Genomic DNA, 56122 nt, shown 5'->3' with positions numbered 1-56122 from the left:
TGCGGGGGCGTCCTACTGGTTGGCCAGGACCTGGTTGACCTGCTGCTCGGCGCTGGAAAGGAGCTTGTCGACATCGGCGTTCTTGTTGGTCAGGACGCCCGACATGACGTTGTCGAGGACCTTGTAGACCTCCTGCGCCTTCGGCGGCTCCGCCTTGCCGCGCACCGGGTTCGCCATGAACGGCTCGAAGTTGCGTACGGGCATGGTGGCGTTGGCCGTCCGCGACCGGAGGTCGTCCGCCTTCACGGAGCCGGTGAAGAAGTTGGGCTGCGGCAGGCCGACCGGGAGCTTGTCGGCCTTGGTCCTGGCCCAGTCGAACTGGCCCTTGCCGGGGGCGAGCGTCTTGAGGTTCAGCCAGGCGATCGCGGCCTTGATCTTGTCAGGCGAGGAGCCCTTCTTGATCATGTAGTCGTTCCCGCCGAAGAGGGTGGCCTTGCCGCCGGGGATCGGGCCCATCCCGAAGTTGTCGTAGTCGGCTCCGAGTTGCTGCACCATGTACGTCACGTCGTCGGGCGCGGCGAGGAACATGCCGAGCTTGTCCGACGCGATCTGCTTCTGCAGGTCGCCCCACTTCAACAGCTGCGTCTTGCCCATGCTGTTGTCCTTCCAGCGCATGTCGTGCAGCTGCTTGGCGATCTGCTTTCCGGTGGCGTCGTTGAAGGCGGCCTTCGTGCCGTCGGGGGAGACGACGTCGCCGCCGAGTCCGTACATCGCCGCCGTGAAGTGCCAGCCGCCGGTGTTCTCCGCGCTGTACTCGCCGTATCCGGAGATGCCGTTGCCGAGACCGGCGATCTTCTTCGCGGCCGTGCGCACCTCGGCCCACGTCGTCGGCGGCTTGTCCGGGTCGAGGCCCGCCCGCTTGAACAGCTTGCGGTTGATGAGCAGGCCCATCGTGTAGTTGCTGGTGGGTAGGGCGTAGAGCTTGTCGTCCTTCTTCAGTGCGCCGAGCACATTCGGGTCGATCGAGTTGAGCGCCGGGACGGTCTTCTTCGTGACGTACGGGGTGATGTCCTCGGCGCCGTTGTTGTCGAGCACCTGCTGGAGATCGGTGAAGTACGTGTAGAAGACGTCCGGTTGGGACTTCGCCTTGAGTGCGGCGGTGAACCGGGCGGGCTCCTCGCACTGGCCCGCGGTCGACTTCCCGTTGATCGTCACGTTCGGATACTTCTCGTTGAACGTCTTGACGTCCTCGATCCACTGCCGCCGCTCGGCCGCCTTCGCCTTCGGTGGCATGCAGTCGATGGTCAGCGAGACCTTGGTCTTCGGGTCGAGCGGGGCGCTGACACCGGCCTTCGAGCCGGCGTCAGCCCCGCCGCCGTCGTCGTCGGAGCTGCTGGTGCCGCAGGCCGCGAGCGAGCCCAGGGCCAGGGCCGTGGAGATCGCCACGGCGGACGTACGGAGGGCAGGGCGCGACCAGGTGCTACTCATCGGTGGGTCCCCTTCGGGCCTGAGCCTGTGCAGGCAGGAACGTGGAGGCCCGCGGTACCGCGATCGGCGAGACCGGGGTGCCGGGGCGAGCCACACTCAAGCACCGCCACCAGTTCCGCGCAAGATGTCGCGTGTATTCCGCAAAATATGAACAGGTTGGTGGCGTAGGGGAGTTGAGTTGTTTCTACGTGGCCGGGGATGCCGGCGCCGTCGACCCCCGCACCACCAACTCGGGCTCGAACAGGAGCTCACCGGGCGGCACCGAACCGCCCTGGATCTGCGCGACGAGCATCTCCACGGCGGCCCGCCCCATCGCCTCGATCGGCTGCCGCACCGTGGTCAGCGGCGGCTCGGTGCAGTTCATGAACGCCGAATCGTCGTAGCCGACCACCGAGACGTCACCCGGAACGGAGAGCCCCGCGCGGCGGGCGGCCCGCACCGCGCCGAGCGCCAAGGGGTCGCTGGCGCAGATGATGCCGGTGATGCCGCGGGAGATGAGCCGGGCCGCCGCCGCGTGCCCGCCCTCGAGGGAGAACATGGCCCGCTCGACCGCCGTGCCCGGGAGTCGGCCCTCCATGGCGCGGGCCGCGGCGAGTTTGCGCTGCGAAGGCATGTGGTCGTCCGGGCCGAGCACCAGGCCGATCCGCTCGTGGCCGAGCGAGGACAGGTGCCGCCACGCCTGCTCCACGGCCACCGCGTCGTCGCAGGCCACGCACGGGAAACCGAGCCGCTCGATGGCGGCGTTGACGAGCACCACCGGCACCTGACGCTCGGCGAGCCGCCGGTAGTGGCCGTGCTCGGCGTCCCCTTGTGCGAACAGGCCGCCCGCGAACACCACGCCGGACACCTGCTGTTGGAGCAGCAGTTCCACGTAGTCCGCCTCCGAGACGCCCCCCTTGGTCTGTGTGCACAGCACCGGGGTGAGACCCTGCTGGGCGAGCGCGCCACCGATCACTTCCGCGAACGCGGGGAAGATCGGGTTCTGCAGCTCGGGCAGGACCAGGCCGACCAGCCGGGCCCGTTCACCGCGCAGTTGGGTCGGCCGCTCGTAGCCGAGGACGTCGAGCGCGGTGAGCACCGACTGTCGCGTCGCCTCCGACACCCCGGGCTTGTTGTTGAGCACCCGGCTGACCGTGGCCTCGCTGACCCCGACCTTTTTCGCCACCTGAGCAAGTCTGCGCGTCATGGAGCGCAAGATTAGCGCAAGAACTTGCGTCCCGTTTGCGTGATGGGGACATGGGTCGGGGCCACGGTCGCCGAACGGGCCTCAGCCGAGCACCTTCTCCTTCACCAGCTCGAGAATCCGCCGGTCCTCGTCCGGACCGAGCCAGGCCTCGGGCGAACCCGGGTAGGTGTCGAACAGGATGTGCGTCGCCCCGAACTCCTCGAGCGTCGCCACGTCCCGCTTGATTTGCTCGATGCTGCCGTGGCCGAGCGGACGGTCCTCGGTGTCCGGCACGTCCTCGATCATCAGCTGGATGCGCGGCGCGAACTCCGGTACGGACCGACCCGCCTTCTCCGCTTCCTCGGCGAGGCGCGGCAGTTGGGCGCGCAGCTTCGAAACGGTCGGCATGAACGGGTGCCAGGCCTCGCCGAGCCGGCCCGCCCTGCGCAGCGCGGCGGGGGAGTCGCCGCCGACCCACACCGGAAGGCCCGGCGTGGACGCGGGCGCGGGCCCCGTCCGTACGCCCTCGAACTCCACGTACTTGCCCTTGAACGTGAACGGGTCCTGCGTCCACGCGCCGCGGATCGCCGCGAGGTACTCGTCGGTGATGGCACCGCGCTCCTCGAACGGGACACCGAGCACGCCGTACTCCGCCGCGGACCAGCCGACGCCTGCGCCGAGTATGAACCCGCCGTCGTTCAACTGGTCGACGTTGGCCGCGAGTCGGGCCGTGTGCAGGGGGTGCCGGTAGGGGATGACGGTGATCGTCGTGCCGAGCGTGAGACCGGGCACGCGGCCCGCCAGGTACGCGGCCAGGGTGAACTGGTCGTAGAACGGGGCCGGATACGCCGAGTGCACATCCGGGGTGACCACGATGTGGTCGGAGATCATCGCGAAGGTGAAGCCAAGATCCCGGGCGTCCGTTGCCTGGCGCACCAGGTGCTGTGGGGTCATGCCGTCGCCGAAGTTGAGAAGATTTACGCCGTATCGCATACGGCGAGTCTCGACGATCTTGAGGCCCCGCGTCGAATCGCAAGGGTCAGCTGTGCGGAACGACCGCGACCGGGCTGGTCACATGGTGCACCACCGAGTGCGCGGTGCAGCCCAGACGGGAGGCGTCGGTCCGCCGCCCGACCACCGTGAGGCTCGCCCCCGTGGCCGCCTTGAGGAGATGGTGGCCCGGCTGCCCGTACACGAGCAGCTTCTCCACCCGCACCTCCGGATACTTCGTGCGCCACGCCCGCACCGCCTCCGTGAGGGCCCCGCGCAGCCGCTCCTCCTGGTGCGCGGCGCCGCCGGGCCGCGCACCGTCCGGCAACAGGCCGCCGCCCAGCGGAGGCAGCGTCCACGCGTGCAGGGCGTGCAGCGGGGCACCGCGCAGGGCCGCGGCCTCGAAGGCGTACGAGAGGAGTTCGTCGGCGGGCGCCGTCGCGTCGAGGCCCACGAGCACGGGCCGGAAGTCGGGGCCCTCCCACTCGTCCTCCGGCAGCCCGCCGGCCCGCACCAGGACCACCGGACTCCTCGCGCGCGCCGCGACCGCAAGCGCGACCGAGCCGACGAGGAACCCCGAGTAGCCGGTGAAGCCACGCGAACCGAGCACCAGCGTCTCCGACTCCGCGGCCGCCTCCAGCAGGGCGGCCACCGGCTGCTCGGCGCGGCGCCGGGCGATGATCTCGAGCGCGGGATGGGCGTACGACAGCCGGAGCGCGACCACGTCGAGGACGCCGCGGTCGGGCAGATCGACGTCCGGCAGCCGGGGAGCGGCCCGCTCCGTGCCCGCCGCCTGTACGAGCCGCAGTGGCAGACGGCGGCGCAGTGCCTCGCGCGCCGCCCAGTCCGCGGCGTGCACGCTCTCGCGTGACGCGTCCGTCCCGACGCTCAGTACGCGCCTACTGGTCATGACGGGACCTCTCCGTGGCGGTGACGCGGACGATCTGCTTCCGGTGCGGGTTCCACGCCTCGCGGTGGTCACTCGTGTGGAGCACGGACGGATCGGGTGCTCGAGGACTCCGGTGCCCGCGACCCTCTCACCGGCCCGACCTGCACAGGGAGAGGCGAACCGGCCCTCGGCGAGGGGACGTTCGGCCCCTTTGCCGGGAAGCCCGGGAGCGTCAACGTGGCTTTACTCTGGCAGGGAGGTGACGATGACGACCTGCAAGAAGTTCAGGCAAGCCAAGGGCAACCCCCTGCGGCGCAGGTCGGACGCGGTCGAGGGGTGGGCGGCCCTGCTGCTCGGACTGCTCGCCCTCCTGGTGGCGCCCGCCGCGGGCGCCACGGCGGGCTGGGCGGCCCATGCCGACGCCGCAGGGCATGCCCGCGTACAGGTGGCGCAGCGCCAGGAGGTGCGGGCCAAGCTGGTCGAGGACGCCCCGGACTACGTGCCGTCCCAGAGCGGCGTGCAGAACACGGTCACCTACCCGGTCAAGGTCCGCTGGACCGACCACGGACGAGGCACCGTCGTGGCGACGGCGCCCGTCCCCGCCGGGCTCGAGCGGGGCGACCGCACCACCGTCTGGCTCGACCGCGGCGGCCGGGTCACCACCGCACCCTGGGATTCCCAGGCCATCTGGGCCCGCGCGCTCACCGCGGCCTTCCTGGTCACCATCACCACCGCGACCCTCGCCCTCCTCGCCCGCTTCCTCCTGCGCCGCGTCCTCGACCACCACAGGCTCGCGGCATGGGAGTACGACTGGCGCCGGGTGGGCCCCGAGTGGAGCCGGCGGCACGCGTAGGCCCAGCCCCCTTCCGCGACGGACGGGAGTTCGAAGTCGACGCGAGCGCCTGCTCAGGGGCCCGACAGGGCCCACCGGCAGAGCCGACAGGGCCCCGCGTCGGAGCCGTTCGGCCCCTGCCCCCGTACGCGCGGACCCGGCATCGTCGAGATATCGCAAGGGCGCCGTCCGGAAGACGCGATGACGCCGCCGCAGCCCGGCCCCGCCGACAGCCGGGCCCGGTGGCGCCCGAAGGGAAGCGCTCCCGGCCGTCGCCCGAGCCACCGAAGGAGGCCGCCCATGACCACCACGGCACCACGGATGAGTCAGACCCTGCCCGAGGAGTACCGCGGCCGGCTGATGCGCTTCGCCCGCGACGTGAGCTTCCCGGAAGGCGCCCGGCTCTTCGACGAGGGCTCGCGCGCCGACCGCTTCTGGCTCCTGCGCAGCGGCACCGTCGCCCTCGACATGCGGGTGCCGGGCCGGCACGCCCCCGTCGTCGAATACCTCGGCCACGGCGAACTCATCGGCTGGTCATGGCTGTTCCCGCCGTACGTGTGGCAGCTCGGCGCACGCGCCGAAAACCGGGTCAGGGCCCACGAGTTCGACGCCTTCACGGTCCGCCTCCTGTGCGCCTCCGACCCCGGCCTCGGCTCGCTCGTGGCCCAGTGGGTGGGCGGCGTGCTCGCCCACCGGCTCAGCGTCACCCGCACCCGGCTGCTCGACCTCTACGCCCCGTACGGATCGGGGGCCGCGTAGCCGGGACCACGGCCCGTCAGGGCCATGCGGACGGTACCGTTCGGCCCTGGCGGATCAGTCCGCCCGGCCCCAGGATCTAGGGCGTGTATCGAAAGTCCCGCCTGCCACGCGGCGTCTGGCACGCACGCTCGCGGCGTTGCCGAAACGCCCGAATAGCTCCGCTATTAGGGCGCTCCGGCGCCTTGCGATCGCACGCACCAGACGCCGCGTGGCCCGCCCTTCGGGCGGACGACGGGACTTTCGATACACGCCCTAGACGGGTTCGCACCCACGCGTCTGGGAACACCACATCCGAGGGGGCCGTATGCCACAGCCACGTACTTTCTCAGCGGACCGGCCCATTCGCATCCTGCTGCTCGACGACCACGAAGTGGTGCGGCGCGGTCTGCGCGACCTCCTCGGAGCGGAACCCGACATGAGCGTCGTCGGGGAGGCCGCCACCGCCGCGCAGGCGATCGCCCGGGGACCGGCCCTCCGCCCCGACGTGGCCGTGCTCGACGTGCGGCTCCCGGACGGCGACGGCATCACGATCTGCCGCGAACTGCGCGTGCTCATCCCGGACGTGAGCTGCCTGATGCTGACCTCGTTCGATGACGACGACGCACTGCTCGACGCCATCATGGCCGGCGCGGGCGGCTACGTACTGAAGCAGATCAAGGGCTCCGACCTGGTGTCCGCGGTGCGCACCGTCGCCGCGGGCGAGTCCATGCTCGACCCGGCGACGACGGCCCGTCTGATGCGCAGCCTGCGCGGCCCGGAACAGAGCAAGCCGGCCGCGCAGGGTTCCGCTGGAGCACCGGCGGCCGAGGGCGCCGACCTGACCGAGCGCGAGCGGGACATCCTCGCGCTCGTGGGGGAGGGGCTCACGAACCGGCAGATCGGGCGGCGGCTGTTCCTGTCGGAGAAGACGGTGAAGAACAACATCTCCCGGCTGCTCGCCAAGCTGGGCGTGGAGCGCAGGATCCAGGCCGCCGTGATCGCGACGAGACTGCCGCAGGACAGGCACCGGCCGTGACGAGCGCCGGCTCACGTGTCCCGCTGCGGTGGTGAGTCGAGCGGCACCGTCCACTCCAGGAGTGTCCCGCCGCTGTCCCGAGCCGTGGCCCGCAGCGCTCCGCCGCGCCGTCCCGCGCGGGCCGCCAGGTTGGCGAGCCCGCTGCGATGGCCGTCGGACCCCGTGGCGATCCCCACGCCGTTGTCCGCCACGGTCACCGTCAACGCGCCGCCGCGCACCACGAGGGCGACATCGACGGACGACGCGTGCGCGTGCCGGGCCACATTCGTGAGCGCCTCGCCGAGCACCGCGAGCGCGTCGTCCGCGCAGGGGCCCGGCACATCCGCGTCGATCAGGCCCTCCATGCGCAACGACGGGGTGAAGCCCAGGACCTGCGCCGCGTCCTCCACCGCCCGTACGACCCGCACCCGCAGCCCGGAACCGGTCGGCGGGGCGCCGCGCTCGCGCAGACCGAAGATCGTCGAGCGGATGATCTTGATGGTGGTGTCCAGGTCGTCCACCGCCCGCAACAGGCGCTCCGAGGCCTCCGGGTGCTGCACGAACCGCTGCGCGCTCTGCAACGTCATGCCGGTCGCGAACAGCCGCTGGATCGCCAGGTCGTGGAGGTCGCGGGCGATCCGGTCGCGGTCCTCGAGCAGGCTCATCTGCTCCGCGTCCCGCCGCCGGTCCGCGAGCTCCAGGGCGAGGGCCGCCTGTCCCGCGAAGCCGCTCAGCGGTATCAACTCCGCGGCGGAGAACGGCGGATGCTCCGCCCTGCGGGCCAGCATCAGCACCCCGCGCACGCGCTCCGAGGTTCCGATCGGCACGGCCACGGCGGGCCCGAGGCCGTCCCAGCGGTCCGGCTGGTAGGTGATCCGCGGATCCTTGCGGATGTCGTCCGACGTGACCAACCCGTCCGCGGCGAGCGCCGCGCCGGCGAAGGTGCCCTCGCGCGGCAGCGTCACATCGCTGTGCGCCCCCGCGTGATCGCCGAGCGCCAGCGTCTCGTGCAGCAGATGGTCGCCGGGGACGAGAAGCGCCACCACCCCGAGATCCGCGGCGGTGATCTCCCGCGCGCGGTCCACCATCAGGCGCAGCACCTCCTCCTCGTCGGCACCCGACAGCAGACTCCCGGTGAAGTCGGCGCTCAACTGCAGCCAGCGCTCACGGAGTCGGACCTCCTCGTACAGACGCGCGTTCTCGATCGCCACGCCCGCCGCGGCACCCAGCGTCTGCAGCACCGCCACGTCCTCGTCGTCGAAGTCGCCGCCGCGCTTCTGCGTCAGATACAGATTCCCGAACACGTCGTCACGGACCCGGATCGGCACACCGACGAACGTGTGCATCGGCGGATGGTGCGGCGGGAAGCCCGCGGAGGCGGGGTGCTCGGCGAGCTCCGACAGGCGCAGCGGCTCCGGATTCCGGATCAGCTCGCCCAGCAGGCCGTGCCCCGACGGCAGGTCGCCGATCTCCGCGCGCAGCTCCTCGCTGAACCCGACCGGCAGGAACTGCGACAGCTTGCGCCGGTCCTCGCCGATCACTCCGAGCGCCCCGTACTCGGCGTCCACCAGGACCACGGCCGCCTCCACGATCCGCCGCAGCACCTGGGAGAGATCCAGCTCCTGCCCCACGGACAGGACCGCCTCCAGCAGCCCCTGCAGACGATCGCGGGTACGCCGCACCGCGCCGATGCGCGTCTGGAGTTCTTCGAGCAGTTCGTCGAGCCGCAACCTCGGCAGTGGGCCCGGCCCCCGTGCACCGTCCTCGGCCATCAGGCCTCCGTGGGCCTCGGTGAGGTGTCTTTTCGTACTCACGGTAGCGGCTGTTCACGCCCTTACGGCCTGCTTCGTCACACCTCGGACGGTGGAACGACGGAGTCCGCCGAGGACGTGGCGTGCAGGGCGGCGATCTGCGAACGGGAGGTGAAGCCGAGCTTGGTGAGGATGTGCTCCACATGGGAGTCGATCGTCCGCTTCGACACTACGAGCTTCGCCGCGATCTCCCGGTTGGTGCGGCCCTCGCCGACCAGCGCGGCCACCTGCCGCTCGCGCGGCGTCAGCCCGTCCGTGGGGCCCGAGCGCTGCGGCGGCACGTCCGGCGAGAGCGCCGACTCGTCGTCGAGCGCCAGATCCACCACGGCGTCGAGCGGCAGCGCCGCGCCCTCCTCGAACGAGTGGTGGTAGCCATCGGCACCGAGCACCTCACGGGCCAGGTCCGCGGCCCGCGTGTGCAGTTCGTGCAGCACGGGGATGCCGAACCTGGCCTCCTTCGCGGCCCGGCGCCACAGCGCGTCGGCCGCGCCCTGCAACGTCGCGACCCGCTCGAAGCGCCGCAACTGCGCCGCGTGCCAGCCAAGGCCCTCCATGAAGTGGGCGAGCCCCATCAGGTCGTGCAGCGCCGCCTTGCCGCGGATGCCCTCACGGGCGCACTCCACGGACGACTCGTGATCGCCCTTCAGCCACAGGCCCACACTCTTGACCCACAGGGCCCAACTGCGGGTCCACTGCTCGCCCGGATGCGCGGCGCCCCGCGCGAGCGAGTCGTCGCACCAGGCGATGCCCTTCTCGTGCTCACCGGCGAGGACCAGCATGAACCCGGCGTAGAAGCCCAGCATGAGCAGGCCGGTGTCGTCGCCGAGTGCCGTCATCCTGGCCCGGACCTCGTCGAAGTCGTCGGCGCAGCCCTCCAACTGGCCGAGGAAGTACCGGCGATGCGCCTGGAAGGAGAACGTCCACGTGGCGCCCTTCCGGTCGCCGATCCTCGCGGCGACCTGCTCGGCCTCCTTCAACAGCGCCTCGTTCTTGCCCCGGTCCCCCTGGAGGTCCATGTACCAGCTGATCAGCCACAGTGCCTTGACACGATGCGGCGTCTCGTCGCGGCAGCCGTCCAGCGTGCGGCGCAGCCAGTAGCGGCCCTCGGTGAGCAGCCCGGTCGCGTGCCAGTAACCCCATAGCGCCGTCGCCATCTCCAGGCCGTCGCAGTGCAGCCGGGGCGTGGCCACACAGTGCTCCAGGGCGATCCGGACGTTCGCCTGGTCCCGCACGAGCGCCCGCAGTAGGGGGATCTGCGCGTCCCCCGTCCACTCCTTGTCGAAGGCGCGGGCCGCGTCGAGGAAGTACTCCAGGTGGCGCCGCCGCGCACGCTCCTCGCCGCCGAGCCCGGCGAGCTGCTCCATACCGTACTCGCGGATGGTGTCGAGCATGCGGTACCGCGTGCCCTCGGGGGTCTCGACCCGCACCACGACGGACTTCTCGACGAGGCCGATCAGCGAGGTCAGTACGTCCTCGACCGGCAGGATCTCCTCGTCGGCGCACACCACTTCGGCCGCCTGGAGGCTCAACTCGCCCGCGAACACGGACAGCCTGGCCCACAGCAGCCGCTCCGCAGCGGTCGACAGATCGTGGCTCCAGCCGATGGCCGTACGCAGCGTCTGATGGCGCGGCACCGAGGTGCGGCGCCCTCCCGTGAGCAGCCGGAACCGGTCGTCGAGGCGGGCCAGCATCTCGTCGAGCGACAGCACGCGCAGCCGGGAGACCGCGAGTTCGATGGCGAGCGGGATCCCGTCGAGCCGGCGGCACAGCGCCAGCACGTCCGCCCGGTTGTCCCCGGTCACCGTGAACCCCGGTACCGCGGCGGACGCCCGGTCCGCGAACAGTGCCAGCGCGTCGCACTCCCGCTCGGCGCCGTCCGTGGACTCCGGCATGCTCAGCGGGCCGATCGCCAGGACGTGCTCGCCCGGCACGTCGAGCGGCTGCCTGCTCGTCGCGACGATCCTCAACCGGGGCGCGGAGCGCAGCAGTTCGTCGCAGAGCACCGCGCACGCGTCGACCAGATGCTCGCAGGTGTCGAGCAGCAACAGCAGCTCGCGGTCCTCCAGATGGTCGGCGATCACCTCGATGGCCGGCCGCGCCGCCTGCTCCGGCAGGTCGAGCGCCGCCGCGACCGCGTTCGCCAGCAGCGCCGGGTCGTGCAGTGCGGACAGCTCCACGAGCCGCACCCCGTCGGGATACGTCCCCCGCAACTCGCGCGCCGCGCGCACCGCGGTCCGGGTCTTGCCGACGCCGCCGGGCCCCGTCAGCGTGACGAGCCTGGCCCGCGTCAGCACGTCCGCCACCTGGCCCAGCTCCCGGCGCCGCCCGACGAAACTCGTGGTCTCGGCGGGCAGATCTCCCGGCGTGCGCCGGGTGGGGCTCGGGTTCATTCGGGGCTCACCTCGTGGGGCGCGGATGCCGGCGACTGCGGTCGTCAGGCTAGGTGCAGTCGGGTGCGAACGGACCGCTTTCACCGTACGACCACCCGAACGGGAAAGGGCGCACGGGTAGTTGGCCAGCGGTCCGCGATTTCCGCACGCACTTCGGAGAAACCGTCACACGGCGCGCCCGGCTGACTACACTTCCGGGAGCACTACGGCTGTCGCGCCGATCGAGCCGCGCCCCACCGACACCACCGGAACCGAGACGTCCGGCCCCCTTTCGAAAGGCCTTCATGACCACCCGTCCGTCGTCGACCACCTCCCTGCCCGAGACGTTCGGCACGCTCGGCGTCAGCGCCCGGCGGCTGGCGCCGGGCGCGGGGCCGGCCACCGACGCGGGCGGCGATCTGTACGGCGTCGTGGACACCCCGTTCGGGACCCGGCTGCTCGTGGGGGACGTGATGGGCAAGGGGCCCGAGCTGTCCGGCACCGCCGACGTGGTCCTGCGCACGTGGCGCCGACTCGCGTGTGTGCAGCGGACGTTGGAGGTGCTCGCGGTGCGGCTGCACTCACTGGTCGCGCACTCCGAGGAGCCCGACCGGTTCGTCACCGCCACGCTGGTGACGGTCGCCCCCGACGGGTCGGCGGAGGTGGTCTGCTGCGGACACCCGCCGCCCCTCCTGCTCCGTGGCGGGGCCGCGGTCCCGGCCGCCGTCCCCGCCCCCGCGCCGCCGCTCGGGCTGCTCGACCTCGCGCACGGCTGGTGCGGCGCCGAGCAGATATCCGCGGCCGCCTGGGACCGCATGCTGCTGCACACCGACGGCGCCACCGAGGCCCGCGACGCGGACGGCGAGTTCTACCCCCTCGCCGAGCGCGCCACGGAGCTGAGTACGCTGCCGCTCGCCCCGTTCACCGCCGCCCTCTCGGCCGACCTCCTGCACCACACGGGCGGCCGCCTCCAGGACGACGCCACGTTGCTGGCACTGGAACCGTCCGCCTCCTGAAGTCCCTTCCCCGGTGCGTGTTTTCGTCTCCTGTTGCAGGGGAGTCAGAGGGTGGACACCGTGACAGCAGACGACGACGGAAGGGAGTGGCGGAACATGCTTCTCGCCCATCCCGCCCTGTTGACCGACCGCATTCGCGAGTACGAGATGCTCAGCGCGCTCGACGCCGACGACGGAGGGCCCGCAGCGCAGCGCCGCCTCAACGACATCGCATACAGCATCTGTGTGGCCACCGGCACGGCCGACGTGGACGCGGCGCTCGTCGCGGCCCGGCACCGGCTGCCCGGTGCGCGCGTGCAGGACGACTCGGTGCTCACCGCCCGCCGGCACAGGACGCCACGGGTGCGGCGCCACCGGTGAGAGAGGGGCGTCAGATCGCCAGTGTGCCGCGGCCCGTGGTCTGTTCCTCCAGCACCTGCTGGGCCCGCGAGGCCGACGGCTGCCACAGCGTCGTCACCGGCTCCCACACCCGCACTCCGGTCGGCGAACCGAGGGTCAGCGCCTGGAAACTGCGGCCCTGCTGATCCGGCACCGCCGCGACCGTCACGTACATGACGGCCGGTGCCTCGTCCTTGGCGTCGTCCGCGTCGGAGACCGACAAGACCGCCGCATACGCCGTGTCGTGCGCGGCCAGCGTGCGCCCGGCGTGCGGCACCGTCGGCAGCGGCAGCGCCGCCCCGTCCAGCTCCCCGTACGTGACCGTCGGGACGCGGTCGACGAGGCAGGCCTTCGAGGAGTCGTTGCGCACGCTCAGCTTCAGGATGTCGGCGTTGTCGTCCGAAGGGCCGGCCCGCACGGTCATATCGTTCTCGCCGCAGCGTGCGAGTGCGGTCGGCGCGGCGGAGGCTGCCGCACCCGCGGTGGGCACGGTGAGTGCCGTCAGAGTGAGGGCGGCCGCGACGGCCGCCGTGGCATGACGTGTGACGTGACGAGCGCGCATCGGAATTCCCCAGTCCGTGGTGGGTCCGTCGTGGTCGTTTTCCTCCGCCAAACGAATGAAATGCGGTGAATGCAGGCATACGACCCTAACGCGAATGTGTGACCCGAAGCACGTCGTCCGACGGTCGATGCAGTGCGCGCAAGGTTTGCACAGTGTGCAAGAATCACGTCCGTGACCGTCTCAGAGCCGCAGCCGACCGCCCCCGCCGAGGGGCTGCGCGCACGCAGGCGCCGCCAGACGCGCACCGAACTGCACACGGCCACCGTCCAGCTGGCCCGAGAGCACGGCTTCGCGCAGGTCACGGTCGAGATGATCAGCAAGGAGGTCGGCGTCTCGCCGCGGACCTTCTTCAACTACTTCCCCAGCAAGGAAGCCGCCCTCTTCGCCCTGCCCGGCACCGTGCCGCCCACTCTCGCGGACCGGTTCGCCGACGGGGAGGGAAGCGGGACCGACGTCGTGCTGCGCGACCTCGGCGACATTCTCGCCGACCACCTCCAGGAAGCGGCCCCCGAGCCGCAGGAACTGGAGGATTCACTGCGTATCGCGGAGGGCGTGCCCTCGGTCCTGGCCACGTTCCTCGCCCAGTGCGAGGCGGTCGAACGGGACCTCGCCGGGCTCATCGCCCGGCGCACCGGCACCCCGCCCGACGGCGCGCAGGCCGAACTGCTCGCGGGCGTCGCCATGGCGACCGTACGCAGCGGCATCAAGCGGTGGCAGCAGTCCAGCGACCATCACGACGGACCAGCCGAGCACGTACGCGAGGCCTTCGACTCGCTGCGCACGCTGCTGGGACCGGCCGCCGTGAAGTAGGCGCGCCACCCGTGTGACCACCTCCCCCTCGCGGTCACCCACAGATCTCCCCTCTCCCCGCTCCTCCCCGGATCGGCGCCACCCAAGTACCGCCTGCGCGGCAGCCGCTCTCCCGCCGCAGGGTCAGCCATGCACCACTCCACCCGCACACCACATCGGAGAACACCGTAATGACGCACGCCCCCGCTTCCGAGGGCATCGACTCCGGTCCCGACCCGGCCAAGGGGATCGAAGGGAACGTCGAGATCGAAGAGAGCACCGTCAAGCCGCACAACTTCGGCCTGATCTTCGCCGCGCTGATGCTGACCATGCTGCTCGGCGCGCTCGACCAGACCATCGTCTCGACCGCCCTGCCGACCATCGTCGGCGAGCTCAACGGCATCGAGCACATGGCCTGGATCACCACCGCGTACATCCTCGCCGCCACCATCGGCATGCCGGTCTACGGCAAGCTCGGCGACCTCATGGGCCGCAAGAACATCTTTCTCGCGGGCATAGCCCTGTTCCTGGTGGGCTCGGTGGTCTGCGGACTCGCCCAGAACATGGGCACGTTGATCGGGGGCCGCGCCCTCCAGGGCCTCGGCGGCGGTGGCCTCATGATCACCTCGCAGGCGATCATCGCCGACCTGGTGCCGCCGCGTGAGCGCGCCAAGTACATGGCTCCGATGGGTGCCGTGTTCGGTCTCTCCTCCGTCGTCGGGCCGCTGCTCGGTGGCTGGTTCACCGACGAGCACTCCTGGCGCTGGGCGTTCTGGATCAACCTGCCGCTCGGTGTCCTCGCGTTCTTCGTCGCCGTCGTCGCGATCAAGCTGCCGCGCAAGGCCGTCAGGGTCACGCTCGACTATCTCGGCACCGCGCTGATGGCCGCGGCCGTCACCTGCACGGTGCTCTTCGCGAGCTGGGGCGGCACGCAGTACGAGTGGTCCGACCCGCTGGTCATCGGCCTGGGCATCGGAGCGGTCGTCGCCTGGGTGCTGTTCTTCGTCGCCGAGAAGCGCGCCGATGAGCCGGTGATCCCGCTGCATCTGTTCCGCAGCCCGATCTTCAACGTCGCCACTCTGCTCGGCATGATCGTCATCGGGCTCGGCATGTTCGCGATCGTCGGCTACATGCCCACCTACCTGCAGATGGTCTACGGCAAGTCGGCCACGGAGTCGGGACTGCTGCTCATCCCGATGGTCGTCGGCATCATGGGCACCGCCCTGCCGTCCGGCGCGATCATGTCCAAGACCGGCAAGTACAAGGTCTATCCGATCGCCGGTACCGCGATCATCATGCTCACCACGTACCTGATGTCGACGCTCGACGTCTCCGACCCGGTCTGGCTGGTGTGCGTGTATGTCGGTCTCGCGGGCGCGGGCGTCGGCCTGATGATGCAGACCCTCGTGCTGGCCGTGCAGAACGACTTCCCGGGCTCGGAGGTCGGCACGGCCACCTCCGCGAACAACTTCTTCCGGGAGATCGGCGCGACGCTCGGCACCGCCGTCGTCGGCGCCGTGTTCGCCAGCCGCCTCACCGACCAGCTCGCCTCGCGCATCCCCGCAGAGGCCGCCGCCAAGGTCGGTGACAGTGACTCGCTGACCCCGGCGCTGGTCCGTGCCCTGCCGGCCGATCTGCGGGACACGGTCGTCAACTCCTACCAGGAAGCGCTCGTTCCGATCTTCCTGTACCTGCTGCCCGTCTTCGCGGTCGGCCTGGTCCTCGCCTTCGTCCTGAAGGAGAAGCCGCTCGCCGACAGCGCCGACTGGCACGCGGAGAACACGGGTCCCGCGGCGGACAAGGAGCCGGAGCCGGTCGGCTGACCTCCGCCCCCTGTCCCGTACGACACGTGCCCCCGCCGCGCTTGAAGAGAGCGCGGCGGGGGCACGGTCACGTCAGCCGGCGTCCAGCCACAGCCCGTCCCGCATCAGGTCACGGCCCGCCAGCTCGTTCGCCTCCCGCCAGGCCTGGATGCGTACGGGATGGATACGGAAGTACACGTACGGTCCGTCGGCAGCACGCGGATCGAACCCGGAACCCGCCGCGAACGCGTCCGCGAACTCGTCGGACACCTCGTCGGCGGACAGCGGCTCGCAGCGCCCGGCGATGTGCACCACGTCCCGCGTCGGCCCGATGCCGAGGTGCACCTCGCCGCTCGCCACGAGGTTGCGCGCCACCGGATTGGTGGCCCGTGTCGACACGTACACACATTCATCCCGCCACAGGAACGACAGCGGCATCATGTACGGCGCCCCACCCTGGGGCCCGGCCGTCGCGACCCAGACGTCGACCTCCCGCTCCAGGCGGTCGAGGGTGTCCTGCTTACGCTGCTTCGCCGAACGGGCGGGCGGGGCCTGCGACATGCGAATCTCCTTCACGGCCAACGTGGGGTGACACTCTGACACGCCATGACACGCAGCGCGATCAGTCCTCGGGTGGCGCCGAGTAGCACCTTACGGTCACCAACTCGTCAGGCCCCCAGACCTGTTGGCCGTCCCCGAGGAACGTCCATCCGAGCCGTTCGTACAGCGCGATCGCGGCGGAGTCGGTGGTGACGACGTCGAGCACGGCCAGGGCGCCGTGCCGACGGGCCTCACGCGCGGCCAGGCCCAGGAGCGCCGCCCCGAGCCGGTGGCCGCGCGCGGACGGCGCCACGAACAGCCGCCCCGCGACGGCGACGGGCGTGCCCGCGGGGACGAGGGTGGGTGCCACGTCGCCCGGGGCGGGCCGGGCCAGCAGGACGTGCCCGACGACCCGCCCGTCGTGGCAGCCCACCCATGCGCCCACGGTGTCATCACCGCTCACCCAACCCGCGGGGTCCTGCGGCCAGTTGGTCGGATAGCCGTCCGCGTGATGCACCGCCCGCAGGGCTTCGACGCAGGCGGCCAGATCGTTGCTCCGCCGCGCCCTGACACCGATCACACCGCACACCCGCCTCGCCACTGGTCCCGTCGAGGGCATCGAACCACACACGCCGAATGCGCTTGTCCGCCGTCCCTGCCCCGATTAGCGTGCCGCCGTGAATCACTTCTCGCGCTCTTGGAGCGCTCTGCGCGCGGCGGTCGCCGGCCTTCCCGAGGAGGCGTTCGAGCAGCCCTCCGGCTGCACCGGCTGGCTGGTGCGCGACCTCGTGTGCCATCTCGTCATCGACGCGCAGGACGTCCTGATCACCCTGGTCACCCCCGCGTCGACCGAACCGACCGTCGACGCGGTCACGTACTGGCAGGTGGACGACGAGCCGCCGACCGGCGACGACCCCCTCGACGCGCTGACCGTCCGGCTCGCCGCCGCCTACCAGGACCCGGCGCTGCTGACGTTCCACCTCGACGACGTCGGGTCCGCGGCGGGGCGCGCGGCCGGGCTCGCCGATCCGGACGCCGTCGTGAGCACCCAGGGACAGGTCCTCACGGTGGCCGACTATCTCACGGCGTACGTCCTGGAGTGGACCCTGCACCACCTCGATCTGGTTGCCCACCTTCCGGGCGTGCAGGGGCCGCCGGCGGAAGGGCTGGCCGGTTCGCGGGTGCTCATGGAGCGGATCGCGGGAGCCGCGTTTCCCGCGTCGTGGGCAGACGCCGATGTGCTGCTCGTCGCAACCGGACGGCGACCGGCGACAGCGGGGGAGCGGGCCGAACTCGGCTTGCTGGCAGGGAAGTTGCCTTTCGTTATCGGCTGATCCCTAGGGCCCGGTTCACCCGGCGAGGGAGACGCGGAGGAAGTCGAGGATCTCCGTGCGCGCCGCCGCGGCCTGCTCGACCATGCCGGGCAGGGTGAGGAACGCGTGCGGCGCGTCCGGGTACGCGGTGAGCCGCACGGGCGTCCCGGCGGCCCGCAGCCCCTCGGCGTAGCGACGGCCGTGATCGGCGAGCGGATCCGCGGTCGGCACCACGACGAGCGCCGGCGCAAGACCGCCCAGATCCTCGGCGTGCAGCGGCGAGAGCGCGCGCGGATCGGTGCCCGGCGGCACGGCGAGGCGTTGGAACAGCCGCAGTTGGGGCAGGGCGAGCGTCGGTGTGTGGGTGTGTCGCGCGACCGAGGCGTGGTCGAGCATGGATCCGGTGAGGTCGACGGCGGGGTTCACCAGCACCTGGGCCCGCAGGCGCAGCCCGGTGTCCCTGGCGCGCAGGGCGGTCAGTGCGCTGATCAGCGCCCCGCAGCTCTCGCCGAACACGACCGTGCGCTCCAGATCGGCGCCCCAACGCTCGGCCTGCGCACGTATGTGCCGGAGGGCGTCCCAGGCATCGTCGGCGGCGTCGGCCAGAGTGGTCCCCGGGGCGAGAAGCCGGTGTTCGACCGATACGACGAGTGCGGGCAGGTGAACGGCCAGATGGCTGTTGGCCCAGTCGCACTGGACCGCCGTCCCCGCGAAACCGCCGCCGTGCACGTGGAGCACCAGGGGCAGTGGGGTCCGGGTGTCGTGGTGGCCATCGTGTGCGGTCTTGGGTCGGTAGACGCGGACCGGGAGACGCCGGTCGGGCAGCGGGAGTTCGTGCCAGGTGATCTCGGCGTCGGGGTCGGTTTCCCCGAGGATCGTCCGGGCTTCGGCCGACGCCCGGAACCGGTTCTCCGCCTCGCGGTACGCGAGCAGTTCCTCGGTGGTGATCGTCTGCCAGTCCGGCTCGGGCGGCCTGGCCACGGCAGTGGTATCGCTCATGTCACTCATGTCTCCTTGCGGCCTTCCTTGAGGGGCAATCTCGACGCCCTCAGTATGCACGCGGTGCGTGCAACAGCAAGTGCATGAGCTATGCTGAGTTCGACGGAAGGGGCGAAATGGCAGGCAGAAGGCGCTGGTCGACCGAGGAAATCCTGGACGCGGCGGCGCGGCTGCTGAGTTCGGGGGACGCCGAGACGTTCAGCGTGCGCAAGCTCGCCGCTGCGCTCGGCACGGACTCGTCGAGCCTCTACCGGCATTTCCGCAACAAGACCGAACTGCTGCGCGCGGTGTCCGACCGCGTCCTGCTGTCCGCCATGGACGGCTACCGCCCCGAGGGTGACTGGAAGCAGCGCATCACCGCCGTGGCCCTGCGGCTGCGCGAGGCCTTCGCCCCGCAGCCCCAACTCGCCGCGACCTGGGGGCGATACGCATCCGGTGGCACCGGATCCCGCCTCGTGATGGAGGAGTTGCTGCAGGCCCTGCGCGCCTCAGGCCTGCCCGACGAGGAGATTCCGGCCCGCTACCACCGGATCGTGATCCTGGTCTCCGCGCTGCTCGCGGCCGAGGGTGGAGTCGGCAGCATCACGCTCGAGGAGTACGAGCAGGGCATGGAGCAGTTCCGGGTCGCGGTGCTCGGCGCCGATCCCGAACGGTACCCGGCGCTCGCCCACTTCGCCCGCGAGGTCCGCCCGCTCGGTGCGGACCGCGGTGCCGCGTTCGAGGAGATCCTCGCCGCCCATCTCGCGCAGATCGAGGCCGCGATCTCCTGACCCGGCGTCGCGCATCCCGCACCCGCCCCCAGCGGTGTCACGCGCGGCCCAATACGGCTCCTGTGTCCGGGACTTGAACACGACCGGGGCCCTGCGCACCCGATCCATGTCGAAGCTCTTGACGCGTCCACCCGGTCCCGCTTAACTCACGTCCTAAATTAAGGGTTGAGCGTGTTCAGGTCCTGAACGCGTCGGACCATCCTCCGGACAAGGGACGCCTGGAGCCATGAGCAGAATCCAAGCCGCCTGTGCCTGTGCCGTCACCCTCTCGCTCGCCTTCGCCGCGACCGCCTGCGGCGGCGGCTCGCCGACCGGTGGCGGATCCGGCGACTCACCGAAGACCCTCACGTACTGGGCCTCGAACCAGGGCGCCAGCGTCGAGGTCGACAAGAAGGTCCTCCAGCCGGAACTCGACAAGTTCGAGAAGAAGACCGGCATCAAGGTGAAGCTGGAGGTCGTTCCCTGGTCCAGCCTCCTCGACCGGATCCTCACCGCGACCACCTCCGGCCAGGGCCCGGACGTCCTCAACATCGGCAACACCTGGAGCGCGTCGCTGCAGGCGAGCGGGGCCCTGCTGCCGTGGGACGCCAAGAACTTCGCCAAGATCGGTGGTAAGGACCGGTTCGTCGCCTCGGCCCTCGGGTCCGCGGGTGTGCAGGGCAAGGACCCGGCCGCGGTGCCGCTGTACTCGATGGCGTACGCGCTCTACTACAACAAGAAGATGTTCAAGGACGCCGGGGTGGCCGAGCCCCCGGCGACGTGGGACGAGGTCGTGGCCGCCGGGAAGAAGATCTCCAAGGGCGACAAGTGGGGCCTGGCGGCCGAGGGTTCGAACCCCTCGGAGAACATCCACCACGTCTTCGTCCTCGCCAAGCAGCACGGCGCCGACTGGTTCACCGCCGACGGCAAGCCCGACTTCACCTCGGCCGGAGCTGTCGCCGCCGTGAAGCAGTACGTCGACCTGATGGCCAAGGACAAGATCATCGCTCCGGGCAACGCGGAGTACGCGCAGAACCAGTCCCTGAGCGACTTCTCCAAGGACAAGACGGCGATGGTGCTGTGGCAGACCGCCTCCGCCACCTTCAAGACGCAGGGCATGAAGGAGGACGAGTGGGGTGTGGTGCCCGCGCCCGTCCAGTCCGGTGCGCCGGGCCAGGGCCGCAACACCAATTCCATGGTCGCGGGCATCAACATGGCCGTCTTCAAGGACACCGACAACCTCGACGGCGCCACCAAGTTCGTGAAGTTCATGACCAGCGACCCCGAGCAGAAGCTCCTCAACAAGGCCTACGGGTCCATCCCACCGGTCAAGTCCGCGCAGAACGACCCCGCGTTCAACGTCCCGGCCGTCGCCACCCTCAAGGAGACCATCGCCACGAGCGCGGCGCCGCTGCCCCAGGTCGCCGACGAGTCCCAGTTCGAGACCGCCGTCGGCACGGCCGTCAAGGAACTCTTCGCGGATGCCGCCGCCGGCCGGTCCGTCACCACCGCCACCGTCAAGGCCAAGCTCGCCAAGGCCCAGCAGCAGATGCCGAGCAAGTGAGCCTGCGGATGACGACGACCACGACCGCCGAGCGGCCCACCAAGACGGCCGCCGGCGCCAAGCCCCCCGGGGCGGCGGGCAGTCAGGGCCGCCGCCCCGGGCGGCTCCGCCGCATCGGCCTGCCCTACCTCCTGCTCCTGCCCGCCCTGGTGCTCGAACTCCTCGTCCACCTCGTGCCCATGGCCATGGGCATCCTGATGAGCTTCAAGCAGCTCACCCGCCTCTTCCTGCGCGACTGGACCACCGCCCCCTGGAGCGGCCTCGACAACTTCAAGGTCGCCGTCGACTTCGACGGCGCCATCGGCCAGTCGCTCCTCAAGTCCTTCGTCACCACCTGCTTGTTCACCGTCGCCTCGGTCGCCCTGTGCTGGGCGATCGGCACGGCGGCGGCCGTCTTCATGCAGGACACGTTCAAGGGGCGCGGCCTCCTGCGCGCCCTGTTCCTCGTCCCGTACGCGCTGCCCGTGTACGCCGCCGTCATCACCTGGGTGTTCCTGTTCCAGCACGACAACGGCTTGGTGAACCACGTGTTGCACGATCAGCTCGGCATCACCGACAAACCGTCGTTCTGGCTCATCGGCGACAACAGCTTCTTCGCGCTGCTCACCGTCTCCGTGTGGAAGGGCTGGCCGTTCGCGTTCCTCATCGTGATGGCCGGACTGCAGAACATCCCCAAGGACCTGTACGAGGCCGCCGCCCTCGACGGCGCCGGCCTGTGGCAGCAGCTGCGCCGCATCACCCTGCCCTCGCTGCGCCCCGTCAACCAGGTCCTCGTCCTCGTCCTGTTCCTGTGGACGTTCAACGACTTCAACACGCCGTACGTGATGTTCGGCAAGGCGGCGCCCGAGGCCGCGGACCTGATCTCGGTCCACATCTACCAAGCGTCCTTCGTCACTTGGGACTTCGGCACCGGCTCCGCGATGTCCGTCCTGTTGCTGCTGTTCCTGCTCGTCGTGACGGGCGTGTACCTCGTGCTCACGTCCAGGGGGAGGAAGACCGCCGATGTCTGACACACAGATACCGCGGACGGGGTTCAGGTCGCCGACGGCGCCGCCGCGCTCCTTCCTCTGGGCCCGCCGGATCGTCCTCACCCTGCTCACCGGCTTCGTCCTGCTGCCCGTCTACGTGATGGTGTCCAGCTCGCTCAAGCCGCTCCAGGACGTGCAGGGCGCGTTCCGCTGGATCCCCAGTAGCCTCACCGTCCGCCCCTACATCGACATCTGGTCGACGGTCCCGCTGGCCCGCTACTTCATGAACTCCCTTGTCGTGGCGGGCACGGCGACCGTCTGCTCGGTGATCGTCGCGGTCTTCGCCGCGTACGCCGTCAGCCGCTACCGCTTCCGCGGCAAGCGCGTCTTCACCGTGACGGTGCTGTCGACGCAGATGTTCCCCGGCATCCTCTTCCTGCTTCCGCTGTTCCTGATCTACGTCAACATCGGCAACGCCACCGGCATCGCCCTGTTCGGCTCGCGCGGCGGGCTGATCCTCACGTACATGACGTTCACGCTGCCGTTCTCGATCTGGATGCTCATCGGGTACTTCGAGTCGGTGCCGCGCGACCTCGACGAGGCGGCCCTGGTCGACGGCTGCGGGCCACTCGGCGCCCTCTTCCGGATCATCGTGCCCGCCGCCATTCCCGGCATCGTGGCCGTCGCCGTCTACGCGTTCATGACCGCGTGGGGCGAGGTCCTCTTCGCCTCCGTCATGACCAACGACACCACCCGCACGCTCTCCGTCGGCCTCGGCGCCTACGCCAACCTCAACGACGTGTACTGGAACCAGATCATGGCCGCATCGCTCGTCGTGAGCGTGCCCGTCGTGGCCGGCTTCCTGCTGCTCCAGCGCTACCTCGTGACCGGACTGACCGCGGGCGCGGTCAAGTGACCACTCAAGTGACCACTCAAGTGGCTGCGACTGAAAGGAACTTCGTGTCCGACCCTCACTCCGCTCTTGATGTCTCCGACTTCCCGCACGACTTTCTGTGGGGCACGGCGACATCGGCGTACCAGATCGAAGGCGCCGTCACCGAGGACGGCCGGGCGCCCTCCATCTGGGACACCTTCGCGCACACACCAGGGAGGACCGACGGCGGTGACCACGGTGACATCGCCTGCGACCACTACCACCGGTGGCGCGAGGACATCGGTCTGATGCGACAACTCGGCACCAACGCCTACCGGTTGTCCGTCGCCTGGCCGCGCGTCGTGCCCGGTGGGTCGGGTCCCGCGAATCCCAAGGGGCTGGCCTTCTATGACGAGTTGATCGACACGCTGCTCGCCGCGGGCATCACGCCATCGGTCACGCTGTACCACTGGGACCTGCCACAGGCGCTCCAGGACCGCGGCGGCTGGCCGGTGCGGGAGACGGCCGAGCACTTCGCCGCGTACGCGGCCGTGGTCGCGGAGAGGCTCGGTGACCGGGTGAAGCACTGGACTCCGCTGAACGAACCCTTGTGCTCGGCGTGGATCGGCCACCTGGAGGGCCGGATGGCTCCAGGACTCACGGACCTGACCGCTGCCGTCCGCGCCTCCTATCACCTGCTCCTCGGTCACGGCCTCGCCACGCAGGCGATCCGCGCCGCCGTGCCGTCCGCGGAGGTCGGCGTCGTCAACAACCTCGCCCACGTCGAACCCGCCACCGACCGCTCAGAGGACGTCGCCGCGGCCCGCCGCATGGACGGCCACGCCAACCGCTGGTGGCTCGATCCGGTGCACGGCCGCGGCTTCCCGGCGGACATGCTGGAGGTCTACGGAGTTCAACTCCCGGAACAGGCAGGCGACGTGCGGGTCATGGCCGAACCTCTCGACTGGCTCGGCCTGAACTACTACTTCTCCTCGGCCATCGCCGACGACCCTTCGGGCCCGGCCCCGTACGCCGCGTCCGTGCCCCGCCCCGGCCTCCCGCGCACCGGCATGGACTGGGAGATCGACGCCGGCGGCATCGAGGCCCTGCTGCTCCGCCTCACCCACGAGTACGGCGCCCGCAAGCTGTACGTCACCGAGAACGGCTCCGCGTACCCCGACGTCGTACGTCCCGACGGCACGGTCGACGACCCCGAACGGGAGGCGTACCTGGTGCAGCACCTCGCGGCCTGCGCCCGTGCGGCCCGCCAAGGCGCCCCGCTCGCCGGGTACTTCGCCTGGTCACTGCTCGACAACTTCGAGTGGGCGTACGGCTACGACAAGAGGTTCGGCCTCGTCCACGTCGACTACGCGACGCAGCGGCGCACCATCAAGGGCAGCGGCCACCGCTACGCGGACCTCGTACGCCGCCACGGCGCACTGGCGCGCAGGGCCGCCTGAGGGGCATCGGTTCAGCAGTCCCGGCTGGAAGCGGCCTCGCTGGGACGTGCCTCGTGACAGGCGGTGTCGGGGCCGGGCACCAGCCACGCCTCCTGCGCGAACGCGGCCAGATCAGAAGAGGCGCGCCGCACTCCAACAGAAGTGCGGCGCGCCCGACGCCACCGTCACGCCAGCGACAGGAACAGCTTCTCCAGCTCGTCCTCGCTGAGCGGCGGCTGTTCGCCGTCCGTGGCGTTTATGCAGTCCCGCATGCCGGAGGCGATGATCTTGAAGCCGGCCCGGTCCAACGCCCGCGAAACGGCGGCCAGTTGAGTGACCACGTCCTTGCAGTCGCGGCCCGCCTCGATCATCGCGATGACACCGGCCAACTGCCCCTGCGCACGGCGCAGCCGCTTCAGGACGGCATCCATCGCCTCCGGATTGCCCGTGCCGCTCATGAACGTAGCGCCGCGCGGGCGGTGTCGAGCGCGCCCGGCGCGGGCCGGTTGAACGGGAGCTTGCCGAGCATTGCCGCCATGCCGCACGTGTTGCTCACGCCGGAGTAGACGAGACCGGAGGCGATGCCCGCGGCGAGCAGCCGGCCCTTCGGGGCGCGGCGGCCGAGCGCGAGGCCGAGCAGGACCAGCGAACCGGCGGTGAACCGGACCTGGCGGTCCATCGCCCAGACGGCACGGTCGGGGCGGGCCGCGGTGTCGACCGGCAGCCCCTCGGCGGTCCAGGCCTGCGTGCCACCGTCGAGCCCGACGGCGTCGACGCCCGCCTCCGCGAGCTTCGCGCAGGCGGCGGCGGAGCGCTGCCCGGCCGCGCACACCACGACGATCCGGCGGCGACCGGCCGCGTCACGCAGGTCGGGCAGCAGCTCGTCGATGAGCTCCGCGGGTACGTTGAGGGCGCCGGGCACGTGCCCCGACGCGTACTCGGCGGGCGCGCGCACATCGAGGACGAGGGTGTCGGCGGCGGCCCTGCCGTGCAGCTCGGCGGGGGCGAGGGGGGTGGTCATGTCTCTCCTGACTCTCTGGTATACCCCCGAGGGTATCAGCGCGTACCCCGTAGGTGTGTGGCTTGATCGTCCGCGCAAAGTCCCACCGAAAGCAGGACAAGGGTTGTCGGGATTCCGGGACATGCTCGTGAGGCAACCCGAGACACCTGGAAGCAACGGGAGACGACCTCATGCCTGACAGCGCCCACCCGGCGACGGACGAACATCCCCTGCGCGGCAAGGTCGCCCTGGTCGCGGGAGCCACCCGCGGTGCGGGCCGCGGCATCGCCGTGGAACTCGGCGCGGCCGGCGCGACGGTCTACGTCACCGGCCGCAGCACCCGCGCCCGCCGCTCCGAGTACGACCGTCCCGAGACCGTCGAGGACACCGCGGACCTGGTCACCGCCGCGGGCGGCCAGGGAATCGCCGTCCCCACCGACCACCTCGAACAGGACCAGGTACGCGCGCTCGTCGAGCGCATCGACGGCGAACAGGACCGCCTCGACATTCTCGTCAACGACATCTGGGGCGGCGAGAACCTCTTCGAGTGGGACAAGCCCGTCTGGGAACACAACCTCGGCGACGGGCTCAGGCTGCACCGCCTCGCCGTCGAGACGCACGCCATCACCAGTCACTTCGCGCTGCCGCTGCTGCTGCGCCGGCCGGGTGGACTGGTCGTCGAGATGACGGACGGCACCGCCGAGTACAACGGCGCCAACTACCGCAACTCCTTCTTCTACGACCTGGCGAAGAGCTCGGTCCTGCGCATGGCCTTCTCCCTCGGACACGAACTCGGACCACGGGGCGCCACGGCCCTGGCCCTCACCCCCGGCTGGATGCGCTCGGAGATCATGCTCAGCCACTTCGGCGCCACGGAGGAGAACTGGCGCGACGCGGTGCGGACGGAACCACACTTCGCCATCTCCGAGACCCCCCGCTACACCGGCCGCGCCGTCGCCGCACTCGCCGCCGACCCGGACGTCTCCCGGTTCAACGGGACATCACAGTCCAGCGGCGGCCTCGCCAAGATCTACGGCTTCACCGACCTCGACGGCAGCAGTCCCGACGCCTGGCGCTACCTCGTCGAGGTACAGGACACGGGTAAGCCGGCCGACGTCACGGGGTATCGCTGACGGCTGTGAGGGGAAACCCTCGAGTCCGACATCGTTGTGGCGATTGGTCCCGACGGAGGAGGTCGTCATGCGTGCATGACGGTGAAACAGGCGTGGCGAGGTGGAACGAGTGGGGTAATTCGGGGTAAAGGGGTCAGGTCGCATTCGCTCCGACGTCCGCTCGACGGAGGTACTCCATGGCCCATCCGCACCGTCTCCGCCGCCGCCACGCGGTGGCCTCGGCCGCCCTGCTGATCACCACGCTCGCGGGGGCCGGGCCGGCCGTGGGTGGATCCGCGCCCGCCGCCGGTCAGAGCGTGGGCAAGGGCAGGGGGACGAATCTGCTCGTCGCGGGGCTCGACCGCCGCAGCGGGATGTCCCGCGAGGAGATTCAGCGGCTGCATGTCGGCGGGCAGCAGTGCGGCTGCACCGACGTGCTGATGGTGGTGCACATCGCCGCCGACGGCCGCCGCCTCAGCGTCGTCTCCCTGCCCCGCGACTCCTTCGTCCGCTTCGCCCGGCACGACCACCCGGCGCACAGCGGAAAGATCAATGGGGCGTACGCACACGGGGGCCGGGACCTGACCGTGCGTACCGTCGAGCGCGCTACCGGCCTCCATATCGACCACTACATGGAGGCCGACTTCCGCGGGTTCGTCGCCGCCGTCGATGAATTGGGCGGCGCCGAGGTGTGCAGTGACACCCCGCTCCGGGACGAGAACTCGGGGCTCGAGCTCGCCGCGGGGATCCACGACATCGACGGGACACACGCCCTGCGCTACGTCCGCGCCCGGCACCTCAACCCGCCCGGCGACCTCGGCCGTGTCCGCCGTCAACAGAAGCTGCTGCTCGGCATGTTGGCGAAGATGTCCGACGCGAAGGTCTTCAAGGACCCGATGGCGACCGCCCGTACGGCCCGCGCGCTGATGTCACACGTACGCACCGACGGCCACACGAACGCGCGGACGTTGATGTCCCTGGCGTGGAAGCTGCGCGACCTCACGCCGCGGCAGACGGAGTTCGCCACCGTACCCATCTCGAACTTCGACTACCGGGACCCCACGTGGGGCTCTTCGCTGCTGTGGGACGACAAGCGGGCGAAGCGGATGTTCGGGGCGCTGCGTGCGGACCGGCCGCTGACGTCCACGCGGAAGTCCGGCGGTCCGGTCCCGGTCGGCATGCCGCCCAAGGAGACCAAGGTGAAGGTCGACGACCCGCGCATCGCCGACGGGTTGCGCGAGAGCGGCTTCAACGTGACCGAGGTGCCCGCCCCGAGCAGCCGCCCGAGCGGACCCACCGTCGTGACGTACGATCCCGAACGCGCCCGCTTCGCGCCCTCCCTGGCGGCCGCGCTGCCCGGGGCGAAGCTGCGGTCCGTGGCCGGATTCGGTCCCGTCTTCCGCGTCGCCGTCGGCGGTGGTGATCGCGGTGTGACGCAAGTGACGTACGACCGCAGCATGGTGGAGGGGGCACCGGTTACCGGAGACCGGCTGCGCTGCGGGCACCCTTCGGGCAAAAAGGGCTGAAAACCGACTGCTGCGGGGTCACTTGGGGTTCCGTGACGGGAGCGCGACGCTCTGTGTTGCGGTTACGGTTCTGCTGTGGTGATCAACGCGCAAGGCAACAACGAGGCACAATCCACCGAGCCGGGAACGGCGCTGCTGCTGGCGGCTGCCCCCGCCGGCAAGGTGGGCCTCATCGACGCGGTCTCCGTGCTGCCCACGCTCGCGGCGGTCCCGCCGAGCGTGCTCACTGGCACGGCGGCGGCGTCCGTCGTCGAACTCGCGGACCCGCTCGACCCGCAGGCCGTCCTCACCCGGCTTCGTACGGCGGCCGCGCAGCCGGGCCCGCTCCACCTGTACGTGGCGGGTCAGCTTCACCTCGACCACCGTCAGGGCCTGCTGCACCTGGCTCTCGCCCGCACCACCCCGTCCACGCTGCGTTACACGGGGCTGCCCTGGCACTGGCTCACCGGCGAACTCACCCTGCGCCGTCCACACACCACGACCGTCGTGCTCGACCTCGTCGCCGACGCGGAGGCCTGGAAGCAGGTCGGCGTCGGCGGCCTCGGTCTCGGCCACGGCACCAGCGTCTTCGGCCGGGTCCTGCCGCCCCCGCCGCGCCGCACCACCCTCACGCCCACGTACCTCCGCGCCTACGCGGACATCTGGCGCACGGGCGCCCGCCCCACCCCGTCCGACCTCCACGAGACGGCGGCGGCGCACGCGGGCCCCGCGGATGCGCTCTTCGTGGCGCTGGGGTCGGGTCACGTGGTCGCGCACCCGTCCAGCGGTGGCCGGCCCGCCCACGCGCCGACGACGGCGAGCGCCCACGCGACCGTCGCCCCGGTGGAGCCCGCCACTGAGCTGGACCCCACGGAGACGCCTGCCGCTGCGGCTCCGCCTTCGGGAACGGTTCCGGCGCCGACGTCCGCTGCGGCCCCGGAAACGGTGCCGATCCCGGCTTCGGGTCCGGAACCGGTCCGGGCGCCGGCTCCTGTAGCAGTGCCGACTCAGAGCCCGGTCGCCGCACCGGAGCCCACTTCGAGCGCAGGCCCGACCTCGGTGCCGGCCGGGCCTGCGGGGTCGGTGGTGCCTCCGGTATCAGCCGTGAACGGTGCCTCCGGCTCGTCGCACGACCCGGCGCCTGCTCCGGGGGCGGCACCCGACCACGGGCCGATGCCGGACGTGACTTCGGCGTCCGCACCGGTGGAGGCCCCCGCCGAGAGGGCGGTCGCGCTTCTGCCCTCAGTTCCTACGTCAGCCGTGGCCGCCGCCTCGGGTTCGCTGCCGGCTCCGGACCCCGCCCCAAATCCGACCCCCGCCAAGGATCCGGCTCCGGGCCCCGCTCACAGTCCGGCCCCCGTGCCCGGACCGGCCGTGGAGCTGGCCAAGGCTTCGGCGCCGCCCCCGGCAGCCGCTCCCGGCGGCACATCGCCCGCCACCGCAACGCCCGCCCCCACGCCGCCCGGCCCGGAGATCGCGCCGGCACCCGCCGCTCCGCCGATGCCCACCGTCGCTCCCGCGGCTGCCGCTCCCGCTCCCACGGCGCCCGCCGCCCCCGACCCCCACGCCCTGCTGCTCGCCGCCGTGCAGGCGGGGCGGCACGGGGAGGCCGCGTCGATCGCTGCCGCGTGGGAGGGGGAGGCGTTGCGGGTGCATGGGATGCGGTCCTCGGAGGTGGTGCACTGGATGGAGGTGCGCGCCGATCTCGCGCGGCTTGCCGAGGAGCCGGGGCGCAGCTGCGAGTTGTGGATCGCCGTGGCACACGCCCGGATCGCGCGCGGCGAATCGCCCTCCGACGAGGACGTGGAGGCGGCCGTCGACCGCGCCCACCACCAGTTCGAGCAGGTCCGCGACCTGGACCGGGCCCGCGGCCACGCCACCGGCCTGACCGCCCTGCGGGAACAGGTACCGGGTCGGCGCCCCGGCGCCCTCGAAGCGATCAGGCGCCGCCTCGACACGCTGAACGACCCGACCCGGAAAGCCTGAGACGCGCTGAACGACCCGACCCGGAAGGCCAAACCCCACCGCCGCTCAACAGGCCCGCCGCACATACCCCTTCGTGCCCGCGGGCCGCACATCCATGTCGCGCAGCACGATCGACAGCCGGTCGCCCCACGCCCGGCACGCCCGCTCGAAGTCGGCCTCGCGGTACTCCACGGCGAAGACCCGGTCGTCGTACGCCGACGCGTACCCCCGGCACTCGTCGTAGGCCTGGCACTCCTCCGTCACCGCGAAGTCGAACCCGATGCCGCGGCGCTTCGGCAGGAGTTCCGCGGTGTTCTTCTGGCCGACCGCGAGCCCGGCCCCGTGCGCCCGGTCCGCGATGAGCCGGGCGAACGCGACCGCGTCGGCGGGGGTGAGCAGCCCGTCGGAGCGCTCGTAGGAGTCGAGGTTGTCCGGTTCGACGGCCTGGAACCCGTCGTCGGCGCAGCCTTCGATCCAGCCGCCCACGAGGTCCGCCAGCCGCGCCCGCTTCGACTTCGTGGAGATGTCGAACAGCGGCTCGTGCCAGTCCTCGTCGACCACCAACTCCCTCTCGGCGTCCCGGAGCAGCAGGTCGTCATGGTGGGTCCGCCACCACTTCAGCGCGTCGGGCTGAGCCTGGAAGGCGTTGACGTAGCAGACGTTGTAGAGCCCGCGGGCGGGCGCGTCCCCGCGGTCCCGCGAGACGGCCCGTACCCCCGCCGACGGCTTGTACGCGCCGCCGATCTGGTAGTCGAACTGCGCGTCCGGCGTTGGCTGTTGAACGCGCGGGGAGAGCCCCTCGGAGTCCTGCGACGAGCAGGCGGACAACGCGAACGCGGCGGTCAGGGCGAGGCACAAGGCCGACAGTCGTCGGGAAGCCGGGCGGAAGATCATCGTCGCAGCCTAGAACGAGAGACCCGGACACCCCTCATGGCGGTGGCCTGATCGCCCGTACGTCCTTCAGGCCGACCGCCGAACCGTCACTGAGGGGCACCAGTCGTGACACACCTCACGCCCCGTCCCGGTGCCGCCGGGAACAACCCCGTCACCCAGTCCGTTGACCAAGACGTGGACACGGATGGAACAGTGTCCCCGGGCCCAACCCATCGCCCGCAGGGAAGATCGTTCGCCTGAAGCCCTGCGGAGCCCCCCGCCGAGAGGCGACCGCCATCCGTGTCCCGTTCAAAGCCGCCCCGGCCGTGGTCCCCCGTCACGGCCGGGGCTTTCTCTTTCGCCGCCGGGTCGCGGTCTAGAGTGCGGCCATGACGCGCTTCCACGAGACCAAGCACCGGCTCGTCACCACCTTCCAGCGCCACATCGCCAACCCCGTCACCCGGCGCCTGCCGACCCAGGTCCTCCTCGAGACGACCGGGCGCACGTCGGGGCTCGCGCGCCGCACCCCGGTCGGCGGGCGGCGCGTCGGCGAGGCCTTCTGGCTCGTCTCGGAGTTCGGGTTCAAGTCCCAGTACGTACGCAATATCCAGGCCGATCCCCGGGTCCGCGTCCGGCTGCGCGGCCACTGGTACCGCGGCACCGCGCACCTGCTGCCCGAGGACGACGCCCGCGCCCGCCTCGGCACCCTGCCGCGCCTCAACAGCGCCGCGGTCCGCGGCTTCGGCGTCGACCTGTTGACCGTACGCGTCGATCTCCATGACTGACCTGGCATGATCGGGGGCATGGCAGAACGTTTGATCGCCGCGTGTGACGGCGCGTCCAAAGGAAATCCCGGACCCGCGGCTTGGGCCTGGGTCGTCGCCGACGGTGACGAGAAGCCCGTGCAGTGGGAGGCCGGCGCGCTCGGCACCGCGACGAACAACGTCGCCGAACTCACCGCCCTGGAACGGCTGTTGAGTACGGTCGCCGCGGATGTGCCGCTCGAGGTGCGGATGGACTCGCAGTACGCGATGAAGGCGGTCACCACGTGGCTGCCAGGCTGGAAGCGCAAGGGCTGGAAGACGGCGGCGGGCAAGCCCGTCGCCAATCAGGAGCTGGTGCAGCGGATCGACGCGCTGCTCGACGGCCGTGCGGTCGAGTTCAAGTACGTGCCCGCGCACCAGGTCGACGGCGACCCGCTGAACGACTTCGCGGACCGCGCCGCCAGCCAGGCCGCCGTCGCCCAACAGGACGCGGGCAGCGCGCTCGGCTCTCCCGAGCCGCCGCCGTCCAGCCCCTCCTCGGCGAAGCCTCCGCGGGCGAAGTCGGCCCCCGCGAAGCGCGGCTCCTCCGGTGCCTCGTCCGGCTCTTCCTCGCGCACCCTCAAGGCGAAGTTCCCCGGCCGCTGCCGCTGCGGCCGCTCGTACGCCCAGGGGGAGGACATCGCGAAGAACCCCGACGGCTGGGGCCACCCGGAGTGCCGCACGTCGGCCTGACCGATACCGACACAGAGGGGCCCGGCGTGCCATGCGGCATGCCGGGCCCCTCTCCGTGCTTCTACGCACTCACGTGCTCACCCGCACGTAGTCCACCACCAGCTGCTGCGGGAACTGCGTGCCGGCGTCCGGGTCGCCCGGCCAGTCCCCGCCCACGGCGAGGTTGAGGATCAGGAAGAAGGGCTTCTCGAACACCCACTGGTTGCCGCCGACATCGGCGGGCGTGCGGGTCTGGTACACCGTGCCGTCCACCGACCAGGTGATCTTGTTGGGCGTCCAGTCCACCGCGAACGTGTGGAAGGCGTCCGCGAAGGCCTGGCCGTCGGGCAGCGTATTGGCCGCGCCGATCCCGCCGGAACCGGAGTAGCCGGGGCCGTGGATGGTGCCGTGGACCGTCGACGGTTCCTTGCCTACGTTCTCCATGATGTCGATCTCGCCGGAGTTGGGCCAGCCGACCGAGCCGATGTCACTGCCCAGCATCCAGAACGCGGGCCAAATGCCCTGCCCGCGAGGGATCTTCATCCGGGCCTCGACGTGGCCGTGCGTCGTCTCGAACTTCCCCGACGTGTTGAGGCGCGCCGAGGTGTACTGACATGTGCCGTACCAGCACTGGTAGTTGGAGGGGTTCTCCTTGCGGGCGGTGATGACCAGGTTGCCCTGGCCGTCGAGTGCGGCGTTGTTGTTGCCCGCCGTGTACCACTGCCGTTCGTGGTTGTTGACGTTGTCGCCGGTCTCGGTCACCCACTTCGAACCGTCGACCGCCGAGCCCGCGGGCCCGTTGAAGTCGTCGGAGAAAGTGACCGCCGTGGTGTGTGCGTCGTCGGTGCCGGCGGCGTTCGCGCTGGGGACGAACGCCGCGGCGACGCACAGCAGTGCCGCGGCACCCAGTGGGAGTCTGCGGCTCAGTGGGCGGAGGGGACTGCGCATGGGGGATCACATCACTTCGGGTAGGGGGTCGTGCCGTCCCGCGGCACGCCAGAAAGTGAAGGCAAGAAGGCTGCGCTTGATGTGCTCTGTTCAAGAGTTGATTTAAGGGGTGAGGCCAAGGGGCGTCAAGGGACTGAACGAAAGTCCGTACCAACGCTCACGGCTAGGGTGTTCGGACGATCTTCGATTCTGGAGCGATGGTGAGCATGCTGAGGTGCGCTGTACTCGACGACTACCAGGGCGTCGCCCGCGAACTGGCCGACTGGGACCGGCTGTCGGACCGTGTCGACGTCACCTACCTGAATCGGTATGTCGACACGCGGAACTCGCACGACGAGCTCGTCGCGTTGCTCGGTGAGTGCGAGGTCGTCGTCGTGATGCGCGAACGCACCCCGTTTCCCGCCGAGTTGATCGCGCGCCTGCCGAAATTGCGGCTCCTGGTCACGTCGGGCATGCGCAACGCGTCCATCGACCTCGACGCCGCCGCCACGCACGGCGTCACGGTCTGCGGCACCGCCAGCAACCCCGAACCGCCCGTCGAGCTCACCTGGGCCCTGATCCTGGGCCTCGCCCGCGGCGTCCTCACCGAGGGCGGCAACCTGCGCGACGGCGGCCCCTGGCAGTCCACGCTCGGCGCCGACCTGCACGGACGTCGGCTCGGGCTGCTCGGGCTCGGCAAGATCGGCGCCCGGGTCGCGCGCGTCGGCGCCGCCTTCGGCATGGACGTCACGGCGTGGAGCCGGAACCTCACCGCCGAGCGGGCCGCCGAAGCCGGTGCCACCCTCGCCGCCTCGAAGGGGGAACTCCTCGACACCAGCGACTTCGTCTCCGTCCACCTCGTCCTGGGCGACCGCACCCGCGGACTGCTCGGCGCCGACGAACTGCGCCGGATGCGCCGCACCGCCTATCTGGTCAACACCTCGCGCGCCGCGATCGTCGACCAGGAGGCGCTGCTTCGGGCGCTGCGCGAGGGCTGGATCGCCGGCGCGGGCAGCGACGTCTTCGACACCGAGCCGCTCCCGGCCGACCACCCCTTGCGCACCGCCCCGAACTTCCTGGGCCTGCCCCACCTCGGCTACGTCACGCGCCGCAACTACGAGGGCTTCTTCCAGGGCGCCGTCGAGGACATCGAGGCGTATCTGGCGGGGAGCCCGGTGCGCACGCTCGGCTGACGTCGGCTCATCCGCCGCGCACGAACTCCCGCAGCTCGTCCGCGAGTTGCGGGAACTCCTCCAGGACGGCGTGGGTCGCGAACTCGTGGTCCGTGTAGTCGAAGCCCGGCGTAACGACCTCCGCCACCAGGCCGTGGCGGGCGTCGTCGAGCAGGTGTGAGGCCTTCCAGTGGCCGCCGGGCAGCAGGAGGAAACGCTCGTCGTCAGGGCCGAGGACGGTGCGGTGGAGGGCGCCGTCAGGAGTGACGGTCACGTACTCCAGGGGGCCACCGTCGATCAGGAAGTGCAGGATGTCGCTGCGGTTGCGGTGCAGCAGACCGCTGGGCTGCCGCTCGTCGAGCAGGTAGTAGATGGATGTCGCCGAAGGGCGGGGGCCGTACGGCGTCGACAGCTCGTGCGGACTCGTGTAGACGCGGCGGAAGTGGCCGCCCTCACCGTGCGGCTCAAGATCGAGCTCGGACTGCCAGTCGCGCACGGTGGCTCCTCGGGGTTGACCATGGTTGGGTGATCAAGAGTAGGCGGGAACGCGGGGGCGCGGGAGACCCGCGAGTACCGTGCGCTGTCGCCCGCGCACCCGCCGTGACCTGCAACTCCGTGGTGAATGGCGGGAGTTGGCATGACAGACTGCGGGCAGGTCACACACATCGCCCCGACCGCCCAGCGACGTTGGAGAGTTTTCATGACGGCACCTGCTCCCCGGCCCCGTATCGACACCAGCCAGGCGCACCCCGCGCGGGTCTACGACTGGCTGCTCGGCGGGAAGGACAACTACCCCGTCGATGAGGCCGTCGGCGAGCAGCTGCCCGCCGAGGCGCGGGACGCTGCGCGGCAGAACCGGGAGTTCATGCACCGGGCCGCCGCCTGGCTCGCCGGGCAGGGTGTCGACCAGTACCTGGACATCGGCACCGGCATCCCGACCGCGCCGAACCTGCACCAGATCGTGCAGCGCATCGTCCCGACGGCCAAGGTCGTCTACACCGACAACGACCCCATCGTGCTGCGGCACGCGCAGGCGCTGCTCGTCAGCAGCCCCGAAGGTGCCACCGACTACATCGAGGGCGACGTCCGCGAACCGGAGGCCATCCTCGAACACGCCCGTACCGTCCTGGACTTCGACCGGCCGATCGCCCTGTCGCTGATCGCGCTGATGCACTTCATCCCGGACGACGAGGAGGCGTACGGCATCGTCTCCAGGCTGGTGTCCGAGCTCCCGGCCGGCAGTCACCTGGTGCTGTCCAACGCCTCCAGCGACCTCTTCCCCGAGCTGGTCGAGAAGGTCGTGGCCCAGTACTCCAAGGCGGGGATCCAGCTGGGCTTCCGTACCCGCGAAGGGGTGGCGCGCTTCTTCAAGGGGCTCGACCTCGTGGAGCCGGGTCTGGTGACCGCCACCGAGTGGTTCCGCGATGAGGCCGCCCCCGAGCCCGAGCCGAGCGGCATCTACTCGGGCGTCGCCCGGATCTCCTGACCTGATCTCCTTAATTCACGCAGACGGCGGCGCGCCATTGAGCCGGGCCGACAGTCGGTGCGCCGCCGCGACCACCGCCTCCGCCACCTGCGGCAGCGCGTCCGGCGGCAGCCGGAACACGGGCGCCGACACATTGACGGCCGCCACCACATCGCCCCGGTGGTCGTGCACCGGGACGGCGACCGCGGTCAGGCCCGGCTCCATCTCCTCCGCCGCCACCGCGAAGCCCCGCGCCCGCTCCACCCGCAGCCGCTCCAGGACGGCCGGTACGGTCCGTGGCGCCACGTCCGTGCCCGGCAGTGGCGCCCCGTTCTCGGTCGTCAGGAGCGCCGCCACCTGGTCGTCGGGCAGCCCGAACAGCAGGGCGCGGCCCGCGGACGTGCAGTTCAGGGGCGAGGTGCGGCCGATCCACTCGTGGGCCTGAAGCCCGCGTGACGTGCGCTCGGTGAGCACTGTCACCACGCCGTGCCCGGACAGCACCGTCAGATACGCCGGCTCGCCGACGCGGTGCACCAGATCCCGCAGTACCGGCGGTGCCTCCCCGTAAAGCCGCTCCTCACCCGCCGACGAGGCGAGCGCCAGCAGCTGCCAGCCGACGCGGTAGCGCAGCGTGCGCGGATCCCGCTCCAGGAACCCCTCCTGCGCCAGGACCTTCAGGGTCCGTGACACCTGCGTCTTCTCCCGGCCCACCGCCTGGGCCACTTCCTGTACGCCCATCGGGCCCTGCGCGAGAGCGCGCAACACGTCCAGCGCGCGGTGCACGCTGCTCAGGTTCTCCGCTGCCATGAGGCAACACTGCCACAGTGGCGTGCGTATAGAGCAACTCTCATTGTTGCATTCGCACGCGCCGCCCTATGGTCGATCCACATGTGCGGAATCGCAGCCATACACAGCCATCACGGAAGTATCGACACCGAGTGCGCCGACGGGGCGGCGGAGGGAATGCTCGACCGGCTCGCCCACCGCGGACCCGACGACAGTGGGACGCGAACGGTCGGCGGTCACACCTGGCTCGGCCACCGCCGCCTCTCCATCGTCGACCTCGACGGCGGACACCAGCCCCTCGGCGGCACCAACGGCGACGACGACTGGTCCCTCGTGTGCAACGGCGAGATCTACAACCACGGCACACTGCGCGAGGAACTGCCCGCCGAGGCCTTCGGCTCCTCCTCCGACTCCGCGGCGGCGCTCGCCGTCCTGCGCACGGACGGGCCCGCGGGCCTGCGCCGTCTCCGCGGCATGTGGGCGCTGTGCGCGGCCACCCCGGGTGGCCGGTTCTTCGCCGCCCGCGACGCCATCGGCGTCAAGCCGCTGTACTGGGCGCGCACGGACACCGCCGTGCACTTCGCCTCCGAACTGCGCGCGTTCCACCCCGACGTACAGCCGAACGCCGAGATCTTCCCGCCCGGACACTGGTGGACGCCCGAGGACGGTCTTCGCCGGTTCGCGGAGCCGGTTCCCGACGTGACGACCGGCTCTTGGGGCGACGTGCCCGAGCAGGTCGTCGAAAAGGCCACGTTCGAGGCCGTCTCCGACTCCATCCGCCGACACCTGATGGCGGACGTCGAGGTCGGTGTGTTCCTCTCCGGCGGGCTCGACTCCAGCCTCGTCGCCGCGGTCGCCGCCGAGGAGTACGGCCGTCAGGGCCGCCGTCTCAAGACCTTCGCCGTCGGCACGGAGGACTCCCCGGACCTGCTCGCCGCGCGGGACGCCGCCGCGTTCCTGGGCACCGAGCACCACGAGGCGGTGCTCGACGCCGAGGCCGCGGCGCGGGTGCTCGACGAGGTGGTCGGGTGCGTGGAGTCCTTCGACGCCAGCCTCATCCGCAGCGCCGTCCCGAACTGGTTCCTGTCCGAACTCGCCTCCCGGCACGTCAAGGCGGTCCTCACCGGCGAGGGCGCCGACGAACTCTTCGCCGGATACGGCTACTACCACGAGCGGCACGCCGCCCCCGACGAGCTGGACGCCGAACTGCGCCGCACCATAGGCGCGTTGCACGGCCTCAACCTCCAGCGCTGCGACCGCGTCACCATGGCCCACGGCCTGGAGGCACGCGTCCCGTTCCTCGACCGGGACGTCATCGCGCACGCCATGTCACTTCCCGCGCCCGTCAAGGCACTTGAGTCCGACGGTATGGAGAAGGGTCACCTGCGCCGTGCCTTCTCGGGCTGGCTCCCCGAGCACCTCCTGTGGCGCCGCAAGGAGCAGTTCGGCACGGGCAGCGGCGCGGAGAGTGTGCTGAGCCCGCTGTGGGACAGCCGCATCACGGACGGCGAGTTCGAGGCGGCGACTGCTGAGGACGGGGCACCCGAACTGCGCAGCAAGGAGGAGCTCGGCTACTACCGTACGTTCCGCGTCGCGCTGCCCGGCGTACGCCCGGAGGCGGTCCTCACGCGGTTCGCGACGGCGTAGTCGCCCAGCCGCTACGTGAGTTGGGAGCGGGCCGCGGCCACCGCCTGCTCGGCGTAGCCGCGGCCGAACAGCACCGTGTGCACCAGGAGCGGGAAGAGCTGGTGGAGCGGGACGCGGTCGCGCCAGCCGTCGGCGAGCGGCGCGACCTGCTGGTATCCGTCGAGAATCCGGTCCAGGTGCGGCGCGCCGAACAGGTGCAGCATCGCCAGATCGGTCTCGCGGTGCCCGCCGTGCGCGGCCGGGTCGATGAGCCGGGCCGCGCCGTCGGCGCCCCACAGCAGGTTCCCGTTCCACAGGTCGCCGTGCAGCCGGGCAATGGGGTATCCCCTGCTCGGACGCAGTTGAGAGCTTGGGGAAGGCTCGGCGGGGCCCGCGAGTTCGGGCAGCCGCTCGCAGACCCGCTCGATGGGCCTCGCCTCGGCGGGGGAGAGGGTGCCGGCGTCGACGGCTTCGCGCAGGTAGGGCAGCACCCGGTGGTCGGCGTACCAGCGCGGCCAGTCGTCGCCCGGCACATTGCGCATCGGGGCGAGCCCGATGTACGCGTCCGTCGGCCCTTCGGGCGGCGCCGCACCGAACGCCGGGGCTCCGGCGCCGTGCAGCCGCGCGAGGCCCTCGCCGAAGCGCACCGCGGCGTCCCCACTCGGCGGCCCCTCCGCGACCCGGTCGACGACCAGGCACTGCTCGTCGTACCCATGCACCGTGGGCACCGCCACCGCTTCGGCCGCCGCGAGCCACCGCAGCCCGGCCGCCTCCGCGCGCACCGCCGCCGGGTCGTCGGCCTGCTTCACCATCACCACGCGGCCGTCGTCGAGGGTGACCTCGCCGAGGTGGGACGAGAGGCGGCGCTCGGCGGTGGCCGGGCGGCCGGTGAAGCGGGTGGCGGCGGCTGCGAGTGCTGACATGACTCTCAGCGTAGGACGACCGCGGGAACGTTGACGTGACACCCGGCCCGCTGGTCTGCTGCGTTGATCAACACGGGGTTCGTCCCCGGAAAACGTACAGAACGAGGCGAACGCGAATGAGTACCACGACAGTTGCTCCCGTCCTGGTCGTGCAGAACACCAAGAGCGGCGGCCCCGGCCGGGTCGGCGACTGGCTGCGTGAGGCGGGCCTCGCGACCGAGGTACTGCGTCCGTACGAGGGTGAGGCGCTGCCCGAGGCACTGAACGGCAGACCGTTGCTGGTGCTGGGCGGCGGCTTCCTGCCGGACGACGACGCACGCGCGCCCTGGCTGCCCGCCACCCGCCGCCTCGCCGCGCAGGCCCTCGACGGCGGCACGCCCGCCCTCGGTATCTGCCTCGGCGGTCAACTGCTCGCACAGGTGGCGGGCGGCCGTGTACGGGGGAAGCACGGGCGGCCCGAGTACGGCAGCACGCGGATCCGGCTGCGGGCCGAGGCGGCCGGGGACCCGTTGCTGCACGGGCTCGGAGGGACGGTTCCCGCGATCGAGCGGCACGTCGACCAGATAACGGAACTGCCGCCGGGCGCCGCCTGGTTGGCGTCCACCGAGGCCTGTCCGCACCAGGCGTTCCGGGTGGGGGAGCGGGCCTGGGGTGTTCAGTTCCACCCGGAGGCGGAGGCCGCGCGGATCGCCGGATGGGACGCCGAGGAGCTGGCCCGGCAGGGCTTCGACCGGGACCGGCTGCACGCCGCGGCGGTGGCCGAGGAGAGCGCGGCCGTCGCGGCGTGGTCCGAGGTCACGCGGAGGTTCGCTCGGGTGTGCGCGACGATGCCGTGACCGGCGGGGTGGCGGGCGCCGACGGGGTGGGGCGGCGCCGCGCCACCGACGTCACGACCGTGGTGAGCACGCCCGCGAGCAGTCCCCAGAACGCGGACCCGATGCCCAGCAGCGTCACACCGGAGGCCGTGGCGAGGAAGGTGGCTACGGCCGCCTCCCGCGACTTGGGATCCGACAGGGCGCCGGCCAGGGCGGACTCGATCGTGGCGAGCATGCCCACCCCGGCGACCGCCAGGACCAGCGCGTGCGGCATCGCGCCGAGCAGCGAGGCCACCGTCGCGCCGAGCAGGCCGACGCACAGGTAGAAGACACCCGCCCACGCGGCCGCGAGATAGCGCCGCTTCCGGTCGGGGTGCGCCTCCTCGCCGGTGCAGATCGCGGCGGTCAGCGCCGCGAGGTTGAGGCCGAACGCGCCGAATGGGGCGAGCACCGCCTGCGCGACACCGGTCCAGGTCAGGACGGGAGAGATCGGCACCTCGTACCCGGAGGTGCGCAGCACGGCGACACCCGGCAGATTCTGCGAGGCCATGGTGACCACGAACAGCGGCACACCGACGCTGATGAGCACCTTCCAGTCGAGCTCGGGGGCGGTGAACACCGGCTGCGCGAGAGACAGTTGGACCCGCTCCAGGTGCCAGCCACCGGTGAGGACGGAGGCCACGACTCCACCGGCGAGCGCGACCACCACCGCGTAGCGCGGCAGCAGCCTTCGCGCGAGCAGGTAGAGCGCGAACACCGGGAACGCGATCCCGAAGTGCCCGCCCATCTGCGCGAAGAGCCCCGTCCCGAAGTCCAGGAGCACACCGGCGAGCAGGGCGGACGCGAGCGGCACCGGGATCCGGTCCATGAGCCGCGCGAACCACCCCGTCAGACCGCTCACCACGGTCAGTACGGCACTGAAAACGAACGCGCCCACGGCCTTCTCCATGGACACCCCGCTCAGGCTCGTGGCGAGGAGTGCGGCCCCCGGCGTCGACCAAGAGGTGAGTACGGGCGCCTTGTTGCGCAGCGACAGGCCCACGGTGGTCACGGCGATGCCGACGCCGAGCGCCAGCATCCACGAGGACACCTCCCGCGCGTCCGCGCCGGCGGTCCGCGCCGCGGTGAACACGATGGCGGCCGCGCTGGTCACACCGACGGTGGTCGCGATGAGCCCCGCCGCCACGGCCGAGGGTGGTGCGAGGGCGCGTATGCGGGCGAGCGAGGACATACGGGTGTCACTTCCGAAGGCTGGGGGAGGCGGGGAACGAAGGGTCGAGCGAGCGCGCGAAGCGTTCCATGAACGGAACGTTCTGTTTGTGGAACACTAAGGACGCGGATGGCGACACGTCAACACGCGCCGACGGGCGCGGGAGGGGGCCGGGCGATGGGGCTTGGTGGCGAAGTGGGGCGCAGGCTGAAGCGGCTGCGTGAGGGCAGCGGCCTGTCCCTGTCCGAACTCGCGCGCCGCTCGGGCGTCGGCAAGGGCACGCTCTCCGAGCTCGAGACCGGCCGCCGCAACCCCACCCTCGAAACGCTCTACGCCCTGACCACCGCGCTCGGCCGCCCGCTCAGCGCCGTCCTCGACGACCCGCCGCCCGGTGTGGGCGCGGGCGCCGCCGGTGTCTCCGGGAGTGCGGTCACCGCGGTGCTCATCGAGCGGTACGAGGACGCGGACGCGGCCACCGACGTCTTCCGCGTCACCATCGCCGAGGGGGCGACCCAGGAGTCCGCGGCGCACGTCCCGCGCACCACGGAGAGCCTGATGGTGCTCGCCGGGACGGCCGTCGTCGGCCCGCCGGACGCACCCACGACCGCGGGACCCGGCGGTCACGCCCACTGGGCGGCGGACGCCCCGCACCTCTACGGCGCGCCGGACGGCGAGGTCCAGGGAATCCTCTTCGTCCGCTATCCGAAGGGCGCCTAACGGTCCTGGAGCAGCCGGTCGACCAGCCCTTCGACATAGTCCGGGGCGAGCGGGCCCATGCCGAACAGGACGCGGATGTACATCGGTGCGAGGACGTGGTCCAGCACGTCGAGCGCGTCGGGTGCGTGTTCGCCGCGCTCGCGGGCGCGATCGAGCATGGACTCCAACTGCCGGGTGCGTTCGGCGCGCAGGACGTCGCCGGCCTCCAGACCCTGCGGGCCGCTGCTCGACAGGGCCACGGCCAGGTGCAGCACCGCCGGCCCGTCGGGTCCGGTGATCTCGCGGGCCACTTGAGCCGCGTACGTACGCAGGTCGCCGGCCAGGCTCCCGGTGTCGGGCATCGGTGACCGCGTGTTGAGGCGGGTGAGCGCCACGTCGGTGAGCAGCGTTTCCAGGCTGCCCCACCGGCGGTAGATGCTGCTGTCGGCCACCCCTGCGCGGGCCGCGACCTCGCCGACCGTGAAGTTGCCGTACCCGCGCTCGCTGATCAGCTCGGTGACGGCCTGGTGCACCTGCGCGCCGACGCGGGCGCTGCGCCCGCCGGGCCGCCGGGCTCGCTGTGGCTCGTTCATGCCGCCACCATAACGCAGTCGGTACTTGCGTTTGTGAGGCGACCCTCCCTATAGTCGCCTAATGCAGCCCACGGCTGCGTTAGTAAAGCGACCGATCGAGAGGAATCCACATGGCTGTACCGCCTGCGGTCGTAGGCAGTCGATCGAGCCGGACCGTGCTGCTCGCGGTCACCTGCCTGGGCCAGTTCATGGTCCTGCTCGACAACACGATTGTTGGAGCGGCGCTGCCCGATATGCAGCAGCGGCTGCACACTCAACTGACCGGCTTGCAGTGGATCGTCGACGCGTACGTACTGCTGGTCGCCATGCTGCTGCTGTCCGGCGGCATCTTCGCCGACCGGTTCGGCCGCAAGCGGGTGTACCTGAGCGGCGTGATGGTGTTCACCGCCGCGTCGGTGCTGTGTGCCCTCGCGCCCTCGCTGGGCTGGCTGATCGCAGGACGGGTGCTTCAGGGCGTCGGGGCCGCGGCGGTGAGCCCCGCCTCGCTGGCCCTGCTCGCCGCCGCCCACCCCGCGCCGCAGGAGCGGCTCAAGGCGATCGGGCTGTGGGCCGGATTCAGCGGAATCGGTCTGGCGGCGGGTCCCGTGGCCGGCGGTGCACTGACGGAGGCCTTCGGCTGGCCCGCCATCTTCCTGGTCAACCTGCCCATCGGGGTGGTCCTGCTGGTGGTCGGACTGCGTCACCTCGGCGAGTCCCGTAACCCGGGCGCCCCCGCGATCGACGTCCCGGGCACGGTGCTGTCGGTTCTGGCGGTGGGGGCGCTGACCTACGGACTGATCGAGGGCGGCGCCCGCGGCTGGACCGCACCGGTCATCCTGGGCAGCTTCGCCGCGGCGGCGGTCCTCCTCGCCGCTTTCGTCGCCGTCGAAGCGCGGCACCCCGCCCCGATGCTGCCGCTGCGGTTGTTCAGGCAGCGGCTGTTCACCGTGTCCAACACCGCCATGGTCGTGGTCGGGTTCGCGCTCATGGGCTCGTCGTTCTTCTTCTCCCAGTTCTTCGTGTACGTCCAGGGCAGCTCGATCCTGCGCGCCGGCCTGCAGACCCTTCCCGTCTCCCTCGCCATGGTGATCGTCAGCCCGTACGCGGGACGGCTCGCCGCCCGGTACGGCTTCCGGATCGTGGTCACCATTGGCATGGCCCTGGCGGGGCTTGGCCTCCTCGCGTTCGGAATGGTGCACGCCGACACCGGCTACGGGAACGTGTGGTGGCGCCTTGGCCTCGCGGGCATCGGCTTCGCCCTGGTCATGTCCCCGCTGACGGGCGCCGCGATCCAGGCGGTCAGCCCGCAGGAGGGTGGCCTCGCCTCCGGCATCAGCAGCACCACCCGGCAGATCGGCGCGGTGCTCGGAGTGGCGTTGCTCGGGGCCGTCGTCCGCACCCGGCAGTCCGGCGGCGCCTCCTTCGAGACCGGCCTCAACAGCGCCTTCGTCGTAGCCGGCGCGATCACACTGGCCGCCGCCGTGTTCACCGGCCTGTGGCTGGCAAGGTCCAAGCCCGCGGACACCGTCACGGAACCGCAAGGCTCCACCGGTCCGGGTGCGGCCACCGCCTCGAACGAGGCGTCCGTGCGCAGTCGTTGACGGCGCGGGCCGTGTCGCGTCGGCGTCGGTTTCCGACGCCTGGCGTGGCCCGTGGCCGGTGCGAGAGGGCCCCGTCCGAGCCCTTCACCGCACGAGGGGCCTACGCCCGTCGTCGGCGTCTCGTACGGCCCATCACGTTTATCCACGCCACAGCGGGCTACGCGCACCTCAGACGGACGTCGAACGTGGCAGCGCTGTCGCACGCGGACAGGGCACGCCGGGACGGATGGGTATGAGCAGCGGATTCACCGGGTCCGACGGCTACGGACAGGACCCCTTCGGCGACTTCTTCTCGCGGTTCCTCGGCGGTGGCCGACGGCAGATCGACATCGGCAGGCTGATGAGCGGGCCCGCCCGCCAGCTCGTCGCCACCGCCGCGAACTACGCCAGTGAGCACGGCCGGGGTGACCTCGACACCGGGCACCTGCTGTGGGCCGCGCTCTCCCTCGAACCCACCCGCACCCTCGTGACACAGGCGGGCGCCGACCCCGACCGGTTGGCTGGGGAGATCGACCGGCACGCCGGCGGCGGTGGGCCGAGCCACACCCCGCAGTCCCTCTCCGTGACTCCCGCGGTCAAGCGGGCCCTGCTCGACGCACATGTGATCGCACGAGAGTCGGGCGTGGCCTACATCGGCCCCGACCACATCGTGATCGCGCTCGCGGCCAACCCCGACTCGGCGGCGGGACACCTTCTCAACCAGGTCCGCTTCACCCCGGACCCGGCACCGCAGCCCCCGCCTCCCGGATCGGCCGAACCCCGGCCCGGCGGCCAGCAGGCGTGGACCACGACTGCCACGCCCAACCTGGACCGCTTCGGCGAGGACCTCACCGACCGGGCCCGCCAGGGCCTCCTCGACCCGGTCATCGGCCGCGACGAGGAGATCGAGCAGACCATTGAGGTGCTCTCCCGCAGGGGCAAGAACAACCCCGTGCTCATCGGCGACGCGGGCGTCGGCAAGACCGCGATCGTCGAGGGCCTCGCCCAGCGCATCGCCGACGGCGACGTACCCGAGACACTCTGCGGACGCCGCCTCGTCTCGCTCGACCTGTCCGGCATCGTCGCCGGCACCCGCTACCGCGGCGACTTCGAGGAACGGCTCACCGACATCATCGACGAAGTGCGCGCCCGACCCGACGAACTCATCGTGTTCATCGACGAGTTGCACACCGTCGTCGGCGCCGGAGCGAGCGGCGGCTCCGAAGGCGGCTCGATGGACGCGGGCAACATGCTCAAACCCGCCCTGGCACGCGGCGAGTTGCACGTCATCGGCGCCACCACCCTGGAGGAGTACCGGCGGCACATCGAGAAGGACGCCGCGCTCGCCCGCCGCTTCCAGTCGATCCTGGTCCCCGAACCACAGGCGGCGGACGCCGTGGAGATCCTGCGCGGCCTGCGCGACCGCTACGAGGCACACCACCAGATCCGGTACGCCGACGAGGCGCTGCTCGCCGCCGTCGACCTCTCCGACCGCTACCTCACCGACCGCTTCCTGCCCGACAAGGCCATCGACCTGATGGACCAGGCGGGCGCCCGCGTGCGCCTGCGCGACCGCACCAAGACCACCGACGTACGGGCCCTGGAACGCGAGGTCGACGACCTCACCCGCGACAAGGACGAGGCGGTGGCCGCCGAGCAGTACGAGCGGGCCGGTGAACTGCGCGACCGGATCGGCGAGTTGACCGGCCGCATCGAGAGCGCCCGCGACCCCGAGCCCGGCGACGGACACATCGTCGAGGTGTCCGCCGAGGACATCGCCGAGATCGTGTCCCGGCAGACCGGCATCCCCGTCAGCAGCCTCACCAAGGAGGAGAAGGAGCGCCTCCTCGGCCTCGAACAGCATCTGCACGAGCGGGTCATCGGCCAGGACGAGGCCGTCACCGCTGTCTCCGAGGCCGTCCTGCGCTCCCGCGCCGGGCTCGCCAGCCCCGACCGGCCCATCGGCAGCTTCCTCTTCCTCGGCCCCACCGGCGTCGGCAAGACCGAACTGGCCCGCGCCCTCGCCGAGGCACTCTTCGGCAGCCAGGAACGCATGGTCCGGCTCGACATGAGCGAGTTCCAGGAGAAGCACACCGTCTCCCGACTGGTCGGCGCGCCGCCCGGATACGTCGGCCACGACGAGGCCGGACAGCTCACCGAGGCCGTGCGCCGGCACCCGTACTCCCTGGTCCTGCTCGACGAGGTGGAGAAGGCACACCCCGACGTGCTTCCACTCCTACTGCAGGTCCTCGACGACGGCCGCCTCACCGACGCCCAGGGCCGCACCGTGAACTTCACGAACACGGTCATCGTGATGACCAGCAACCTCGGCTCCGAGGCCATCGCCGGACGCGGCACCGCGCTGGGCTTCCGCACCGACGACTCCGCCGACGAGACCGCACGCCGCGACCAGGTCCTGCGCCCGCTGCGGGAGCACTTCCGCCCGGAGTTCCTGAACCGCGTCGACGAGATCGTCACCTTCCGGCGGCTCAGCACCGAGCAGCTGGTCCGCATCACGGACCTCCTCCTCGAAGAGACCCGGCGCCGTCTGCACGCCCAGGACATCACCATCGAGTTCGCCCCCGAGGCCGTCGAGTGGCTGGCCCGGCGCGGCCACCAGCCCGAGTACGGGGCGCGCCCACTGCGCCGCACCATCCAGCGCGAGGTCGACAACCGGCTCTCCCGGATGCTGCTCGACGGCGAGATCGCGGCGGGCGGCCGGATCCTGGTCGAGGTGGGCGACGGGGAGCTCACCGTCCGGGCGAAGGAGACGTAACCCCTTGTCACGTACGCGGGACACCATGCGGGCCGCCTTCCGCGGAGGGGGAGCGTTGGCCTGCCCTGTGTGACGATCACCGACTGGCGGCAGCCTTCCGGGAATCGTTGCCCAGCCACCAGTAGAGGGCCACCGAGCAGAGCGCGGCGCCGGCGCACCACGTGGAGATGAACTCCCAGCGCCACAGCGCCGCGCACACTGCCGCCACGACCGCCGCCAGGACACCGAGCAGCACAGGACCCCGCTCGCCCGACAGCAGTAGCGAGCCGATCGTCGCCAGCAGATAGCCCGCCAGGAGCCAGCCGGCATGCGGCAGGCCGATCGAGTAGCCCATCGTGTGGCCGCGGACCTCTGCGGTCACCGTGCTCGTCGCCAGCACGTACACGAGCGCCCCCGATGTCACCACGCCCGCCGCGAGCGGCACGATCAGCCGACGGCGGGCATCCGGGGCGACCGCCCACCACACGCTCGCCGGCACCCACAACGGCAGCAACGGCAGCGCGATCACCGCCCACGCGAGGACGGCGGGGCCGGTGCCACCGCCGTCGTTCCAGATCACCGCCTCGATGATCTGATGCGCGCCGAGCAGCAGCGGCAGCGCCGCGAGCGGCACCGCCCGCGGCCGGGTGCACGCCGCTCGGGACACGCACCCCACGCCCACCGCGGCGATCGCGCCACCCGCCACCAGATCGGCCGTCGCACTCCAGCACATGCGACCACGCTACGTTTCCGGGGGCCGGGCGGCGCGTCGTGGGTCCGCCCCGCTACGGGCGGACGTTGTCGCGTGCGGTCGGGTCCGGCTGGATGTTCTGGTTGTTGCGGAACACGTTGTCCGGGTCAAGGGCCGCCTTGACGCGGGCCAGCCGGGCGTAGTTGCCGCGGTAGCTCGCCCGCACCCGCTCCTGCCCCTCGTCCATCATCATGTTCACGTAGGCGCCGCCCGCCGAGTACGGGTGGAGGGCCTCGAAGTAGTCGACCGTCCAGCGCCGCAGCAGATCTGCGTTGGCCGGGTCCGGGTCGACGCCCGCGAACACGCTCGCCCAGCGCGCGTCCCGGTAGCTGAACGCGGTGTCGGACGGACCGACGTCGTGCGCGGCGCCGTCGATCGGGTAGAGGTGCATCGTCGACTGCATGGACGGAGTCTGCGGCCCGAACTTGGCGTGCAGCTCCACGGCGTCGTCCGGGATCTCGCGGACGAAGTCGGCCCGCCAGTACCACTGGTCGCCCGGCGGGTACAGGCCGTCGAACATCGACTGCATCACGGGATGCGGCATCGGCGCGACCGCGTGCAGCAACGGCGCGGGCAGGTCGCCGAGGAGCGGTGCCATGGCGCGGTCCGCCGCCTCAGGGTCCCCGGAGGTGTGACACCACACGACCCCGCACACCTTCCGCAGGTGCAGCTCCTCGGGGAACGGCGGGACAGGCGGTACGGACCCGAACAGGAAGAAGCCGTTGACGTCGCGGGGCGCGGCGGGCAGGAACTCGCGGTAGGCGGCGAGGACTTCGGCGCTCTGCTCGGCGGGCCAGAATGTCGGCCCGGCCACCGCCGTGGCCACCTCGTGCAGCCGGAACGTGAAGGAGGTGACGACGCCGAAGTTGCCGCCGCCGCCCCGGATCGCCCAGTACAGGTCCGTGTTGGTGTCGGCGTCCGCGCGCACCGGTGTGCCGTCGGCGAGGACGACCTCCGCCGCCAGGATGTTGTCGACGGTCAGGCCGTGGCGCCGGGTGAGGTGGCCGAGGCCGCCACCGAGCGCGAGGCCGCCGACGCCGGTGGTGGAGATGATGCCGCTGGGCGTGGCCAGGCCGTGCTCGTGCGTCGCCGCGTCGACCAGGCCCCAGGTGGCACCGCCGCCGACCTTCACGGTACGGGCGGCCGCGTCGACCTCGACGGAGTTCATGGGCGCCAGGTCGGCGACCACGCCGGCCTCGCAGGTGCCGAGCCCCGCGCCGTGGTGGCCGCCGCCGCGCACGGCGAGCGGGAGTTCGTGGCGGCGGGCGAAGGCGATCACTTTCGCCACGTCGGCCGCGTCGGCGCAGCCCGCGACAAGCGCGGGACGCCGGTCGATCATCGCGTTGTAGACGGCGCGGGCCTCCTCGTACCCGGAGTCCGTGGGTCCGGTCAACGTCCCCTGGAATCCAGTCAGTTCGCGGCGCGGGGCCTGTGCGGGTGTGCTGGTCATGCGGTCCCCCGTGTCGATCGGGTGTCGTCCGCCCCGTTCTACGGGCGTTGCGTGCGGTCGGGCATGCGTGGACGACACCCACCTCGGGCCGGTTGAGTACCTACGTTTCGCCGGCCGCGGTGAGCCCGATCTCCGCCGCCCGCTGGGCGGCCCGGCGGCGGGTGGGCGCGTCCAGCTTCTCCAGGACCGCGCGCACATGGTTGTCGACCGTGCGCACGGAAAGGACGAGGCGTCCGGCGATCTCCGCGTTGGTCAGACCTTCCATCAGGAGCCGCACTACCTGGAGTTGACGGTCGGTCAGCCCCGCCGGGTTGCCGCGCGCCGCCGCGTGGGGGCCGCGGGGGACACGGCGCACGCCGAGGTCACGCAGCTCGGCGCGGATCAGGCGGGCGAGCGGCGCCGCGCCCAGTGCGTCCAGGGTGGTGAGCGCGCTCAGCTTGACCGCCGGGTCGGGGCTCTGCGCGAGCGCGGCCGCCTCCTCGTACGGGCAGCCTGCCGTGTGCCACAGCTCCGCGGCCTTGTCCCACTGGCCCGCGGCCTGGAGCGCGTACGGATGGGTGGCCCCGTCGTGCGGTGCGGGCCTGCCCGCCCGGGTCAGCCAGTAGCCGAGCTCGTAGCGCTGCGGCGCGGCGAGCCGGCGGGCCCGCTCGTACACCCGCTCGGCGGCGACGCGCATGCCCGTCCGGTCGCCGCGCAGCCACGCGGCCTCCGCGCGGGCGGCCGCGACCGGGCCGAGGCGCTGCAACTCATCCGTGCCGACCGCGATCCGCCAGGCCTGGTCGAGCAGTTCACCGCCGCCGGGCTCGCCGCGCCGCACCCGGACGCGGGCGAGGACGGTGAGAGCGGGGCAGCGGGCGGGCGGGAAGACGTCCGCGCCGAGCCGCGCGTACCGCTCGGCCTCCGCCCAGTCGCCCGCCGCGAACTTCCGCAGCGCCAGCTCGACATGAAGGTACGTCAGAAAGCCGAGGTGCTCGGCGCGGTCGGCGAGGTCGATGGCGGGGGAGAGGTGCCGGTCCGCCTCGGTGAAACGGAGATCGTCCATGAGCGACCAGACGATATTGGCGTAGGCGCGGCACGCGTGCTCCACCTCGCCCGATTCGAGCGCCACCGCCAGACTCTCCTCCAACTGCCGCTGCCCCAGCGGATCCCCGTCCCGCCAACGCGCCGAACCGACGTTGTTGATCGCGTGCGCGAGAATGGCCGGATCGCCCGCCCTGTGGGCCAGCGCGATGGCCCGCTCTCCGTACGCGACGGCCTGGGCGTACGCGTCCGACAGCATCCGCAACTGCGCCGTATTGCTGAGGGCGAGCGCCAACAGCCGGTCGTCACCGGCCCGTTCGAGCACCGCGAGGGCCTCGCGCGCGGCCGTCTCCGCAGCCACCGCGTCGCCCGCCCACCAGTGGATCCGCGACAGCCAGCGCAGATCCGCGCCGAGCGCCCGCGGCTCGCCGAGGTCGCGACGCAGCTCCACCGCCTCCCGCTGCGCGCCGACGGCGGCGTCCGAGTCGCCGATGGTGTAGCTCTCGACGGCGTACTGCTCCAGGAGAGCGGCCAGCTCGGCGGGGCCGTGGCGCTCGCGCTGTCGCAGGACCAGTCGCAGGTGCGCGGCGGCCTCCCGGTGCGCGCCTGCCCGCGCCGCGTCACGGGCGGCCCGCGGCCCGTACCGCGCCACCGTGTCGAGGTCGCCGGCCGCCGCCGCGTGGTGCACGATCCGCGAACGGTCGGCGCCCGGCACGGCCACCAGCGCGGCGAGCACCGCCCGGTCGAGCGCGATCCGCCGGGCCGCGGGCAGCGAGTCGGCCACGGCACGGCGGATGATCTCGTGCCGGAACGTCACCCGGTCCGGTGCCACCACGAGAAGCCCGCCCTGCTCGGCCGCCGCGAGCGCCCCGCAACCGCCCGGCAGCAGCGCGTCGACGAGCGACTGCTCCACGGCCGAGGGCACCACGGCCAACTGCTCCAGCGCGTCCCGCGCCGTGTCGTCGAGGCGGCGCAGCCGTGCGTGCACCGCGTCCACCACCGTCGGCGGCACCACGCCCGTGCCGCCCGCCGCCACGACCTCGGCCACGAAGAACGGATTGCCCGACGTCACCGCGTACACCTGCGCCGCATCGAGCCCGGCCGCCCCGCACAGGCTGCCCACGGCCGTCCGCGACAGCGGAGCGAGCGGCAGGCGGTGCACGCGGGCCGCGCTGGACACCTGGCCGAGCAGCTGTCGCAGCGGATGTCCGCGCCCGAGCTCGTCGTCCCGGTAGGTGAGCACGAGCACGGCGGGCAACCGCTCGATGCGGCGCACCAGATACCGCAGCGCGTCCAGCGAGGCCTCGTCCGCCCAGTGCACGTCCTCCACGACGAGCACCGCGGGATGCGGGGCGCCGGCCAGCTCGGCGTGCAGGGCCTCGTAGATCCGGTGCCGGTCACCGGCGTCGCGTACGGCGCGGGCCAGGTCGGCGCCCACGCTGCCGACGAGGTCGCGCAGCGGGCCCAGCGGGCGGCCGGTGGCCAGGTCGTCGCAGTGTCCGACCAGGAGGCGGGCGGACGGTGGCAGTACGGAGGGCAGGGCCCGAACCAGGGACGACTTCCCGATACCGGCCTCGCCGAGGACGAGTGTGATCGATCCGGCTCCGCGTGCCGCGTCCCGGGCGGCGTCGGCCAGTCGTTCCAGCTCGAGGTCCCGTTCGAGGATGGCCCCGTCCATAGGGGGACTTTCCCACCGGGGGGCGTCCGCCGGGAGTCGGGAGCGGGGCGGATACGTCGCCGGATGGTGGGTGGGCGGTTGCACGGGGGTGCGGTCGCGGGGCTCTGCCCCGGACCCCGCTGCTCAATCGCCGCAGGGGCTCTATGGGAGGGGCTCGATTGCCGACCCGGCCGCCGGCTGCTTGTAAGTCCCATGTATATTCTTTCTATATGCATCTATCTTCGGGGCTCGTCGACGCCACTGAGGCCCAGCGCATCGAAAGCGCTGCCCGAGGGCTTCTGCGGGGGATCGCCCAGCTCGGGCAGTCCCTCTTCCGGGAGGGCGAGTTCGGGCTCACACGCAGCCAGGTCGTGCTGCTCGACGCGCTGGAGGGCGGGCCGTCCCGGGTGACAGGGCTCGCCGCCCGTACCGGCATGGCTCAGCCGCGGGTCACCGTGCTTCTCCAGAAGCTGGGGGAGGCCGGGCTCGTCGAGCGGCGGCGCTGCGAGGACGACCGGCGCGCAGTCGAGACGTCCCTGACGCCCGCGGGTCGCGCCCTGCTCGAAACGGGGCGGCAGCGGATGGCCGCCGCCCTGCTGGCCTCGCTCGAGGGCGGCGCCGTCGACGACCCGGAGCGCGCGGTGTCCACCGCGCGGGATGCGCTCGCCGTCTTGTTGAACGCCATCGAATCGGAGGCCAGTTGACCACCCCGGGCACCTTGCCGGACCAGCACACCGCCGCGAACGAAGCCTCTCCAGGGGCCGACCTCGCGCCCCACCGCGTGGCCGGGCCCCGCAGATGGTGGGACTGGGTCCTCGCGGCCGACCCCGGCCTCGGTCAGCTGCAGACCGGCTGGCGCACCCTCGTCGCCATGGTGACGGCGCTCGCCGTCGGCTACGCGATGGCCGAGGCGCTCGGCATCCCCGACATGATCGGCATGATGGTCGCCGGGATGATGGGCCTGATGAGCGCCTTCGCGATCGCGGAGAACACCTGGGACCGCCTCGCCCGCGCCATCCTGTGGATGCCGTTCCCGTACACCGTCGCGCTGTGGCTGTGCGCGACCATGAACGGCAAGCGCGTCCCGCAGATGGTGCTCATGATCGCGGCTCTCGCCGTGACCTTCCTGCTCGCCAGGTTCGGGTCGCTCCTGCTGCTCACCGGCATGATGCTGTTCAACGGCTTCATGGTCGGCATGCTCGCGGGCATCCCCGTCGCGCTCGTCGGCAAGGCCTTCGCGGTCGCCCTGGTGTCCGCCGCCGCCGTCCTCATCACCCGGCTCCTGCTGTGCTACCCGATGCCCCGCGAGGACCTGCTGCGCACCCAGCGCGCCTTCGTGGTCGAGGCGCGCCGCGTCGCCGACGCCGCCGTGGACGCCGTCGACCCCGACGCCGACCAGGAGCGGGCCGTGCGCCGCATGGACCGCTCGCTGCGCCGCCTCAACATCACCACCGTGACCATCGACGGCCGCCTCGCCCAGCCCGAGGTCGCCGCCGACCCCGACGCCGCCGAACTCCTGCACCGGCACCTCTTCGACGCCGAGCTCGCGCTGCGCGGCATCGGCCAAGCAGTCCAGGAGCTGACCCGGCTGCCCGTCCCCGAGCAGCTGCGGGAGGCGCTCGCCGTGGGCCTCGTGCTCGCCCGCGACACCCCCATACGGGAGGCCGAGGGGCTCCAGCCGGCCGCCGCCCACATCCAGGAACGGGCCGAGGCGGTCCTGGCCGACCCGGCCGCCTCCACCGAGGACGTGGAGGCCGCGGTGCTCGCGCGCCGCGTCGGACATCTCCTCGACTCCCTCGCCCGCGCCCTGCACAACTGGCTCACGCTCGGCGCGAGCGCCGTCGCGGGCAAGGCCGAGGTGCCGTTCAAGTCGACCGTCGCCCTGGAGAACAACCGGCTGCCCGGCTCCGCGGGCCCCACCCGCCGCGTGCTCGCCGGAACCACCGAGTCCGGCTGGCGCCGCGCCATCCCGTACATCCGGGTCCCCGCGCACGCCGCAGTGGCCGCCGCGATCGTCGTCCCGATCTCCGACGCCATCGACCCCGGCCGCTTCTACTGGGGCCTCGTCGGCGTGATGATCACGCTGTTCGGCACCAACACCACCCACGAGCGGCTGCGGAAGTTCGGCCACCGCATGGTCGGCACGGTCGTCGGCGCCGTCCTCGGCATCCTGCTCGTCCACCTCATCGGCCCCGACCACGTCTACTGGACCCTGACGGTCATCGTCGCCGGAATCACCGTCGGCGCCTGGGGCATGGCCCGCGCCTACGCCGTCTGGGTCGTCGGCCTCGTCGTCGCCCTGTGCCAGCTGTACGCCATGACCACGCCCGAGAGCGGCATGGACCACCTGCTGGGCGAGCGGCTCCTGGACAACGGCATCGGCGTCCTCGTCGCCACTGCCTGCGCCGCGCTGATCTTCCCGCTGGCCCGCCGCACCGTCGTCCAGGAGGCCGAGCGCGGCTACGTCGACGTACTCGCCCAGGTCGTCGCGCAGGTCGAGCAGCGCTGGACGCGGCCCGACACCCCGGTGCGGCTGCGCGGCGCCGCCCGCGCCGTGGACGCCGCGCTGCTCCAGGTGCAGTCCGTCGCCAAGCCGCTCGTGCGCATGCCGGTCGGCGTCAGCGGCCCGGCGGCCGAGCACCGCGTCGCCCTGCTGACCTCCGCCACGGGCCACGCCCGCGCCCTGGCCTCGGCCGCCGACATAGACGTGGATCTGCCGCCGCGGCTCGTCGAACGCGCCCGCCTCGTCACCGCTACGGTCACCGCATCCCTCAAGGAACTCGACCGGTTCTTCGCGACCGGCGAGCCCGAGGGCACGTACCGCAGGGTGAGCCCGCTCCTGAGGGAGCTGCGCAGCGAGCTGGCCCCGGCCAGGTCGGGCCCGCGCGCCCAGCGCCTGCACACCGCGCTGCGCGAACTCGACGCCCTCGACGAGACACTCGCCGCGTACGCCGAGCAGGCGGGCCTGCCCGTCGCCACCGGGAACGGCACCGCGCAGCGGCCCACGTCCCCGATGCAGCGCCGTACGCGCGCGGTGATGGCGGCCTGGAGCGAACCGCGTCCGGAGGCGCAGGCCGAGCCCAGCACGGCCGCCACGCCCAAGCCGGCGCCGACGCCGCAGGCCCACGCTCCACAGCAGCGTCGTGAACCGGAGCCCGTGCGCCGGGCCCGTGTCACCGGCCGGGTGGAGTGCGCCGAGCACCCCGCGGGCTGTCCCGCCTGGATCACCGCGATCAGCGCCCGCGGCAAGCGGCTCGCCAAGGCCGCGGTGAACCAGGGGAGTTACACGGTCGAGGGGCTGCCCCCGGGCACTCACACCCTGGTGATCTCCGCGTCCCAGCACACGCCGCGGGCCGAACTGATCAGCGTGGAGGACACGTTGGGTGTCGTACAGCACGACATCCGACTGTCGCACTGACGGTCCGCTGCTGCATTCGAGGGAACCGGGGACGCGCGGGCGCGCGTGTCCCCGCTTCCCGCCCCGACGTCCGCTAGTCGTGGTCGTGTCCTGTACACCGGCCAAGGAAGCGACTACCTGATGACGTCCCTGGAGAGCGCGCCGGCGAGCGCCGAGGCACCGGATTCGGAGACCGCACACGCGCGGCGACCCGGTGCGGTGGTGATCAAGTGGCTCACCACCACTGACCACAAGACGATCGGCTCGCTGTATCTGATCACTTCGTTCGCGTTCTTCGTCGTCGGCGGCATCATGGCGCTCTTCATGCGCGCCGAACTGGCCCGTCCCGGACTGCAGATCCTGTCGAACGAGCAGTTCAATCAGGCGTTCACGCTGCACGGCCTGATCATGCTCCTGATGTTCGCGACGCCGCTGTTCTCCGGCTTCGCGAACTGGATCATGCCGCTGCAGATCGGCGCCCCCGACGTCGCGTTCCCGCGACTGAACATGTTCGCCTACTGGCTGTACCTGTTCGGCTCGCTGATCGCGGCCGCCGCACTGCTCACCCCGCAGGGCGGCCCCGACTTCGGCTGGTTCATGTACGCGCCGCTGTCGGACGCGATCCACACGACGGGCGTCGGCGCCGACATGGCCATCATGGGCCTGGCCTTCTCCGGCTTCGGCACCATCCTCGGCTCCGTCAACTTCATCACGACCATCATCTGCATGCGCATGCCCGGCATGACGATGTTCCGCATGCCGATCTTCGTGTGGAACGTGCTGCTGACCGGTGTGCTGGTCCTGCTGGCCTTCCCGGTCCTCGCGGCCGCGCTGTTCGCCCTGGAGGCGGACCGCAAGTTCGGTGCCCATGTCTTCGATGCGACCAACGGCGGCGCGCTGCTCTGGCAGCACCTCTTCTGGTTCTTCGGGCACCCGGAGGTGTACATCATCGCCCTGCCGTTCTTCGGCATCGTCTCCGAGGTCATCCCGGTCTTCTCGCGCAAGCCGATCTTCGGCTACTCGGGCCTGGTGGGCGCCACGATCGCGATCGCCGGCCTGTCCATCACGGTGTGGGCGCACCACATGTACGTCACCGGCGGTGTGTTGCTTCCGTTCTTCTCCTTCATGACGTTCCTGATCGCCGTGCCAACAGGCGTGAA

Annotated in this window: 49 protein-coding genes and 1 pseudogene; 28 read left to right on the top strand and 22 right to left on the bottom strand. The window is 71.5% G+C overall.

Annotated elements, in window-relative coordinates:
- Positions 1-12: 12 nt before the first annotated feature.
- From ACWD2L_RS30115 to ACWD2L_RS30100, 4 genes are all read right to left on the bottom strand, one after another.
- A complete protein-coding gene (locus tag ACWD2L_RS30115) occupies positions 13-1428 on the bottom strand; it encodes an extracellular solute-binding protein (RefSeq protein WP_451192445.1) in 1416 nt (471 codons plus the stop codon).
- 184 nt (positions 1429-1612) lie between these two features.
- Entirely contained in the window at positions 1613-2614 is a 1002-nt protein-coding gene (locus tag ACWD2L_RS30110; protein ID WP_451192443.1) for a LacI family DNA-binding transcriptional regulator, read from the bottom strand.
- 81 nt (positions 2615-2695) lie between these two features.
- The gene (locus ACWD2L_RS30105) at positions 2696-3586 is read right to left on the bottom strand and encodes a TIGR03619 family F420-dependent LLM class oxidoreductase (protein ID WP_451192440.1); all 891 of its coding nucleotides are present in this window, start codon (positions 3584-3586) and stop codon (positions 2696-2698) included.
- A 46-nt stretch (positions 3587-3632) separates the two neighbouring features.
- Complete coding sequence (locus ACWD2L_RS30100) at positions 3633-4493, bottom strand: universal stress protein (RefSeq protein WP_451192437.1); 861 nt, start codon at positions 4491-4493, stop codon at positions 3633-3635.
- Positions 4494-4737: 244 nt separating this feature from the next.
- Between ACWD2L_RS30100 and ACWD2L_RS30095 the strand changes: the two genes are divergently transcribed.
- The 3 genes from ACWD2L_RS30095 (at position 4738) to ACWD2L_RS30085 (ending at position 7078) form a co-directional block, all read left to right on the top strand.
- Positions 4738-5325, top strand: a complete 588-nt coding sequence (locus ACWD2L_RS30095) for an Rv1733c family protein (protein WP_451192435.1) — start codon at positions 4738-4740, stop codon at positions 5323-5325.
- Positions 5326-5604: 279 nt separating this feature from the next.
- Positions 5605-6063, top strand: coding sequence for a Crp/Fnr family transcriptional regulator (locus ACWD2L_RS30090; protein ID WP_451192432.1), 459 nt, complete (start codon positions 5605-5607; stop codon positions 6061-6063).
- Positions 6064-6367: 304 nt separating this feature from the next.
- The gene (locus ACWD2L_RS30085) at positions 6368-7078 is read left to right on the top strand and encodes a response regulator (RefSeq protein WP_451192428.1); all 711 of its coding nucleotides are present in this window, start codon (positions 6368-6370) and stop codon (positions 7076-7078) included.
- 11 nt (positions 7079-7089) lie between these two features.
- Here the strand turns inward: ACWD2L_RS30085 and ACWD2L_RS30080 are convergent, their stop codons facing one another.
- Both ACWD2L_RS30080 and ACWD2L_RS30075 read right to left on the bottom strand, forming a co-directional pair.
- A complete protein-coding gene (locus ACWD2L_RS30080) occupies positions 7090-8829 on the bottom strand; it encodes a sensor histidine kinase (protein ID WP_451192425.1) in 1740 nt (579 codons plus the stop codon).
- Positions 8830-8906: 77 nt separating this feature from the next.
- The gene (locus ACWD2L_RS30075; protein ID WP_451192422.1) at positions 8907-11258 is read right to left on the bottom strand and encodes a helix-turn-helix transcriptional regulator; all 2352 of its coding nucleotides are present in this window, start codon (positions 11256-11258) and stop codon (positions 8907-8909) included.
- A gap of 284 nt (positions 11259-11542) precedes the next feature.
- Here ACWD2L_RS30075 and ACWD2L_RS30070 point away from each other — a divergent pair, with 284 nt between their 5' ends.
- Positions 11543-12253 carry a PP2C family protein-serine/threonine phosphatase gene (locus ACWD2L_RS30070; RefSeq protein ID WP_451192418.1) on the top strand — a complete coding sequence of 237 codons (711 nt, stop codon included), beginning with the start codon at positions 11543-11545 and terminating at the stop codon, positions 12251-12253.
- Positions 12254-12349: 96 nt separating this feature from the next.
- A complete protein-coding gene (locus ACWD2L_RS30065) occupies positions 12350-12613 on the top strand; it encodes a DUF5133 domain-containing protein (RefSeq protein ID WP_451192588.1) in 264 nt (87 codons plus the stop codon).
- 10 nt (positions 12614-12623) lie between these two features.
- Here the strand turns inward: ACWD2L_RS30065 and ACWD2L_RS30060 are convergent, their stop codons facing one another.
- Entirely contained in the window at positions 12624-13193 is a 570-nt protein-coding gene (locus ACWD2L_RS30060) for a DUF4232 domain-containing protein (protein WP_451192415.1), read from the bottom strand.
- A 171-nt stretch (positions 13194-13364) separates the two neighbouring features.
- Between ACWD2L_RS30060 and ACWD2L_RS30055 the strand changes: the two genes are divergently transcribed.
- Both ACWD2L_RS30055 and ACWD2L_RS30050 read left to right on the top strand, forming a co-directional pair.
- The gene (locus ACWD2L_RS30055) at positions 13365-14003 is read left to right on the top strand and encodes a TetR/AcrR family transcriptional regulator (protein ID WP_451192413.1); all 639 of its coding nucleotides are present in this window, start codon (positions 13365-13367) and stop codon (positions 14001-14003) included.
- Positions 14004-14173: 170 nt separating this feature from the next.
- Positions 14174-15805, top strand: coding sequence for an MDR family MFS transporter (locus ACWD2L_RS30050; protein WP_451192410.1), 1632 nt, complete (start codon positions 14174-14176; stop codon positions 15803-15805).
- Between the two features lie 72 nt (positions 15806-15877).
- Here the strand turns inward: ACWD2L_RS30050 and ACWD2L_RS30045 are convergent, their stop codons facing one another.
- Both ACWD2L_RS30045 and ACWD2L_RS30040 read right to left on the bottom strand, forming a co-directional pair.
- Positions 15878-16345, bottom strand: a complete 468-nt coding sequence (locus ACWD2L_RS30045; RefSeq protein ID WP_451192407.1) for a pyridoxamine 5'-phosphate oxidase family protein — start codon at positions 16343-16345, stop codon at positions 15878-15880.
- A gap of 61 nt (positions 16346-16406) precedes the next feature.
- On the bottom strand, positions 16407-16904 hold the full coding sequence (locus tag ACWD2L_RS30040; protein ID WP_451192405.1) for a GNAT family N-acetyltransferase: 498 nt from the start codon (positions 16902-16904) through the stop codon (positions 16407-16409).
- Positions 16905-17001: 97 nt separating this feature from the next.
- Here ACWD2L_RS30040 and ACWD2L_RS30035 point away from each other — a divergent pair, with 97 nt between their 5' ends.
- Positions 17002-17658 carry a maleylpyruvate isomerase N-terminal domain-containing protein gene (locus tag ACWD2L_RS30035; protein ID WP_451192403.1) on the top strand — a complete coding sequence of 219 codons (657 nt, stop codon included), beginning with the start codon at positions 17002-17004 and terminating at the stop codon, positions 17656-17658.
- A gap of 15 nt (positions 17659-17673) precedes the next feature.
- Here the strand turns inward: ACWD2L_RS30035 and ACWD2L_RS30030 are convergent, their stop codons facing one another.
- Entirely contained in the window at positions 17674-18636 is a 963-nt protein-coding gene (locus ACWD2L_RS30030) for an alpha/beta hydrolase fold domain-containing protein (protein WP_451192400.1), read from the bottom strand.
- 116 nt (positions 18637-18752) lie between these two features.
- Here ACWD2L_RS30030 and ACWD2L_RS30025 point away from each other — a divergent pair, with 116 nt between their 5' ends.
- From ACWD2L_RS30025 to ACWD2L_RS30005, 5 genes are all read left to right on the top strand, one after another.
- On the top strand, positions 18753-19406 hold the full coding sequence (locus ACWD2L_RS30025) for a TetR/AcrR family transcriptional regulator (RefSeq protein ID WP_451192397.1): 654 nt from the start codon (positions 18753-18755) through the stop codon (positions 19404-19406).
- A 226-nt stretch (positions 19407-19632) separates the two neighbouring features.
- The gene (locus ACWD2L_RS30020) at positions 19633-20949 is read left to right on the top strand and encodes an ABC transporter substrate-binding protein (RefSeq protein ID WP_451192395.1); all 1317 of its coding nucleotides are present in this window, start codon (positions 19633-19635) and stop codon (positions 20947-20949) included.
- A gap of 8 nt (positions 20950-20957) precedes the next feature.
- On the top strand, positions 20958-21959 hold the full coding sequence (locus tag ACWD2L_RS30015; protein ID WP_451192392.1) for a carbohydrate ABC transporter permease: 1002 nt from the start codon (positions 20958-20960) through the stop codon (positions 21957-21959).
- The gene (locus ACWD2L_RS30010) at positions 21952-22833 is read left to right on the top strand and encodes a carbohydrate ABC transporter permease (RefSeq protein ID WP_451192389.1); all 882 of its coding nucleotides are present in this window, start codon (positions 21952-21954) and stop codon (positions 22831-22833) included. The genes ACWD2L_RS30015 and ACWD2L_RS30010 overlap by 8 nt, the downstream gene beginning before the upstream one ends.
- A gap of 44 nt (positions 22834-22877) precedes the next feature.
- Positions 22878-24251 (top strand): GH1 family beta-glucosidase, encoded by a 1374-nt coding sequence (locus tag ACWD2L_RS30005; protein WP_451192386.1) that lies wholly within the window; start codon positions 22878-22880, stop codon positions 24249-24251.
- 164 nt (positions 24252-24415) lie between these two features.
- On the opposite strand, the gene ACWD2L_RS30000 is transcribed toward ACWD2L_RS30005, so the two are convergent.
- Positions 24416-24688 (bottom strand): metal-sensitive transcriptional regulator, encoded by a 273-nt coding sequence (locus ACWD2L_RS30000; RefSeq protein ID WP_451192383.1) that lies wholly within the window; start codon positions 24686-24688, stop codon positions 24416-24418.
- Positions 24685-25251 carry a rhodanese-like domain-containing protein gene (locus ACWD2L_RS29995; RefSeq protein ID WP_451192380.1) on the bottom strand — a complete coding sequence of 189 codons (567 nt, stop codon included), beginning with the start codon at positions 25249-25251 and terminating at the stop codon, positions 24685-24687. Before ACWD2L_RS29995 ends, ACWD2L_RS30000 begins: the two co-directional genes overlap by 4 nt.
- 170 nt (positions 25252-25421) lie before the next feature.
- Here ACWD2L_RS29995 and ACWD2L_RS29990 point away from each other — a divergent pair, with 170 nt between their 5' ends.
- The 3 genes from ACWD2L_RS29990 to ACWD2L_RS29980 all read left to right on the top strand — a co-directional run bounded on the left by ACWD2L_RS29990 (position 25422) and on the right by ACWD2L_RS29980 (position 29833).
- Positions 25422-26363: an SDR family oxidoreductase gene (locus ACWD2L_RS29990; RefSeq protein WP_451192377.1), complete on the top strand. Its 942-nt coding sequence runs from the start codon at positions 25422-25424 to the stop codon at positions 26361-26363.
- Between the two features lie 176 nt (positions 26364-26539).
- On the top strand, positions 26540-27868 hold the full coding sequence (locus tag ACWD2L_RS29985) for an LCP family protein (RefSeq protein WP_451192374.1): 1329 nt from the start codon (positions 26540-26542) through the stop codon (positions 27866-27868).
- A 75-nt stretch (positions 27869-27943) separates the two neighbouring features.
- Positions 27944-29833 carry a hypothetical protein gene (locus tag ACWD2L_RS29980; RefSeq protein WP_451192371.1) on the top strand — a complete coding sequence of 630 codons (1890 nt, stop codon included), beginning with the start codon at positions 27944-27946 and terminating at the stop codon, positions 29831-29833.
- A gap of 45 nt (positions 29834-29878) precedes the next feature.
- Here the strand turns inward: ACWD2L_RS29980 and ACWD2L_RS29975 are convergent, their stop codons facing one another.
- Positions 29879-30706, bottom strand: coding sequence for an endo alpha-1,4 polygalactosaminidase (locus tag ACWD2L_RS29975; RefSeq protein WP_451192368.1), 828 nt, complete (start codon positions 30704-30706; stop codon positions 29879-29881).
- 368 nt (positions 30707-31074) lie between these two features.
- Between ACWD2L_RS29975 and ACWD2L_RS29970 the strand changes: the two genes are divergently transcribed.
- Positions 31075-31470: a nitroreductase/quinone reductase family protein gene (locus ACWD2L_RS29970; protein ID WP_451192365.1), complete on the top strand. Its 396-nt coding sequence runs from the start codon at positions 31075-31077 to the stop codon at positions 31468-31470.
- A 6-nt stretch (positions 31471-31476) separates the two neighbouring features.
- On the top strand, positions 31477-32181 hold the full coding sequence (locus ACWD2L_RS29965; RefSeq protein ID WP_451192362.1) for a ribonuclease H family protein: 705 nt from the start codon (positions 31477-31479) through the stop codon (positions 32179-32181).
- 69 nt (positions 32182-32250) lie between these two features.
- Here ACWD2L_RS29965 and ACWD2L_RS29960 read toward each other — a convergent pair whose 3' ends face one another.
- Positions 32251-33108 (bottom strand): glycoside hydrolase family 16 protein, encoded by an 858-nt coding sequence (locus ACWD2L_RS29960; RefSeq protein WP_451192358.1) that lies wholly within the window; start codon positions 33106-33108, stop codon positions 32251-32253.
- A gap of 206 nt (positions 33109-33314) precedes the next feature.
- Between ACWD2L_RS29960 and ACWD2L_RS29955 the strand changes: the two genes are divergently transcribed.
- Entirely contained in the window at positions 33315-34280 is a 966-nt protein-coding gene (locus ACWD2L_RS29955; protein ID WP_451192355.1) for a D-2-hydroxyacid dehydrogenase family protein, read from the top strand.
- Between the two features lie 7 nt (positions 34281-34287).
- On the opposite strand, the gene ACWD2L_RS29950 is transcribed toward ACWD2L_RS29955, so the two are convergent.
- Positions 34288-34755 (bottom strand): cupin domain-containing protein, encoded by a 468-nt coding sequence (locus ACWD2L_RS29950; protein WP_451192352.1) that lies wholly within the window; start codon positions 34753-34755, stop codon positions 34288-34290.
- A gap of 204 nt (positions 34756-34959) precedes the next feature.
- Between ACWD2L_RS29950 and ACWD2L_RS29945 the strand changes: the two genes are divergently transcribed.
- Positions 34960-35745 carry an SAM-dependent methyltransferase gene (locus ACWD2L_RS29945; protein WP_451192349.1) on the top strand — a complete coding sequence of 262 codons (786 nt, stop codon included), beginning with the start codon at positions 34960-34962 and terminating at the stop codon, positions 35743-35745.
- Between the two features lie 15 nt (positions 35746-35760).
- Here the strand turns inward: ACWD2L_RS29945 and ACWD2L_RS29940 are convergent, their stop codons facing one another.
- The gene (locus ACWD2L_RS29940) at positions 35761-36531 is read right to left on the bottom strand and encodes an IclR family transcriptional regulator (RefSeq protein ID WP_451192346.1); all 771 of its coding nucleotides are present in this window, start codon (positions 36529-36531) and stop codon (positions 35761-35763) included.
- A gap of 81 nt (positions 36532-36612) precedes the next feature.
- Here ACWD2L_RS29940 and asnB point away from each other — a divergent pair, with 81 nt between their 5' ends.
- On the top strand, positions 36613-38157 hold the full coding sequence (gene asnB, locus ACWD2L_RS29935; protein ID WP_451192343.1) for an asparagine synthase (glutamine-hydrolyzing): 1545 nt from the start codon (positions 36613-36615) through the stop codon (positions 38155-38157).
- Between the two features lie 11 nt (positions 38158-38168).
- On the opposite strand, the gene ACWD2L_RS29930 is transcribed toward asnB, so the two are convergent.
- Complete coding sequence (locus ACWD2L_RS29930) at positions 38169-39059, bottom strand: fructosamine kinase family protein (RefSeq protein ID WP_451192341.1); 891 nt, start codon at positions 39057-39059, stop codon at positions 38169-38171.
- A 116-nt stretch (positions 39060-39175) separates the two neighbouring features.
- Between ACWD2L_RS29930 and ACWD2L_RS29925 the strand changes: the two genes are divergently transcribed.
- Positions 39176-39895 carry a type 1 glutamine amidotransferase gene (locus tag ACWD2L_RS29925; RefSeq protein WP_451192338.1) on the top strand — a complete coding sequence of 240 codons (720 nt, stop codon included), beginning with the start codon at positions 39176-39178 and terminating at the stop codon, positions 39893-39895.
- On the opposite strand, the gene ACWD2L_RS29920 is transcribed toward ACWD2L_RS29925, so the two are convergent.
- Complete coding sequence (locus ACWD2L_RS29920; RefSeq protein WP_451192335.1) at positions 39855-41105, bottom strand: benzoate/H(+) symporter BenE family transporter; 1251 nt, start codon at positions 41103-41105, stop codon at positions 39855-39857. The two genes, ACWD2L_RS29925 and ACWD2L_RS29920, sit on opposite strands and share 41 nt — an antisense overlap.
- 156 nt (positions 41106-41261) lie before the next feature.
- Here ACWD2L_RS29920 and ACWD2L_RS29915 point away from each other — a divergent pair, with 156 nt between their 5' ends.
- Entirely contained in the window at positions 41262-41801 is a 540-nt protein-coding gene (locus ACWD2L_RS29915) for a helix-turn-helix domain-containing protein (RefSeq protein ID WP_451192585.1), read from the top strand.
- On the opposite strand, the gene ACWD2L_RS29910 is transcribed toward ACWD2L_RS29915, so the two are convergent.
- The gene (locus ACWD2L_RS29910; RefSeq protein ID WP_451192332.1) at positions 41798-42373 is read right to left on the bottom strand and encodes a TetR/AcrR family transcriptional regulator; all 576 of its coding nucleotides are present in this window, start codon (positions 42371-42373) and stop codon (positions 41798-41800) included. The two genes, ACWD2L_RS29915 and ACWD2L_RS29910, sit on opposite strands and share 4 nt — an antisense overlap.
- A 110-nt stretch (positions 42374-42483) precedes the next feature.
- On the opposite strand from ACWD2L_RS29910, the gene ACWD2L_RS29905 reads away from it, so the two are divergent.
- Both ACWD2L_RS29905 and ACWD2L_RS29900 read left to right on the top strand, forming a co-directional pair.
- Positions 42484-43953: an MFS transporter gene (locus ACWD2L_RS29905; protein WP_451192329.1), complete on the top strand. Its 1470-nt coding sequence runs from the start codon at positions 42484-42486 to the stop codon at positions 43951-43953.
- A 232-nt stretch (positions 43954-44185) separates the two neighbouring features.
- Positions 44186-46708 carry an ATP-dependent Clp protease ATP-binding subunit gene (locus ACWD2L_RS29900; RefSeq protein ID WP_451192326.1) on the top strand — a complete coding sequence of 841 codons (2523 nt, stop codon included), beginning with the start codon at positions 44186-44188 and terminating at the stop codon, positions 46706-46708.
- 76 nt (positions 46709-46784) lie between these two features.
- Here ACWD2L_RS29900 and ACWD2L_RS29895 read toward each other — a convergent pair whose 3' ends face one another.
- The 3 genes from ACWD2L_RS29895 to ACWD2L_RS29885 form a co-directional block, all read right to left on the bottom strand.
- Positions 46785-47420, bottom strand: coding sequence for a DUF6629 family protein (locus ACWD2L_RS29895; RefSeq protein ID WP_451192323.1), 636 nt, complete (start codon positions 47418-47420; stop codon positions 46785-46787).
- 52 nt (positions 47421-47472) lie between these two features.
- On the bottom strand, positions 47473-48888 hold the full coding sequence (locus ACWD2L_RS29890) for an FAD-binding oxidoreductase (RefSeq protein WP_451192320.1): 1416 nt from the start codon (positions 48886-48888) through the stop codon (positions 47473-47475).
- 100 nt (positions 48889-48988) lie between these two features.
- The gene (locus tag ACWD2L_RS29885) at positions 48989-51586 is read right to left on the bottom strand and encodes an ATP-binding protein (protein WP_451192318.1); all 2598 of its coding nucleotides are present in this window, start codon (positions 51584-51586) and stop codon (positions 48989-48991) included.
- Positions 51587-51795: 209 nt separating this feature from the next.
- On the opposite strand from ACWD2L_RS29885, the gene ACWD2L_RS29880 reads away from it, so the two are divergent.
- From ACWD2L_RS29880 to ACWD2L_RS29870, 3 genes and pseudogenes are all read left to right on the top strand, one after another.
- On the top strand, positions 51796-52269 hold the full coding sequence (locus tag ACWD2L_RS29880; RefSeq protein WP_451192315.1) for a MarR family winged helix-turn-helix transcriptional regulator: 474 nt from the start codon (positions 51796-51798) through the stop codon (positions 52267-52269).
- Positions 52266-54983 (top strand): FUSC family protein, encoded by a 2718-nt coding sequence (locus tag ACWD2L_RS29875; RefSeq protein WP_451192311.1) that lies wholly within the window; start codon positions 52266-52268, stop codon positions 54981-54983. The genes ACWD2L_RS29880 and ACWD2L_RS29875 overlap by 4 nt, the downstream gene beginning before the upstream one ends.
- A 189-nt stretch (positions 54984-55172) precedes the next feature.
- A pseudogene (locus ACWD2L_RS29870) lies at positions 55173-56122 on the top strand (cytochrome c oxidase subunit I); the annotation flags it as partial.

It is taken from the genome of Streptomyces sp. NPDC002754 (assembly GCF_053592315.1).
This window is presented reverse-complemented; position numbering and strand designations above follow the sequence as displayed.

Coding starts and splice junctions, on each gene's coding strand:
- ACWD2L_RS30115 (WP_451192445.1), bottom strand. CDS start 1,428: ATGAGTAGCACCTGGTCGCGCCCTGCCCTCCGTACGTCCGCCGTGGCG.
- ACWD2L_RS30110 (WP_451192443.1), bottom strand. CDS start 2,614: ATGACGCGCAGACTTGCTCAGGTGGCGAAAAAGGTCGGGGTCAGCGAG.
- ACWD2L_RS30105 (WP_451192440.1), bottom strand. CDS start 3,586: ATGCGATACGGCGTAAATCTTCTCAACTTCGGCGACGGCATGACCCCA.
- ACWD2L_RS30100 (WP_451192437.1), bottom strand. CDS start 4,493: ATGACCAGTAGGCGCGTACTGAGCGTCGGGACGGACGCGTCACGCGAG.
- ACWD2L_RS30095 (WP_451192435.1), top strand. CDS start 4,738: ATGACGACCTGCAAGAAGTTCAGGCAAGCCAAGGGCAACCCCCTGCGG.
- ACWD2L_RS30090 (WP_451192432.1), top strand. CDS start 5,605: ATGACCACCACGGCACCACGGATGAGTCAGACCCTGCCCGAGGAGTAC.
- ACWD2L_RS30085 (WP_451192428.1), top strand. CDS start 6,368: ATGCCACAGCCACGTACTTTCTCAGCGGACCGGCCCATTCGCATCCTG.
- ACWD2L_RS30080 (WP_451192425.1), bottom strand. CDS start 8,829: ATGGCCGAGGACGGTGCACGGGGGCCGGGCCCACTGCCGAGGTTGCGG.
- ACWD2L_RS30075 (WP_451192422.1), bottom strand. CDS start 11,258: ATGAACCCGAGCCCCACCCGGCGCACGCCGGGAGATCTGCCCGCCGAG.
- ACWD2L_RS30070 (WP_451192418.1), top strand. CDS start 11,543: ATGACCACCCGTCCGTCGTCGACCACCTCCCTGCCCGAGACGTTCGGC.
- ACWD2L_RS30065 (WP_451192588.1), top strand. CDS start 12,350: ATGCTTCTCGCCCATCCCGCCCTGTTGACCGACCGCATTCGCGAGTAC.
- ACWD2L_RS30060 (WP_451192415.1), bottom strand. CDS start 13,193: ATGCGCGCTCGTCACGTCACACGTCATGCCACGGCGGCCGTCGCGGCC.
- ACWD2L_RS30050 (WP_451192410.1), top strand. CDS start 14,174: ATGACGCACGCCCCCGCTTCCGAGGGCATCGACTCCGGTCCCGACCCG.
- ACWD2L_RS30045 (WP_451192407.1), bottom strand. CDS start 16,345: ATGTCGCAGGCCCCGCCCGCCCGTTCGGCGAAGCAGCGTAAGCAGGAC.
- ACWD2L_RS30030 (WP_451192400.1), bottom strand. CDS start 18,636: ATGAGCGATACCACTGCCGTGGCCAGGCCGCCCGAGCCGGACTGGCAG.
- ACWD2L_RS30025 (WP_451192397.1), top strand. CDS start 18,753: ATGGCAGGCAGAAGGCGCTGGTCGACCGAGGAAATCCTGGACGCGGCG.
- ACWD2L_RS30020 (WP_451192395.1), top strand. CDS start 19,633: ATGAGCAGAATCCAAGCCGCCTGTGCCTGTGCCGTCACCCTCTCGCTC.
- ACWD2L_RS30015 (WP_451192392.1), top strand. CDS start 20,958: ATGACGACGACCACGACCGCCGAGCGGCCCACCAAGACGGCCGCCGGC.
- ACWD2L_RS30010 (WP_451192389.1), top strand. CDS start 21,952: ATGTCTGACACACAGATACCGCGGACGGGGTTCAGGTCGCCGACGGCG.
- ACWD2L_RS30000 (WP_451192383.1), bottom strand. CDS start 24,688: ATGAGCGGCACGGGCAATCCGGAGGCGATGGATGCCGTCCTGAAGCGG.
- ACWD2L_RS29995 (WP_451192380.1), bottom strand. CDS start 25,251: ATGACCACCCCCCTCGCCCCCGCCGAGCTGCACGGCAGGGCCGCCGCC.
- ACWD2L_RS29990 (WP_451192377.1), top strand. CDS start 25,422: ATGCCTGACAGCGCCCACCCGGCGACGGACGAACATCCCCTGCGCGGC.
- ACWD2L_RS29985 (WP_451192374.1), top strand. CDS start 26,540: ATGGCCCATCCGCACCGTCTCCGCCGCCGCCACGCGGTGGCCTCGGCC.
- ACWD2L_RS29975 (WP_451192368.1), bottom strand. CDS start 30,706: ATGATCTTCCGCCCGGCTTCCCGACGACTGTCGGCCTTGTGCCTCGCC.
- ACWD2L_RS29970 (WP_451192365.1), top strand. CDS start 31,075: ATGACGCGCTTCCACGAGACCAAGCACCGGCTCGTCACCACCTTCCAG.
- ACWD2L_RS29965 (WP_451192362.1), top strand. CDS start 31,477: ATGATCGGGGGCATGGCAGAACGTTTGATCGCCGCGTGTGACGGCGCG.
- ACWD2L_RS29960 (WP_451192358.1), bottom strand. CDS start 33,108: ATGCGCAGTCCCCTCCGCCCACTGAGCCGCAGACTCCCACTGGGTGCC.
- ACWD2L_RS29955 (WP_451192355.1), top strand. CDS start 33,315: ATGCTGAGGTGCGCTGTACTCGACGACTACCAGGGCGTCGCCCGCGAA.
- ACWD2L_RS29945 (WP_451192349.1), top strand. CDS start 34,960: ATGACGGCACCTGCTCCCCGGCCCCGTATCGACACCAGCCAGGCGCAC.
- ACWD2L_RS29940 (WP_451192346.1), bottom strand. CDS start 36,531: ATGGCAGCGGAGAACCTGAGCAGCGTGCACCGCGCGCTGGACGTGTTG.
- asnB (WP_451192343.1), top strand. CDS start 36,613: ATGTGCGGAATCGCAGCCATACACAGCCATCACGGAAGTATCGACACC.
- ACWD2L_RS29930 (WP_451192341.1), bottom strand. CDS start 39,059: ATGTCAGCACTCGCAGCCGCCGCCACCCGCTTCACCGGCCGCCCGGCC.
- ACWD2L_RS29925 (WP_451192338.1), top strand. CDS start 39,176: ATGAGTACCACGACAGTTGCTCCCGTCCTGGTCGTGCAGAACACCAAG.
- ACWD2L_RS29920 (WP_451192335.1), bottom strand. CDS start 41,105: ATGTCCTCGCTCGCCCGCATACGCGCCCTCGCACCACCCTCGGCCGTG.
- ACWD2L_RS29915 (WP_451192585.1), top strand. CDS start 41,262: ATGGGGCTTGGTGGCGAAGTGGGGCGCAGGCTGAAGCGGCTGCGTGAG.
- ACWD2L_RS29910 (WP_451192332.1), bottom strand. CDS start 42,373: ATGAACGAGCCACAGCGAGCCCGGCGGCCCGGCGGGCGCAGCGCCCGC.
- ACWD2L_RS29905 (WP_451192329.1), top strand. CDS start 42,484: ATGGCTGTACCGCCTGCGGTCGTAGGCAGTCGATCGAGCCGGACCGTG.
- ACWD2L_RS29900 (WP_451192326.1), top strand. CDS start 44,186: ATGAGCAGCGGATTCACCGGGTCCGACGGCTACGGACAGGACCCCTTC.
- ACWD2L_RS29895 (WP_451192323.1), bottom strand. CDS start 47,420: ATGTGCTGGAGTGCGACGGCCGATCTGGTGGCGGGTGGCGCGATCGCC.
- ACWD2L_RS29890 (WP_451192320.1), bottom strand. CDS start 48,888: ATGACCAGCACACCCGCACAGGCCCCGCGCCGCGAACTGACTGGATTC.
- ACWD2L_RS29885 (WP_451192318.1), bottom strand. CDS start 51,586: ATGGACGGGGCCATCCTCGAACGGGACCTCGAGCTGGAACGACTGGCC.
- ACWD2L_RS29880 (WP_451192315.1), top strand. CDS start 51,796: ATGCATCTATCTTCGGGGCTCGTCGACGCCACTGAGGCCCAGCGCATC.